The organism is Actinacidiphila sp. bgisy144, assembly GCF_057708105.1.
This window is the reverse complement of record NZ_JBYIRM010000008.1, coordinates 229,081-278,420: the sequence shown is the minus strand read 5'-3', so window position 1 is coordinate 278,420 and position 49,340 is coordinate 229,081. Positions and strand designations below refer to the sequence as shown.

General features: G+C 72.5%; 47 protein-coding genes (1 of these 47 running past the window's edge). 24 read left to right on the top strand and 23 right to left on the bottom strand.

Translation table 11 applies throughout. The annotated features are described in order from the left end of the window. Positions 1 to 376: 376 nt before the first annotated feature. Positions 377 to 1,222 (bottom strand): helix-turn-helix transcriptional regulator, encoded by an 846-nt coding sequence (locus AC3EVP_RS12875; RefSeq protein WP_435129415.1) that lies wholly within the window; start codon positions 1,220 to 1,222, stop codon positions 377 to 379. Positions 1,223 to 1,366: 144 nt separating this feature from the next. Between AC3EVP_RS12875 and AC3EVP_RS12870 the strand changes: the two genes are divergently transcribed. The 6 genes from AC3EVP_RS12870 to AC3EVP_RS12845 all read left to right on the top strand — a co-directional run bounded on the left by AC3EVP_RS12870 (position 1,367) and on the right by AC3EVP_RS12845 (position 6,692). Beyond that, positions 1,367 to 2,668 (top strand): amidohydrolase family protein, encoded by a 1,302-nt coding sequence (locus AC3EVP_RS12870; protein ID WP_435129412.1) that lies wholly within the window; start codon positions 1,367 to 1,369, stop codon positions 2,666 to 2,668. Then, positions 2,668 to 3,138: a hypothetical protein gene (locus AC3EVP_RS12865; RefSeq protein WP_435129409.1), complete on the top strand. Its 471-nt coding sequence runs from the start codon at positions 2,668 to 2,670 to the stop codon at positions 3,136 to 3,138. Before AC3EVP_RS12870 ends, AC3EVP_RS12865 begins: the two co-directional genes overlap by 1 nt. Before the next feature lie 96 nt (positions 3,139 to 3,234). Next, positions 3,235 to 3,822: a response regulator transcription factor gene (locus AC3EVP_RS12860; RefSeq protein WP_435129406.1), complete on the top strand. Its 588-nt coding sequence runs from the start codon at positions 3,235 to 3,237 to the stop codon at positions 3,820 to 3,822. After that, positions 3,819 to 3,935, top strand: a complete 117-nt coding sequence (locus tag AC3EVP_RS12855) for a winged helix-turn-helix domain-containing protein (protein WP_435129403.1) — start codon at positions 3,819 to 3,821, stop codon at positions 3,933 to 3,935. The genes AC3EVP_RS12860 and AC3EVP_RS12855 overlap by 4 nt, the downstream gene beginning before the upstream one ends. Then, positions 3,932 to 5,080 carry a sensor histidine kinase gene (locus AC3EVP_RS12850; protein ID WP_435129400.1) on the top strand — a complete coding sequence of 383 codons (1,149 nt, stop codon included), beginning with the start codon at positions 3,932 to 3,934 and terminating at the stop codon, positions 5,078 to 5,080. The genes AC3EVP_RS12855 and AC3EVP_RS12850 overlap by 4 nt, the downstream gene beginning before the upstream one ends. Positions 5,081 to 5,378: 298 nt before the next feature. Beyond that, on the top strand, positions 5,379 to 6,692 hold the full coding sequence (locus AC3EVP_RS12845) for an NAD(P)/FAD-dependent oxidoreductase (RefSeq protein ID WP_435129397.1): 1,314 nt from the start codon (positions 5,379 to 5,381) through the stop codon (positions 6,690 to 6,692). A gap of 45 nt (positions 6,693 to 6,737) precedes the next feature. Here AC3EVP_RS12845 and AC3EVP_RS12840 read toward each other — a convergent pair whose 3' ends face one another. The 7 genes from AC3EVP_RS12840 to AC3EVP_RS12810 form a co-directional block, all read right to left on the bottom strand. Continuing rightward, positions 6,738 to 7,814 (bottom strand): helix-turn-helix domain-containing protein, encoded by a 1,077-nt coding sequence (locus AC3EVP_RS12840; protein WP_435129394.1) that lies wholly within the window; start codon positions 7,812 to 7,814, stop codon positions 6,738 to 6,740. A 228-nt stretch (positions 7,815 to 8,042) separates the two neighbouring features. Next, the gene (locus AC3EVP_RS12835; protein ID WP_435129391.1) at positions 8,043 to 9,425 is read right to left on the bottom strand and encodes an FAD-binding oxidoreductase; all 1,383 of its coding nucleotides are present in this window, start codon (positions 9,423 to 9,425) and stop codon (positions 8,043 to 8,045) included. Positions 9,426 to 9,758: 333 nt separating this feature from the next. Further along, the gene (locus AC3EVP_RS12830; RefSeq protein ID WP_435129388.1) at positions 9,759 to 9,947 is read right to left on the bottom strand and encodes a hypothetical protein; all 189 of its coding nucleotides are present in this window, start codon (positions 9,945 to 9,947) and stop codon (positions 9,759 to 9,761) included. A 675-nt stretch (positions 9,948 to 10,622) separates the two neighbouring features. Further along, positions 10,623 to 11,162 carry a cupin domain-containing protein gene (locus tag AC3EVP_RS12825; RefSeq protein WP_435129386.1) on the bottom strand — a complete coding sequence of 180 codons (540 nt, stop codon included), beginning with the start codon at positions 11,160 to 11,162 and terminating at the stop codon, positions 10,623 to 10,625. Between the two features lie 109 nt (positions 11,163 to 11,271). Further along, positions 11,272 to 12,405 carry a glycosyltransferase gene (locus tag AC3EVP_RS12820; protein ID WP_435129384.1) on the bottom strand — a complete coding sequence of 378 codons (1,134 nt, stop codon included), beginning with the start codon at positions 12,403 to 12,405 and terminating at the stop codon, positions 11,272 to 11,274. 31 nt (positions 12,406 to 12,436) lie between these two features. Beyond that, complete coding sequence (locus AC3EVP_RS12815) at positions 12,437 to 13,051, bottom strand: TetR/AcrR family transcriptional regulator (RefSeq protein WP_435129382.1); 615 nt, start codon at positions 13,049 to 13,051, stop codon at positions 12,437 to 12,439. Between the two features lie 106 nt (positions 13,052 to 13,157). Further along, the gene (locus AC3EVP_RS12810) at positions 13,158 to 13,406 is read right to left on the bottom strand and encodes an ArsR/SmtB family transcription factor (RefSeq protein ID WP_347583660.1); all 249 of its coding nucleotides are present in this window, start codon (positions 13,404 to 13,406) and stop codon (positions 13,158 to 13,160) included. 288 nt (positions 13,407 to 13,694) lie between these two features. Between AC3EVP_RS12810 and AC3EVP_RS12805 the strand changes: the two genes are divergently transcribed. Both AC3EVP_RS12805 and AC3EVP_RS12800 read left to right on the top strand, forming a co-directional pair. After that, positions 13,695 to 14,648 carry an NmrA/HSCARG family protein gene (locus AC3EVP_RS12805; RefSeq protein ID WP_435129379.1) on the top strand — a complete coding sequence of 318 codons (954 nt, stop codon included), beginning with the start codon at positions 13,695 to 13,697 and terminating at the stop codon, positions 14,646 to 14,648. 181 nt (positions 14,649 to 14,829) lie between these two features. Next, complete coding sequence (locus tag AC3EVP_RS12800) at positions 14,830 to 15,372, top strand: transposase (protein WP_435129376.1); 543 nt, start codon at positions 14,830 to 14,832, stop codon at positions 15,370 to 15,372. Positions 15,373 to 15,481: 109 nt separating this feature from the next. Here AC3EVP_RS12800 and AC3EVP_RS12795 read toward each other — a convergent pair whose 3' ends face one another. Both AC3EVP_RS12795 and AC3EVP_RS12790 read right to left on the bottom strand, forming a co-directional pair. Continuing rightward, positions 15,482 to 15,640, bottom strand: coding sequence for a hypothetical protein (locus AC3EVP_RS12795; protein ID WP_435129373.1), 159 nt, complete (start codon positions 15,638 to 15,640; stop codon positions 15,482 to 15,484). 53 nt (positions 15,641 to 15,693) lie between these two features. Next, entirely contained in the window at positions 15,694 to 16,542 is an 849-nt protein-coding gene (locus AC3EVP_RS12790; RefSeq protein ID WP_435129370.1) for an LLM class flavin-dependent oxidoreductase, read from the bottom strand. A gap of 263 nt (positions 16,543 to 16,805) precedes the next feature. Between AC3EVP_RS12790 and AC3EVP_RS12785 the strand changes: the two genes are divergently transcribed. Further along, on the top strand, positions 16,806 to 16,928 hold the full coding sequence (locus AC3EVP_RS12785; protein ID WP_435129367.1) for a hypothetical protein: 123 nt from the start codon (positions 16,806 to 16,808) through the stop codon (positions 16,926 to 16,928). Positions 16,929 to 17,555: 627 nt separating this feature from the next. Next, entirely contained in the window at positions 17,556 to 18,380 is an 825-nt protein-coding gene (locus AC3EVP_RS12780) for a GNAT family N-acetyltransferase (protein ID WP_435129365.1), read from the top strand. Between the two features lie 424 nt (positions 18,381 to 18,804). Here the strand turns inward: AC3EVP_RS12780 and AC3EVP_RS12775 are convergent, their stop codons facing one another. Continuing rightward, positions 18,805 to 19,188, bottom strand: coding sequence for a MerR family transcriptional regulator (locus AC3EVP_RS12775; RefSeq protein ID WP_435129363.1), 384 nt, complete (start codon positions 19,186 to 19,188; stop codon positions 18,805 to 18,807). Positions 19,189 to 19,251: 63 nt separating this feature from the next. On the opposite strand from AC3EVP_RS12775, the gene AC3EVP_RS12770 reads away from it, so the two are divergent. Further along, positions 19,252 to 20,046: an SDR family NAD(P)-dependent oxidoreductase gene (locus tag AC3EVP_RS12770; RefSeq protein WP_435129360.1), complete on the top strand. Its 795-nt coding sequence runs from the start codon at positions 19,252 to 19,254 to the stop codon at positions 20,044 to 20,046. 344 nt (positions 20,047 to 20,390) lie between these two features. Here the strand turns inward: AC3EVP_RS12770 and AC3EVP_RS12765 are convergent, their stop codons facing one another. Then, positions 20,391 to 21,164, bottom strand: a complete 774-nt coding sequence (locus tag AC3EVP_RS12765) for a glycosyltransferase family 2 protein (protein WP_335974352.1) — start codon at positions 21,162 to 21,164, stop codon at positions 20,391 to 20,393. 568 nt (positions 21,165 to 21,732) lie between these two features. Between AC3EVP_RS12765 and AC3EVP_RS12760 the strand changes: the two genes are divergently transcribed. Next, positions 21,733 to 24,894: a ricin-type beta-trefoil lectin domain protein gene (locus AC3EVP_RS12760; protein ID WP_435129356.1), complete on the top strand. Its 3,162-nt coding sequence runs from the start codon at positions 21,733 to 21,735 to the stop codon at positions 24,892 to 24,894. A 78-nt stretch (positions 24,895 to 24,972) separates the two neighbouring features. On the opposite strand, the gene AC3EVP_RS12755 is transcribed toward AC3EVP_RS12760, so the two are convergent. Then, positions 24,973 to 25,878 carry a LysR family transcriptional regulator gene (locus AC3EVP_RS12755; RefSeq protein WP_335974361.1) on the bottom strand — a complete coding sequence of 302 codons (906 nt, stop codon included), beginning with the start codon at positions 25,876 to 25,878 and terminating at the stop codon, positions 24,973 to 24,975. Between the two features lie 341 nt (positions 25,879 to 26,219). Here AC3EVP_RS12755 and AC3EVP_RS12750 point away from each other — a divergent pair, with 341 nt between their 5' ends. The 5 genes from AC3EVP_RS12750 to AC3EVP_RS12730 all read left to right on the top strand — a co-directional run bounded on the left by AC3EVP_RS12750 (position 26,220) and on the right by AC3EVP_RS12730 (position 30,883). Further along, a complete protein-coding gene (locus tag AC3EVP_RS12750) occupies positions 26,220 to 27,266 on the top strand; it encodes an ABC transporter substrate-binding protein (protein ID WP_435129353.1) in 1,047 nt (348 codons plus the stop codon). A 205-nt stretch (positions 27,267 to 27,471) separates the two neighbouring features. Next, positions 27,472 to 28,023, top strand: coding sequence for an NADPH-dependent FMN reductase (locus AC3EVP_RS12745; protein ID WP_435129350.1), 552 nt, complete (start codon positions 27,472 to 27,474; stop codon positions 28,021 to 28,023). Positions 28,024 to 28,025: 2 nt separating this feature from the next. After that, the gene (locus tag AC3EVP_RS12740; RefSeq protein WP_435129347.1) at positions 28,026 to 28,805 is read left to right on the top strand and encodes an SDR family oxidoreductase; all 780 of its coding nucleotides are present in this window, start codon (positions 28,026 to 28,028) and stop codon (positions 28,803 to 28,805) included. Positions 28,806 to 28,846: 41 nt separating this feature from the next. After that, on the top strand, positions 28,847 to 30,016 hold the full coding sequence (locus AC3EVP_RS12735) for a DUF3500 domain-containing protein (protein ID WP_435129344.1): 1,170 nt from the start codon (positions 28,847 to 28,849) through the stop codon (positions 30,014 to 30,016). Between the two features lie 9 nt (positions 30,017 to 30,025). After that, a complete protein-coding gene (locus AC3EVP_RS12730) occupies positions 30,026 to 30,883 on the top strand; it encodes a fumarylacetoacetate hydrolase family protein (RefSeq protein WP_435129341.1) in 858 nt (285 codons plus the stop codon). Positions 30,884 to 30,906: 23 nt separating this feature from the next. On the opposite strand, the gene AC3EVP_RS12725 is transcribed toward AC3EVP_RS12730, so the two are convergent. After that, positions 30,907 to 31,848, bottom strand: coding sequence for an SDR family oxidoreductase (locus tag AC3EVP_RS12725; protein ID WP_435129338.1), 942 nt, complete (start codon positions 31,846 to 31,848; stop codon positions 30,907 to 30,909). Positions 31,849 to 32,082: 234 nt separating this feature from the next. Here AC3EVP_RS12725 and AC3EVP_RS12720 point away from each other — a divergent pair, with 234 nt between their 5' ends. Continuing rightward, on the top strand, positions 32,083 to 32,925 hold the full coding sequence (locus AC3EVP_RS12720) for a helix-turn-helix transcriptional regulator (protein WP_435129335.1): 843 nt from the start codon (positions 32,083 to 32,085) through the stop codon (positions 32,923 to 32,925). Between the two features lie 55 nt (positions 32,926 to 32,980). On the opposite strand, the gene AC3EVP_RS12715 is transcribed toward AC3EVP_RS12720, so the two are convergent. Next, on the bottom strand, positions 32,981 to 33,874 hold the full coding sequence (locus tag AC3EVP_RS12715) for a LysR family transcriptional regulator (protein WP_435129332.1): 894 nt from the start codon (positions 33,872 to 33,874) through the stop codon (positions 32,981 to 32,983). A 145-nt stretch (positions 33,875 to 34,019) separates the two neighbouring features. On the opposite strand from AC3EVP_RS12715, the gene AC3EVP_RS12710 reads away from it, so the two are divergent. The 5 genes from AC3EVP_RS12710 to AC3EVP_RS12690 all read left to right on the top strand — a co-directional run bounded on the left by AC3EVP_RS12710 (position 34,020) and on the right by AC3EVP_RS12690 (position 38,641). Next, positions 34,020 to 34,772 (top strand): amino acid ABC transporter ATP-binding protein, encoded by a 753-nt coding sequence (locus AC3EVP_RS12710; protein ID WP_335974389.1) that lies wholly within the window; start codon positions 34,020 to 34,022, stop codon positions 34,770 to 34,772. A 205-nt stretch (positions 34,773 to 34,977) separates the two neighbouring features. Beyond that, positions 34,978 to 35,952, top strand: a complete 975-nt coding sequence (locus tag AC3EVP_RS12705) for a glutamate ABC transporter substrate-binding protein (protein WP_435129328.1) — start codon at positions 34,978 to 34,980, stop codon at positions 35,950 to 35,952. A 4-nt stretch (positions 35,953 to 35,956) separates the two neighbouring features. Beyond that, the gene (locus AC3EVP_RS12700) at positions 35,957 to 36,604 is read left to right on the top strand and encodes an amino acid ABC transporter permease (RefSeq protein WP_435129325.1); all 648 of its coding nucleotides are present in this window, start codon (positions 35,957 to 35,959) and stop codon (positions 36,602 to 36,604) included. Further along, positions 36,601 to 37,599 (top strand): amino acid ABC transporter permease, encoded by a 999-nt coding sequence (locus tag AC3EVP_RS12695; RefSeq protein ID WP_435129322.1) that lies wholly within the window; start codon positions 36,601 to 36,603, stop codon positions 37,597 to 37,599. The genes AC3EVP_RS12700 and AC3EVP_RS12695 overlap by 4 nt, the downstream gene beginning before the upstream one ends. A gap of 301 nt (positions 37,600 to 37,900) precedes the next feature. Beyond that, a complete protein-coding gene (locus AC3EVP_RS12690; RefSeq protein WP_435129319.1) occupies positions 37,901 to 38,641 on the top strand; it encodes a class II glutamine amidotransferase in 741 nt (246 codons plus the stop codon). A gap of 79 nt (positions 38,642 to 38,720) precedes the next feature. Here AC3EVP_RS12690 and AC3EVP_RS12685 read toward each other — a convergent pair whose 3' ends face one another. The 8 genes from AC3EVP_RS12685 to AC3EVP_RS12650 form a co-directional block, all read right to left on the bottom strand. After that, positions 38,721 to 39,038 carry a hypothetical protein gene (locus AC3EVP_RS12685; protein ID WP_335974406.1) on the bottom strand — a complete coding sequence of 106 codons (318 nt, stop codon included), beginning with the start codon at positions 39,036 to 39,038 and terminating at the stop codon, positions 38,721 to 38,723. Between the two features lie 83 nt (positions 39,039 to 39,121). After that, entirely contained in the window at positions 39,122 to 40,471 is a 1,350-nt protein-coding gene (locus AC3EVP_RS12680; RefSeq protein ID WP_435129315.1) for a protoporphyrinogen/coproporphyrinogen oxidase, read from the bottom strand. Beyond that, positions 40,468 to 42,102 carry a class I adenylate-forming enzyme family protein gene (locus AC3EVP_RS12675; protein WP_435129312.1) on the bottom strand — a complete coding sequence of 545 codons (1,635 nt, stop codon included), beginning with the start codon at positions 42,100 to 42,102 and terminating at the stop codon, positions 40,468 to 40,470. The genes AC3EVP_RS12680 and AC3EVP_RS12675 overlap by 4 nt, the downstream gene beginning before the upstream one ends. After that, entirely contained in the window at positions 42,099 to 43,148 is a 1,050-nt protein-coding gene (locus tag AC3EVP_RS12670) for a UbiA family prenyltransferase (RefSeq protein WP_435129309.1), read from the bottom strand. Before AC3EVP_RS12670 ends, AC3EVP_RS12675 begins: the two co-directional genes overlap by 4 nt. 103 nt (positions 43,149 to 43,251) lie before the next feature. Next, positions 43,252 to 45,036 carry a class I adenylate-forming enzyme family protein gene (locus tag AC3EVP_RS12665; protein WP_435129306.1) on the bottom strand — a complete coding sequence of 595 codons (1,785 nt, stop codon included), beginning with the start codon at positions 45,034 to 45,036 and terminating at the stop codon, positions 43,252 to 43,254. Beyond that, positions 45,033 to 46,757, bottom strand: coding sequence for a CoA transferase (locus AC3EVP_RS12660; RefSeq protein WP_435129303.1), 1,725 nt, complete (start codon positions 46,755 to 46,757; stop codon positions 45,033 to 45,035). Before AC3EVP_RS12660 ends, AC3EVP_RS12665 begins: the two co-directional genes overlap by 4 nt. Continuing rightward, complete coding sequence (locus AC3EVP_RS12655) at positions 46,754 to 47,599, bottom strand: class I SAM-dependent methyltransferase (RefSeq protein ID WP_435129300.1); 846 nt, start codon at positions 47,597 to 47,599, stop codon at positions 46,754 to 46,756. The genes AC3EVP_RS12660 and AC3EVP_RS12655 overlap by 4 nt, the downstream gene beginning before the upstream one ends. Positions 47,600 to 47,676: 77 nt before the next feature. Then, on the bottom strand, positions 47,677 to 48,180 hold the full coding sequence (locus tag AC3EVP_RS12650) for a hypothetical protein (protein ID WP_435129297.1): 504 nt from the start codon (positions 48,178 to 48,180) through the stop codon (positions 47,677 to 47,679). 367 nt (positions 48,181 to 48,547) lie between these two features. On the opposite strand from AC3EVP_RS12650, the gene AC3EVP_RS12645 reads away from it, so the two are divergent. Further along, positions 48,548 to 49,340, top strand: partial view of a nucleotide sugar dehydrogenase gene (locus AC3EVP_RS12645; protein ID WP_435129294.1) — the 5' portion only. Its footprint extends 458 nt past the window's final position; 793 of the gene's 1,251 nt are visible here — the first part of the coding sequence; its start codon is at positions 48,548 to 48,550; the stop codon falls past the right edge of the window.

The following is a 49,340-nucleotide window of genomic DNA, read 5'->3' as shown; positions in this document are numbered from 1 at the left end:
GACCGCCCGCGGCGGCCTGGCCGTCAACGTCATCGAGTGCTGACGGCGTAGGCCCTGACCTGCGGGTTCCCTCCTACCAGCCCTGTCGGAGCCTTCCGGGAAAGTCCCTGGGATCGAGAGTCCTCCGGGCAGCATCAGCAGGAGCGACAGCGCCGAGGCTCGCGGCCGGCAGCGAACCGTGGGCGACCCAAGGGATTGCAGAGCCTTTCGGAAATCGCAGGTCGTGAAGGGTTCTCCCCGCGCGAGCGGGGGTGGTCCGTGTACCTGGACGGCGAACTCGGACTGGTCGCCTCCAGTGTCGGGCGTCGGCAGGCGACGGGGCTCTCCACCGCAGACCCCCGCGGATCTGTCCAGTCGGGGCCACGGCGTCAGCGGTTCAGCCCAGCTCGGCGAGGTGCTCGATGCGTGCGGCGCTCTCGCTCCCCGGAACCGGCGAGAACACGTGCAGGGACTGGCCCGGCGCCGCGACGATCGCCAGCGTGCTGCAGTAGAGGTGTAGCTCACCCACCCGGGGGTGCCGCAGCAGGTGGGTCTCGACGCACGGCGAGAGCCTGATCTCCTGTGCCGTCCACAGCGCCGCGAAGGCCGAACTCGCCCCGGTCAGCTCGGTGACCACCTCGGTGATCCGTCGGTGCCGGGGGAACTGCGTCGACATCGCTCGAACGCTCGCGACGGTGGAGCGGGCGGTCAGCTCCCAGTCGTCGAAGAACGTCATGGCGGCCGGGTCGCAGAAGATCATCCGCAGCAGGTTGTCGGTCCGCGTGAACCCGCCGTAGAAGGCCGCCCCGACCGGGTTCAGCGCCACGATGTCCATCGCGGGATCGAGCACCGCGACCGGCACGCGCAGCTGCGCGTTGATCATCCCGAGGACGTCCGGACCGACCGCCGACGCCGGTTGTGCCTCGGCCAGTGTGCTGATCGGCCGGGCCAGCCGGAAGAGGTGGCCGGCGTCGTCGGCGGACAGCCGCAGGGCGCGAGCCAGTGACTCCAGCACCTGTTCCGACGGATGCCGCTCGCGGCCCTGTTCCAACCGCGTGTAGTAGTCAGCACTCACCCCGGCCAGCTCCGCGAGCTCCTCCCGCCGCAGGCCCCGCACCTGCCGGCGACGCAGGTCGGGACGGAGGCCGGCCATATCCGGTTCGAGGCTCGCGCGGCGGCTGCGCAGGAACTTGCCGAGCGCTTCGCTTGCACCCGAACTACCGCCACCACCAGGTGTCGACACGCCTGAAGGGTACTACGCCGGAGATCGACCGGAGATGGTCGGCAACCGGCCACCTCCGGCAGGGTGCAGCACACCCTGCCGGAGGTGGCCGGGTCGCGGTGAAGCTGGCCGAGATCAGCACCTCCGACGATCCCGGGATCCGCCATGAGTCAGACACAGCCCGACCACCACCCTCCGACCGGCGATCTCCCCGCCGATCTCGCGATCGTCGGAGCGCGAGTCTTTGACGGCCGTGAACAGACGCGCTCGCAGGTCGTCGTGATCTCCGACGGGGTCATCGCTGCGGTGTCCGATGACGTTCCGGCCGGTGTCGAGCACGTCGACGGGCGCGGGGCGACCCTGTTGCCGGGCCTGATCGACGCGCACGTGCACACCGACGCCCGAGCCCAGCGGCTCGCGCTCACCTTCGGCGTGACCACCACCCTGGATATGGGCACCTTCGCCAGCTCGGACGAGCGCTACTCCTGGGCCACCGACGAGCGGTCGGCCGACATCCGCGCCGCCGGCCCGCCGATCACTGCCCCCGCGGGCCACCCCACGCAGATGTTCCCGGCGACCCGACCGGATGCGCACACCCCCTGCGCCCACGACTTCCCCCAGGTCGACGACCCGTTGGTGGCCCGAGCACGGGTCGAGGAGCTCGTGGCCTCCGGCTGGGACTTCGTCAAGTTCATCCTCGAGGACGGGGCGCTGCTGGGCAGCCCAGGCCTCGCGGAGTTGGCCCCGCGGGTCTACGAAGCCGGCGTCGAGGCAGCCCACGCCCACCGCCGGATGGCGGTGACGCACACCATGACCCGCGCCGGTACGGCGCTGGCCGCCCGCGCGGGCAGCGACGGGATCGTCCACCTGTTCGTCGACGGACCGCACTCGGCCGAGCTCGTCGAGACCGTCCGGGCCGCCGGGTCCTTCGTCACCCCGTGCCTCTCGCTCGTGGCGTCGCTCGCCGGTCGCACACCGACCGGTCTGGCCGAGGACCGCCGCGTCACCGACCGCCTGTCCCCCCGATGGCGCGAATCGCTGGACGGCAGCCTGGGCACCGCACCGGGCATTTCGTGGCGGCAGGTCACGGCGACCGTCCGTGCGCTCGCCGACGCCGGCGTCGACTTGCTCGCCGGGACGGACTTCCAGCCGGGACCGGGCCTGGTCCCGGGGGTGGTACCCGGGGCCAGCCTGCACGGAGAGCTCCAGCTGCTGGTGGACGCCGGTCTGTCACCGGTCCAGGCACTGCTGGCCGCGACCGCGACGCCGGCTCGGCGGTTCGGTCTGCACGACCGTGGGCGCATCGCCCCGGGTCTACGGGCCGACCTCCTGCTCGTCGATGGTGACCCGACCAACTCGATCGGGGACACGCTGGCGATCCGGCAGGTCTGGCGGGCCGGACGGTCACTGACGGCCGGCCTGGCCCCCCACCTCGGTTCCGATGTCGTTCCGCATGGAGGTCGTTGATGTCCAGAAGCATGTTGTCGGTCGGTCTGGACCCGGCGCTGGTGTCGAGGAGCGCGTCCTCGCGCGCGGCGTTCCCGGACATCGACGCCGAAACTATCCGCGCCGGCGTGGCCGCGAGCCAGGCGACGTTGCAGCGCCACGGCTTCCGGACCGACGTCTGCCTGCTCGACTACGGCGCGACCGCGGAGTCGGTGTTCCGAGCCGCCCTCGAAGCCACGTCCTACGACGTCGTCATGATCGGCGGCGGAGTGCGGATGGACCCCGCGTTGACCCACCTATTCGAGGTGCTGGTCAACGTGACGAGGGAACTGGCGCCGCAGGCGGTGCTGGTGTTCAACACCGGGCCGGCAACGACGGCGAACGCGGTCTTGCGGTGGCTGCCGGAACGCGTCCCGCTGGCGGACGCCCTGGCCACGTCCGAAGGGGCGGGACAAAGTATCGCCCAGCCGCAGGAAAAGGGACACCGGTGACGGTCAACTGATCGCGGTCCCGGCGGCCGTTCCTTTCAAGAGCGTAAGAATTCTCCGGCCGGAATCGGCCGCAACTACGATGCGCGGGATGGCGGGATGGCGGACAACGTCGAGGTGATGATCGTGGAAGACGACGCCACCGTCCGCGCCGTCGTCACCGACTACCTCCGCGGTCGCGGGTACCAGGTCACCGAGTTCGCCGACGGCCGCACGGCACAGGAAACGCTGCGCACCGCCACGCCGGACGTGCTGGTCCTGGACCGGATGCTGCCCGGCGTCAGTGGAGACGAGCTGTGCCGTCACGTGCGGTCCGCGACCCCCCAGACGTCGATCATCATGCTGACCGCGCTCGGAACGGCCGATGAACGGATCGACGGGCTCGAACACGGTGCGGACGACTACATCGCCAAGCCCTTCGTGCTGCGCGAGCTGCAGCTGCGGATCGAAGCGATGGTCCGGCGCAGCCGCCGTCCGCACTTGTTCTCCGCGCCCTTCACGGTCGGCCCGTTCCGGGTGCACCCCGCGCAGCGGACGATCTGGCTGAACAGCACCGAGATGACGCTCACGGCCCGCGAGTACGAGCTGTTCCTGTACCTGTTGCAGAATCCGGACCGGACCCTCAGCCCCGCGACGACATCATGCGCGAGGTCTGGGGGTGGAGCTTCGGCGAGACGTCCACCGTGACCGTGCACGTGCGCCGGCTGCGAGAGAAGATCGAGCCGGAGCCTCGATTTCCCCGCTACCTGCTCACCGAGTGGGGTCGCGGCTACCGGTTCACGGTGGAGGGCATCGCGTGACGCTTCCCGCGATCGACCTGCTGCTCGTCCTCGGCAGCGCCGTCTGCTGCACCACGGTGATCACCGTGACGGCGCTGCTGATCCTCCGATACTGCCCGCCCCGGTCCATCGCGTTCCAGTTCACGGTGGTGGTCGGCGCCGCCATCGCGTCCATCGTCTGCTCCACCGTCGCGATCGCCGTACTGATGTATCTGCCCCTGCACGACCTCGCGGTGCTGCTGTGGGTCATCGGGATCTCCGCAGCGCTGAGTCTCGCGGCGACCCTGCTCACCGCTCGTACGGCGAGTCGCGCGTTCGCCGACCTGCGGGTGACGGTCTCCCGCGTCGGCCAGGGCGACGTCGTCGACGCCCAGCGCCACAGCGGCAAGGAGTTCGCCGAGCTGTCCGCTCTGCTCGCCGACGTGTCCGAACGCCTAGTGGCGGCCCGCACCGAGATCGAGCAGCTGGACGCCTCGCGCCGGCAGTTCTTCGCGTGGATCTCACACGACCTGCGCACCCCGCTCACCGGAGTCAGCGCCCTGGCCGAGGCGCTCGAGGACGGCGCCGTGGAGGAACCCGCCGACTACATCCGCCGCATCCGCCAACAGACCGCGACCATGAACCGGCTGGTCGACGACCTGTTCGAGCTCTCCCAGATCCAGAGCGGGCTGCTCCGGCTCCGGCCCGAGAACATCGAGCTGCTCGACATCGTCTCCGACGCCGTCTCCGACGTCCACCAGCTCGCGATCGCGAAGGACATCCGAATCCTCCAGGAGGACGTCGAGGGGCGAATGCTCCGGGCCGACCCGCACGAGCTCACCCGGGTCGTGGTCAACCTGCTCACCAACGGCATCCGCCACGCCCCGCACGGATCGGAGATCCTCATCTCCGCCGACCAGCACGACGACCAGCTGGTGCTGTCCCTGCTGGACCAGGGCGGCGGCGTCGACAGCGAGGACCTCACCCGGATGTTCGAGGTCGGCTGGCGCGGCACCGCGGCCCGTACCCCCGCGGTCCAGCCGGCCGGATCGCCCGGTGCCGGGCTCGGGCTGGCGATCGTCCGCGGCATCGTCCGGGCCCACGGCGGCGACGTGCACGCGGAGCATGCACCCCAGGGCTTCCGGCTGAACATCGCCCTGCCCACGGAAGCGACGCCAGCCGGCTGACCCGCCGCCCGCCCGCTCCGGTTGTGCGGCCCGCGATGGTCGCGACGATTGAAGCTTAAACAATCTTGGTGGTGAGCCCGCGGGTGGCGCCGGTGTTCCATCGAGATCGTCGCCGCGGTCCACGACCCGGCCTCGGTCCGGCTCCTAGCGTCAACCCAGGTCGTTCTGCCGGCCGCCCACAGTGGTCCGCGGGCGTGGCCAGGGCGGAACTTCCCCCTCCCTGTGCCGCACCGAACGAAAGACTCGATCCATGACGCATGATCGACCGTACGGCCACGCCGTTGTCGCCGGCGGCAGTGTGGCCGGCCTGCTGGCCGCGCACAGCCTGGCCCGGCACTTCTCCCGGGTCACGCTGGTCGAGCGCGATCTGCTGCCGGCGAACGACCGGACGCACCGGCGCGGTGTGCCGCAGAGCCGGCACCTGCACATCCTGCCCGGGCTGGGACGGCAGACGATGGAGAAGCTGATGCCCGGCCTGACGGCGGAACTGCTGGCCGACGGAGCCGTGTCCACCGACGTGCTGGGCGGAATCCGCTACGTGCTCGAAGGTCACCGCGCCGAGCGGGCGCCGATGGATCTGCACGCCGTTCTCGCCGGGCGGCCGCTCATCGAAGGGCGGATCCGCGAACGGCTGCGCGCCGTAGAGAACGTCACCTTCCGCGACGGCCATGAGGTGACCGGGCTCGCGCTCGACAGCGTGACCGGCCGGGTCAGCGGGACGTACACCGCACCCGCCGACGACCCGACCGCGAGCACGCTCCTGGCGGCCGATCTCGTGGTCGACGCGACCGGCCGTGGCGGCCGCGGAACCGCTTGGCTCCGAGCGGCCGGACTCGGCGTTCCCGACGAGGACGAGGTCACCATCCGGATCGCCTACACGACGCGACACTTCCGGCGCGCCCCTGGAGAGCTCGGTGACGATCAGGCCGTGATCATCACCCCTACCGCCGAGAACCGCCGCGGCGCCGTACTGAACGCGCAGGAGGACGGCACCTGGATCGCCACCTTGTTCGGGTACCTCGGCGAGGAATCGCCGGTGGACCTCGACGGGTTCCGGGCGTTCGCCGCAAGCCTGGCCGCCCCGGACGTGGCCGAGGTGATCGAGCGCGCCGAGCCGCTCGACGACGGGACACTGATCCGCTTTCCCGCCAGCCGGCGCCGCCACTTCGAGACGCTCGCCACGCTGCCCGACGGCTACCTCGCGCTCGGCGACGCGTTGTGCAGCTTCAACCCCATCTACGGTCAGGGCATGGCGATGGCCACGCTGGAAGCGGAACTGCTCGACAGTTGTCTGACGGCCCGAGCGGGCAGACCTTGGTCCGAAGGCGCGGGAATCACCCGGGACTTCTATGCGCGGGTCACGCCGACGGTCGATGTCGCGTGGGCGACGGCAGTGGGAGCCGATCTGCGGTACCCCGAGGTCGCGGGGCCGCGAACTCCCGAGGTCGAGCAGATCAACGCTTTCATGAGCAGCATGTATCGGGCGGCGTCGCAGGACGTCGAGGTCAGTGAGGTTCTCGTCCGGCTGATCAATCTCCTGGCCGGGCCGGAGATCCTCGAAGACCCCGCGTTCGCCGAGCGCGTGCAGAAGGCCGCAGCCCGGATCAGTTGATCCGGCCGTCGTTCCCGGCCGGATCGGAGGTCACCGGCCGCCCGGTTACTCCACGCGGCCGGTGATCGCGGACCCGCCCAGCGCCTGTCCGAGCACACGCTGCGGCTCGGGCTCAGAGGCACGGCGGGCGAGTCGCGACGGCGGTTCGCCGTACTCACGCTTGAAGGCGCGGACGAAGTGGCTGGCGTCGGCGAAGTGGTAGCGGGCGGCGAGCTCGGAGATGCTCGAGCCGCTCCCGGCGCCCGCCGTCAAGTCCTGATGGGCCTGCGCCAGGCGGCGGCGCCTGATGTAACTGGACGCGGACTCACCCGTGGTGGCGAAAGCGCGTTGCAACGTGCGCAGGGACACGTGCAGCTCGCTCGCGAGGATGTCAGGGCTCAGGTCGGCATCGGTGAGCAAGGAGTCGGCGAGGGACCGGGCCGCGTCGGCGAGCGCCACAGCCAGGCGTGGCTCGGACCGGTCCGGACCCTCACCTGAGACCAACGCCCTGGTCAGCTCGATCAGCGCGTTGCGGGCGGCCGTCACCGCCGCCGGGCTGAGGTCGTTCAAGGACTGCTGGACCGCGGTCAGATGGGCCTTCAGCAGCCGGAGGTCCGCGGACTCCGTGGTGCCGACGATCGCCCGGTCGGTGAACAGCGAACCGAGGTCGGCCGTGGGCAGGATGAGCACGGTCGAGCGGGTCCGTGGACCGATCGCGAAATCCCACGAGGGGTCGTTGTGTCTGGCCACGAACTGGTTGCGCGCCATGTCGATCACGTCGCCGCGCTTGTGCGACCGGGTGATGCGCCACGTTCCGCGCCGGCCGATGTGGACGACGACCCGGTCGTTGAGGTGCTCGAACCGGCCGCCGGTGCCGCCCACGATCGATTCGCTGTAGAGGTCCTCGATGACCGCGTCGCCGATTTTGCAGTGCCGGATGCGGACCCGGTAGTCGTTCGCACCGACCGGGGACGACGGTGGGATCGGGATCACGCCGCCGACCTGTGCGTCCCAGCGCCGTTCGAGGCTCTCGGCCATGTCCGGTTCCTGCGGTGACACAGTCACATCCACCGTCCAGACGCGCTGCTCGTCGGCGGACCGGGCCGCCGGCGCGGGCGTCGGTGCCATTCGGGTGTTGTCCATGAGCCGTCCCTTTCAGCTGACCGCGGTCCGTTCCGCCGGTCATCTCGTGTGCGCGGCCACGGCACCGCCCTGCCGGATGCCGTGCTGGGCGGCGGGCGGGCAGTGGTCACCCTCCTGGGCCGGGTCGGCGGGGGCGGATACCCCGCCACCGCAGACCCGGCCGACCAGGTCGGCGCACCGACCAGGCCAGACAAGGCACCGATCAGCGCCGAGGCGTCACGTGATCCGTCAGCCCGCCGTGCGGGCCGGCTCAACCGGGTGGTTCCCGCGGACCAGGTCCGCAGGGTCGTACAGGGCCTTGACCCGGCGGAGGCGGTGGAGCGTGGCCTCGTCCGCGAACGGGGCGCCGCCAGGACGTTCGGCGAGGTTCAGGTACGACGTCGCCGCTCCCCAGGGCCGCAGAGCCTCACACAGCCGGTCCAAGGCGAGGTGCGCCGCCTTGACGCTCAGCTCGTCGGTGGTGAGCGCGGCTGAGAAGACGAAGTACCCGGCGTCGAAGCCCGTCACGGCGCCGCCCTTGGCCGGGTCCGGCGCGAAGGCCCCTCCGAGGTGCCGGATCTCGGTCCCCAGCAGGGGAAAGTCCTCGCCCGGCCCGGCAACGGACAGGAAGGCGTCCAGGGCGTCGCTGGGCAGGTCCGTCAGGAGGAACCCGTCGCCGGCTGCGCGCACCGGCACCAACGGGTCCATGTGGATCGCGGCGAGCTCCACCGGGCTCGATGGGCGCACAGAGTCCATCACGGGTCCGAGCGCGCGCAGCGGGGCGAGCAGCTCGTCGGACTCCTGCTGTCCCAGGAGCGAGACCAGCTCGACCACAACGAACGACTGACCCCGCACCTCCTCCGGGATGTCCGGCACCGGTGGAAACCGCAGGATCCGCCCGATCGAGGTGACCGCGTCCGGCACGGTGGCGGTCCAGTCCCGCCAGGCGTGCAGCACCTCGGAGGCCCGCTCCAGCGGGAAGAACAGGACGCCGCCGTGCAGGTCGGGTGTCCGCACGAGGGCGATCTCCAGCGCGGTCACGACGGCGAAGCTGCCGCCGCCGCCCCGGATCGCCCAGAACAGCTCTGGGTCGCTCTTGGCGTCGATGTGCCGCGCCACGCCATCTGCCGTCACGACGTCGGCCGAGACCACGTGATTGGCGGCGAGCCCGTACCGGCGCCCCAGCCACGACAACCCGCCACCCAGGGTGTAACCGACGACACCGACGGTCGGTGAGGTGCCCGCCAGACCGACCAACCCGTGACGAGCGACGGCGGCCGTCAGGTCGCCCCAGATCACGCCCGCCTCGACGCGGACGGTGCCGGCCCCGGGATTCTCGGTGATTCCGGTCAGACCGGACGTCCGCAGGAGCACCGTGCCGTCCAGAGCCCCGAGAGGCCCGGCGTTGTGGCCGGTCGACTGGGCCGCGACCCGCAGACCGGCCGCCCGCGCGGCGTTCACCGTCGCGACCACGTCGCTCGGGGACGCGGCGAGCACGACGGCGTCGGGCCGCTGGTCGACCGCCAGTTGAAAGGCCTGGCGCGCCTCGTCCCAGCCCGGCTCCCCGGGGAGGACAAGGCTGCCGACGAGCGCGGACCGCAAGCCTGCGGCGTCGAGGGGGTTCGAGGACATCAAGGACTCCTGTCGATTCACCGCGCGGTCCGCGCGGTAGGGGAGGGTCGATCGGGGTGGCGTCGGTCGGCGCGCCGTTCCAGGACGCCGTCCAGGCCGCGACATCGGCGGAGAGCTCTGGCCGCTCCTGAGGCGCGTGGTCCCGCTCCTGGGCCGGCAACGACACGATGCCGTCCGGGACGATGCGGTCGCCGGTGCGGGTGCGGACGAACCGGCGGCCCACCACGCCGCGGGTGCGCAGCTCCCTGCCGGGGGTGATCACGTGCTCGGTGTAGAAGAGGCGCTCGTCCCACCCGATCACGCGCGAGGTGATCTCGATCCGGTCCCACGGCCTCAGGGGCCGAAGCGATAGCGCATCGTGGACGCCGCGACCAACCCGACCCACGAGCGCTTGGCCGCGAGGCGCGTGCCACCCATCTCCGCGATCTGCTGGGCGGCCGCGACGCCGATCAGCAGCCGGCGTCCAGGCACCGGTCCGGTCCGCACCAGCGCGCGCCAGGCAAACTGCACCATTCGTGCCATGCGTCCTCCATCTCGTCGCTGGTTCTCGACGCGCCGGGCTGCTTCTCTCTGGCCGATCTGAGGCCGGCGGCATGCGGGAAGGCAACGCACATGCCGTCGGTGTCCCCGAACATGGCACGGCCGGACTCGGGAACGGGATGTCTTTCAATAACGTAAGAACACCCAGACCTGGGCCCGTTGTGGTTACGGCGAGGAGCGTGGACACGAGGGGCCGAGAACTCCAGGAGCGGGCCAGTTGATCGTCATGACCGCAACCCAAATTCGAGGCACGACCGGGAGGAGTCTCTTACGGTCTCTTAAGATCTGCGGCGACCGCGCGTCCGGTAGCGACGCTCGCGCCATGTCAGTTCGGCGTGGGTCGCTGTGGTGCGGTGTGGTCGGACCGCTCATCTTTGTCGTCGCCCTCGGGGCGTACGGGACTCTCGGCATTTGGCAGCGCATCAGCAACGTCATCGGGTTACCTGGCTGGCCGTGGTGGCGCTGCGCGCGCTCGCCGTCATCAGCGAGACGTCCGAGGCCATCCTGACCGAAGGACCGCGCACATGGCCACGTACGGGACGAGCTCGGCTTCAAGGCGACGTGGGACCCGCGGCGAGAGTCCGACCTGATCCCACGTCGGCATCCTGCTCAGGGCTCCGCGTTCAGACGCCGTCCTGCGTGTGATGTCCAGGGAAGTCAGCGAGAAGTCGCGAGCCTGCTGACTCGCCGGTGATCATACGGCGAACAGGCGCGCCGAGCCGCATCGTCCGCCTGTAACGGCGCTACGAAGATGGTCTGGCCGGTCGCTGCGGCGGCATGCACCATTGCGTCGAATGAAATGCGCCAGCCGACGGGCCGAGGCGAGGAAACGTCGCGGCAGACCCTACGGAGGAATGCCTCCAACCCACCCGGTGTAGTGACGGTGAGCTTCTCTGCGTCGGCAGTGATGCGATGTGCCGTGGTGACACCGCGCGGCACAAACACGACCCCGCCGGCCGACAGCTCGAAGCGATGCTCGCCGACCCAGTAAATGCCGCTGCCACTCAGCATCACCACGATCTCGTCCTCGCACGCGTGCGGCTGCACCGATGAGGTTGTTCCGGCCGGCGCGGCCAGGCGAGACAACGCCAGCTGTCCGCCCGTCGGCGTACGGTCCAGCAGAACCTGCCTCAACCCGCCGTTGAGCCAATCCAGCGACTGACGGTCAGCCGTCGCCGCGGCGTGGGGCGTTTCCATTCACTGGTTCCTCATCGGTTTGGGCATCGCCAACGATGGCCCGTTTCGTCCACGCCTCCCGAGACAATGAGCGGGTCTGGCCGGGACCCACCGAGGAGTGAGGGCGGTGTCAGTGCAGGATGTTGGCCAGGCGTGTCGCGACCTCGGTGGGTGAGGGCATGGCTGCGATCTGCTGGGCCACTGCGCGGGCCGCACCGGCGTATGCGGTATCCGCGTGCAGCGTTGCGACGGCCTTGGCGACGGCCTGCGGTACGTCGGGCCCGGGCTGTACGGCGATGCCGGCGCCGGAGGCGCCGACCACCGTTGCCTGGAGGAACTGGTCGGCGCCCTGGGGCACCACGACGAGCGGCAGGCCACGGGCCAGCGAACCGAGGGTGGTACCGGCGCCGCCGTGGGTGACCACCAGATCGACGTCGTGCAGCAGCTCGGCCAGCGGGGCGAAGTCGGTGAAGGTGACGCCGTCGCCCGCGGCTCCGAAGTCCTCGGCCTGCGCGGTGAGCCCGAGGGTGACCACGAGCTCCGCTCCTGTGGCACGCAGCTCGGTGAGGATCGGGATCAGGACCGCCGGGTCCGAGAAGTGGGTGCCGAACGTGACCAAGACGCGGGTCTGCCCGCTGCGCCGAGGCGCCTGGGCCGGGGCTCCTATCGGATCCGGACCCTGGTGCGGCTCGGGCCGCAGCAGCACCCGGGTCTGCGGGGCGTCCCAGCCGGGCGTTTGGAGCAGGTCTGGGCACGGATCGAGGTACCACCGAGCAGGCACGGGGGTAAGTCCGCGGTCGGCGTAGCGGACGGCGGCCACCCGGCTGATCCCGTCGGTGAACTCCGCGGGGATCGCCGGCCCGAAGGCCAGGGTCGCCAGCGGGACCTCCAGCGCGGCCGCCACCAGCGGCCCGACGAAGTCCATCGCCTCGGCCACGATCAGGTCGGGCGCGAAGGCACGGGAGGCAGCCATGGCGTCGTCCGCGGTCAGGTCGATCCGGGTGCCGGCGAAGAACTCCGCGACGGCCTCCGGAGTGGGGTCCGCGGCCGCGTCGACGCCAGTGCGACGGGCCGACTCCGCGAAGAGGACGTCCGCGCCAGGGCCGACAGGGAGCAGCTCGATGCGCTCGGGGGCGAGCACCGGCGCGAAGAGACCTGCGGTCATGACCGCCACCTGGTCGCCCCGGTCCCGGAAGGCGCGGGCGAGCGGGAGCTGGGGCAGCAGGTGGCCGTGCGCGGGCGTGCTTGAGAAGAGTATTCGCATATTGAGTAGCGTACTACTTCATTGAATTAAGTCACTCCCCAGCGTCGTACGGCTCGTCGGTCAGGCCGCACAGCGCGAACAGCAATTCGCGCCGCAACCAGTCCTGGCAGGCCTGCCAGCTCCACCCGAGTCCGCGCAGCCGGAACCAGGACTCCGGCCCCACGTAGTACGTCAGGACGTCGACCGCTCGAGTCGTTGTGAGGCCAGGGCGCAACGCGCCCACGGTGGCGAGCCGGGCCGAGACGATGTGGAAGCGCTCGCGCAGCAGCCGCTCCGTCCCGGCGGAGATCTCGCCGATCTCGGCGTCCACCGAGGCGTTCTCGACCAGCACGGCCATCATCCGCCCGTGGCGCCGGACGACATCCCCGGTGCCGCGTACGACCAGGCTCGCGATCTCGCGGGCGTCCGAAGCCTCGGCGACGACCGCGAGAGCGGTACCGATTCTGTTGTCCTCCGCCGCGCGTTCGGTGAGCGCACGAATCAGGGCGAGCTTGTTCCCGAAGGAGGCGTAGACGGTGCCCTGCGCCACCCCGGCCTCTTGTGCGATCCGCCCGATGGTCACGCGCGGGTAGCCGTGCTCGGCGAAGAGGGCTTCCGCGGCGTCCAGAATGGCGGTCCGGGTCGCGGCGGCAGCCCGCTCTCGCACGGCAGAACGATATGTACGTGGCACGCGCCCACTGTAGGTGCGTGGTCGCGGGTGGGCCGGCGAACGCGGCCAGCGTGGCCCTCGTGGCGCCCTTGCGTGATCGTCGCTATGTGCCGCGGAGCATCTCCGCGAGTCGCGACAGCGTGCCCTCGTTGCGTTTGTAGTGGATCCACTTGCCGACCCGTGTGGCCTGTACCAGGCCTGCCCGCTCGAGGGTTGCCATGTACGAGGAGACTGTCGATTGCGCCAGCCCCGACTTGGCCTGCAGATGGCTGACGCAGACTCCGACCTCGTCCCGGTCGGCTATGGGCTCCCACTGAGCGAACTCGCGGTGAGGGTCCCGCAGCCAGTCCATGATTTGCAGCCGTGCGGGGTTCGCCAGCGCCTTCAAGGCCTCGACCGCAGCCAGAGGGGGCTCGTTCTCCGCGTCGCCCCCTGAGTTCGCTGCCTGTGACGTCGCCACGGTCGCCTCCTCGCCTCTCACACACCATCGTATCTCGATGTGACGAACCGGGTTCACCCCCAGTCACACATTGACACATCGCGATATCTCGATATGATTCTTGCGTTCACGCCCCTCCGGTATCTGCCGCGCACCTGCCGTCCGCCGCGAACACCGGGGATACACAAGAGGAAGTACACGATGTCTGAGAGCAGCAAGCCGTTGATCGTCGTCGCGGGTGCCACCAGCAAGCAGGGAAGGAGCGTCGTCACCTCCTTGCTTGAGAGCGGCAGGTTCCGAGTGCGATCCCTGACCCGAGACGCCGGCTCCGCCCAGGCCCGGAGCCTGGCAGGACTGGGAGCGGAGATCGCCGAGGTTCCTCTCGCGCTGGGTCACCAGCGCGAGCTCGTCGACGCGTTCGGATCGGCCGAGGGGGCCTTCCTGATGACCCCGCCCATCGCGCCGCCCTCCACCGAGGAGTTCCTTCTCGGGCGCCAACTTGCCGATGCAGCGGTCGAGGCCGGAGTGAGCCACGTCGTCTTCAGTGCTCTCGAGAACGTCGACGAGCGGTCCTCGGGCACCAAGTACGCCCCGCACTTCACCGACAAGGCGCTCGTCGCGGAGTACATCCGGACTCTGCCGATCGCGCACACCTTCCTCATGCTCTCGTTCTTCTACACCAACGCGCTGGAGTACTACCCGCCGCGCATCGATGGTGACACGGTGCTCATGCCTTTCTACCTCCCCGAAGACTTCCGTGCCCCGTTCGTGGACCCACTCACCGCGACCGGGCCGGCCGCCCTCGAGGTGTTCTCCAACCCCGACACCTACGACGGCGCCTGTCTGCCGGTCGTGGGGGACGTCATCTCCCCGGCCGAGATGGTCGAGGAGTTCTCCCGCGTCACCGGACTCAAAGCCGAATACCGCAGCGCCTACTCTCGCGAAGACCTGCTGACCTACTTCCCCGCGCTGGGAGAGAACCCTCTGCTGGTCGACGAGACCCTCGGCATGGTCCAGTACGCGGTCGAACTCGGATACTTCCGAGACGACCGCGACATGACGTGGAGCCGGCGCATCGATCCCAACACGCTGAGCTGGGAGCAGTTCCTCCGCAAGACCGACTGGCATGGCCAGCCGGTCACCTTCGGTCACTAGACCCATCGCCGACGAGATCGGACACGCGCCATTCAGGGAGGCCTCGACGATCTCCACGTGATTGACGTCGACCGGGGTGATGGCGACCGATTGACTGTTCGGGTCGAGTCGGCGCGGATGGTGAGGGGCTGCCGGGCCTGCGGCGCGATCGCTCACGCCCACGGTCGACGCGAGGTGGTCCTTGATCGACGCACCTTGCTTCGCCCGGCCCGTGAAGATCGTGTGGCGCAAGCGGACCTGGCGCTGTGTCGAACCGGCCTGCCCGGTCGGCACGTTCACCGAGCAGAACCATACGGTGGCCGAGCCGCGGGCGCTGCTCACCGTGCGGGCGTGCTGGTGGGTGATCCGACCATTGCGGCGTGAGCACGCCTCCGTGCGCGGGATCGCCCGCCAGCTCGGCACGACATGGAACACGGTGTGGACCTCGATCCGTCCCCTGCCCAAGGCGATGGCCAAGGAAGCGACCTCGGACCCGTTCCGCGGCTACAAGAACGCCACCGATGACAAGCTCGAGGATGCGACTGCGGTCCTGGATGCATTCCACGTCGTCATGCTCGGTTCCGCGGCCGTCGACGAGGTCCGTCGTCGCGTCCAGCAACAGATCCGTGGCCACCGGGGCAGGAAGGGCGACCTGCTCTACGGGCATCCGCACCATCTTGCGCTGCGGGGTCGAGAAAATCACCGACCGACAACGAGCGCGACTCGACCTCGCGATCGCCGCTGACGAACGCCACGACGAGGTTCTCGTCGCCTGGCTCTGCGCCCAGCAACTGCGAGAGGCCACCAGGCCGGCAGTCCCGCCGAGGGACGCAAGATCGCCGAGAAGGTTTTCGCTACCTTCCCGACGTGCCCAGCAATGGCGCGAAGCCTTCCTCGCCTACTTCGACACCGGCGGCGCCGACAACGGCGGCACAGAGGCCATCAACGGACTCATCGAACTCCAACGCGGCATCGCGCGAAAGCGAGCCGCCCCACAGTTCACGAACCGGCATCGACACCGTCCTGGAGCACACCGGAGACCCACGAGATGCACGAAGTGGCCGAGTCACAGGACCAGTTCTGCCAGGCGGTGGACATCGTCGATCTCGTCGGTCGCCGAGTTGAGGATGAGCTCATCGGCACCGATATCGGCGAAGGCTTTCACTACGGTGCGCACCGCTTCTGGCGTGTCGCTCAGTGTGTCGACCACGAGGTCGGTGAACTCGGTGTCGGCGTAGTAGTCCTTGAGGTTCCGGCGTCCGAGCCCGGGGTCGGTGAGCGCGAAGTACGCGATACCGACGAGCCACGGCTCACCCTGTCGGTCGGCGTCCCGCCACGCCGCACGCGCCTGGTCGAAGGAGGCCTCCGCCATCGGTGCGGGTACCGAACCGGCGATGTAGCCCTCTCCCCACCGTGCCATCCGCGCGAGAGCAGGCGCGGACATCCCGCCGAACAACAGCGGTATCTTCCGCGCCTGGCTCGTCACCGCCGGGTAGGTACCACCGCCCGCCGGAGCGCCGCCCCAGACCTCGCGATAGGTCGCCAGGTCCGCGTCCATCCGACGGCCACGGTTGCCCGGCCCGAGACCGTCGACGACGAAGTTGTCCGGCCGGATACCCGCACCGATCCCCAGGGTGAGCCGCCCGCCCGAGATCTCGTCGATGCCTGCGACCTCCTTGGCGAACAGAGTGGCGGGCCACACCGTGCTGAGCATGATCGCGCTCATCAGACCGATCCGGCTGGTCGCACCGGCAACCGCGGCCAGCGCGACCGTGTCCATGACTCCCGGGTAGGCGATGCGGCCCGTGGTGCCCAGCGTGGAGAACCCGGCCTCCTCGGCCATCGCCGCCCACTGGGGAAGGCGCGCGGGCCGCACGTCGCGGGCCTGATTGGGAAGTCCGATGCCAATCTTCATCAAGCACCTCATGTCGTATCGAGACGGAACGGCAGCGGGAGCACACGGTAGGCACGCGCCGACGTGCGACCACGTTAGGTACGACGAAGCTCCACGTGGGAGAATCTTTCGGAACCGTAAGAAGTCCGCCCGACAGCGACCCTGGTTGGCGCACCAGGAGACGTCAGCCGATCGTCAGGTTCCCCACGTACTTTCCGGCGTCCTCCCTCCGGGTCGTCAGCTGCTGCAGATCCCCCCCGGAGTACTTCAACCGGAAAGTGATCATGGAACACGACCAGCTGGTCGAACCGGGTGCGGCCCGCGTCCTGTCGTCCTATCCGACGTGCGAGGCCGCGACGATCTCGCGCTCAGGCGCACCGATCGCGTGGCCGGTCACGGGCGTGTAGCGTCCCGACGATCAGACCTTCGCGCTGTCGACATCGATCGGTTTCCCGCAGAAGGCGTTCAACATCCGGCGGGACCCGCGCGTCGCCCTGCTCTTCTCGGACCCGACGGGAAGCGGCCTCGACCGGGCAGGACAGGTCCTCCTGTAGGGCGAGGCCGAGTGCACGGACGAGATCGTGACCAAGTTCTCGCAGAGCGCGGCTCGCGGTGCCGGGCCTGACCCCCGACGATCGTCCGGAGGATCGGCGAGTTCCGCAGGGGAGTCCTGGCGAGTCTGGGCGACGGCGGACATCCCTCCCTCGCCCGGGTGGTTCCCGACGCGGACGACGGCGGCCTCCTGCTCACCGGCACCGACGCACGGCCGGGGCGGGCGAGCCCGCTGTTCCACCGGCACGACGAGCTGCTGGCCGAACCAGCGAAGCTTCGTCGTGGTCGGCGAGCTCTCCGATGTCGGTCAGCGTATCGAAATGTTCCTTACACCCCTGAAAGATTCCGCCAGGCGGCAGAGACACGGCCCTAGGGTCAATTGACCGACCCTGAAGACCGCCGTGAGCGTGCGAACCGACGCGAGCTCGACAACCTCTGGATACCCCTTTCCGTGACGCCACACCAGACATAAGGAACATCACATGACAACACGCGGGGAAGCACCGAAACCTGGTGGGACGCGGCCGCGGCACGAGCTCCAGTCCCGGCCGGCCGGACCCTCCCTGGCCCTGGTCCGCGCCCAGGCCCTCCTGGCCTCCCTCGCGCCCGGTGGCAAGGTGACTCCCATCGCCCACGGGGTGGAAATCGTCGACACCACCGTCCCAGTGCCAATGCTGAACGGGCTGGTGCTGACCGCGGCCAGCCACGACCGCGCCGGCCTGGACCGTGCGCTGACCGTCGCCGCGGAGCGTCTGCCCACCTGGTCGATGCAGGTCGTCGGGCACGAACCCACCGGCGCGGAGCGGTCCGCGGCCGCCGGCCGTGACCTGCGCGAGCTTCGGTTCTCGACGATGATCCGCCCGCTGACGGACTTGCCCGACGAGGACGGCATCATGCCGTCCGTGACCTTCCGGACGGTCCGGACCCCGGAGGACCGCGCCGCGTTCGTGCGCGCGCTGGGCGAGTCGTTCGGAGCTGACGCCTCCCTCGGCGAGCCGTTCGTCACCGACGCGGTGCTCGCCCACCCCGGGATCACGGTCTACATTGCGGTGGTCGACGGACAGGTCGCGGCTACCGGGATCACGATGCTCGACGACCAGGGCTGGCTCGGGGTCTACTCGGGCGGGACGGTCCCGGCCTTCCGCCGGCGTGGTTTGGGCCGCGCTCTGCTGCTGCACCGTCTGACCGAGGGCCGTCGTGCGGGCGCACACACCGCCTACCTCCAGTCCAGCGAGATGGGCCGCTCGCTCCACGAGGCACTGGGCTTCCTGGACGGCGACGACGACATCATCTACTTCACCCGCTGACCGAGACCAGGCGCTCGCCCACAACGTCAGGATCGTCGAGCTCGTACAGCCACTGACCAATCTGGACCGAACCGGTCGGCACGAGAGTCGACCGGTTCGGTCACCCGAGTCGTGGTGTCTTGATGATGGCTCGGTCACCTCTGTGCGCAGCCGTTCGACGTCGACGGTGTCCACATCGAGCAGTCGCTGCATGCCGATTCCGCGCAGTTGTCCGATAGACGGGGACCGCGACGGCCTCGGGGCGAACGGTGTCGCGGATCGTGCCCTCGGCGATGTCACTGCGGAAGGCGCTGTCTCGCTCCCGGAACGTCGAGGCCAGTTTGGTGTCGGTCACGGCTTCGGACCAGAGCAGCGGTGCCCTGTCGGAGCCTTCCGGGCTGGTGCGTCGGAAAGTCCCTCGGAAGTCCCCCGCCGCGCCGTCGTGTCATGCGGAGCAGGGAGGTTGGGCGCCGAGGCCGGCGGGGGTCGCGGCACCGGAGAGGTAGCGGTCGAGCATCTCTCGGCGCTGGGCGATCTGCTGCTCCTGGCGGGTGAGTTCGTCCCGGACCTCGCGGACGCGGGCCAGGAGCCGGGTGCAGTCGCCCGCGGGCGGCACCGGGGCGGTGCAGGGCAGGATGTCCCGGATGAGCTGGGAGGGCAGTCCGGCGCGGTAGAGGTCCTGGATGAAGGCCACCTGGCCCACCGCGTCGTCGCCGTACTCCCGGTAACCGTTGGAGCGGCGGTCGCTGGAGAGCAGCCCCTGGCCCTCGTAGTAGCGCAGCGAGCGGGCGCTGACCCCGGTGGCCCTGCTCAGTTCCCCGATGCGCATGCCCTTCCCTCCATCCGGCTCAGCTTGACATTGACGTTAATGTCAAAGTTTACCGTTCCGGACATGAAGAGCAACGCAGACGAAGAGGCCACACGGCGCACCGCGGTCGTGACCGGCGCCGCGACGGGCATCGGGGCCGCGATCACCGAGCGGCTGGCGGCACAGGGCACGCGGCTGGTCCTGGTCGCGCGGGACGGGGCCCGCCTGGAGGCGGCGGCCGGGCGACTGCGCGCCGAGCACGGCGCCGAGGTGTCGGCGCTCGCGCTTGACCTGTCGCGGCCCGGTGCGCCTTCCCGGCTGGCCGAGTGGCTGGCGGGTGCGGGCCTCGACGTGGACGTCCTGGTGAACAATGCAGGCGCGAGCCTGCTGGGGCCGGTCGCCGGCAGCGATCCCGCGCGGCTTCGGAGCCTGGTCGACCTCAATGCCGGAGCGGTGGCGGAGCTGACGGCGCTCCTGCTGCCCGCCATGGTCTCCCGGGGAACAGGAGCGGTCGTCAACGTCGCGAGCACCGGTGCGTACGCGCCCGCCCCGTACGTGGCGGCCTACGCGGCCTCGAAGGCGTTCGTCCTGTCCTTCACCCAGGCGGTGTGGGCCGAGACGAAGGAGACGGGCGTACGGGTCGTGGCGGTCAGCCCCGGGCCGACCGAGACCGCGATGAACCCGCGGCGCATACCGGGCAAGCGCGAGCCGGGTTCCGTGGCGGACACGGTCATGACCGCCCTGGCAGGCCGGGGCCCCGCAGTCGTCGACGGCCGCCTCAACGCGTTCCAGACCTTCGTCTTCGGCCGCCTGCTGCCCGCGTCGGCAGCCGCCCGGATCGCGGAACGCTCCCTGCGCAAGGCGGCACTCGGGACCTGAGGCACGTCGCCCACCGCGGATCGCCGGCGCCCACGGGCAGCAGCACGACGGGCCGCTGTCCGAGCAGGTCACAGCCGTGAGGCCGCCGGCCGGAAACGGCGTGGCACGGGCAGGCCCCGCGCTGCGGAGGAGACGGACGCGCTCCCGGAACTCCGGCACGTCCCCTAGGCAGCCGCAGCCGTCCGGCGGGGTCCCTCGGTCAGCCAGGACACGTCCACATCGGCTCGAGGGGTCGCGTGCTGGGCGGGCCTGCGGGGCGGCGCTTCAGCGAAAGAGCGGGCGGAGCCGTTCGGGCTCGACACGTTGCCCGGGCGGTTGGCCGGGGGGCTGGCGGGGCCCTGGGGTCAGATGCGGGATTTGCGCAGGGAGTGCCAGGCCGCGCCGGTCAGGGAGCGGACGGAGCGGGAGACGGAGAGCTGCTCGTGGTCCCGGTAGAGGGACCAGTTGTAGGGGACCAGCGCCATCTTGTTGGAGGAGAGCGATCCGGCGCGGCCGGCCCGGTAGAGGGCCAGTGGCTCCTGGAGGCCGCGGGCGGGGGTGCCGTCGCGCATGATGGACAGCCACAGCGCGTAGTCCTGGCGCTTGGGCATGTCCGGCATCAGCCGGGCGCCCAGGACGTTGCGGTCGTACATCGCGGTCAGGGCGCCGATGTGGTCCTGGGTGAGCATCGCGCGGTAGTCGACCTGCTCGCGGGCCCGGACCACGCGGTCGGTCGGGGTGAAGTCCGCGGCTTCACCGTCGTACTCGGCGTCCACCTTGTAGTACGAGGTGAAGGTCAGGGGCGTCCCCGCGGTCGCCGCGAAGGCGACTTGCCGCTCGGCCTTGGTCGGCAGCCACATGTCGTCGCTGTCGAGGAAGGCGATGTAGTCGCCGCGGGCCCGGGCGATGGCCTGGTTGCGGGCGCGGGCCGCGCCCCCGCGGCCTTCCGACGCCTCGGGGCGGACCCGCTCGTCCTGCCGGGCGAAGTCCTGGAGCAGGTCCATCGACTCGTCGTCGGACGCGTCGTCGGTCGCCAGCAGTTCCAGATCCGTGTGCGTCTGCGCGAGCACCGACCGGATCGAGGCGCCGAGCGTGGCTGCCGAGTTGTACACGGGCATCACGACGGACACCAAGGGCATGGGTGCCCCCTTCTTCTCAGGCAACAACGACGTGCGTCCAGGCAGGGGAAGTGTAGTCCGCGGCCCATGCCCGCCCGCAGCCGGACCGTACCCCGGGGGTGGAGCCGGGCGGGCAGCCCGGCGCGGCCGCGTGCGTCCGGTGCGCTGCGCCCGGCCTTGGTCGCGCTCGGTCACCGCCGAGGGCGGGAGGGGGCCGGCGGACACTCCCCCGCCCAGCACCGCGGCCGTGCCGTTTCCACCGCTCGGAGGAGCAGGAGAGGAGCAAGAGAGGAGCAGGAGAGGAGCAAGACGCGTGCCGTTCCGGTCTCTTGACGGTCTTCGTCGGCAGGACATAGCGTGAGCGTCCGCCGGGCTCCGGCGCCCCCAGCAGGCCGTTCGACCTCCCGCCGGAACCGGACGGGACGGCCCGCAGAGTGACGCTCCGTCAGCGAAGGACTTCTGAGCCCTGCTCAGCGCGACTGTCTCGCCGCGTCCGCACGCGGCACCGATGTGCGGCCCGGCCGCCGCCGTCCGCCGACCGGCCCGTGCCCGTCTCTCAGGGCGTACCTCATTCCGGAGGAGCATTCCTATGGGCATCAGACCCAGCCGTTCCGCCCGGCCTGCCCGTCCGCCCGCGCTCAGAAGGAGCGCGGGCTTCGTGCTGGCCCTCGGATGTCTGCTCGGCGGCATGGTGGCCGCACCGGCGTCCTCCGTCGCGAAGTCGGCCGGCGACGGCAACGGCAGCAGCAGCTGGGTACTGAGCACCACCGACACCGCGGACAACTACTCCCCCACCTTCGTAGGCAACGGCTACCTCGCCGCACGCGTGCCCGCGGCCGGCGAGGGCTACTCCAGCGCTCCCGTGGTCACGCAGTCCGAACTCGCCGGCCTCTACGCCGCCCCCGCGGGCCAGTACGAGCGGCGGGCGAGCCTGCCGACCTGGACCACGCTCGGCTTCGGCCGCGCCTCGGACGCCTCGGACGTCTACGGGGTGCCCGGCGCATGGTCCTGCGCGTTCGACCAGATCTGCCCGGCCAGGGACGGCGCGATCTCCGGCGGGGCGTTCGTCGAGACCTCGCACGGCGGATCGGTGGCCGGCGGCTACCTGGCCGGCCTGAACACCGACAACACCCCGACGGTCGGCGCGACCGACACCCTCGCTGTCCGCGACGCCCCGGCCGGACCGGCCGTGCTGGACGTGCGCTACTCCAACGGCAGCGGCAGTCCGCAGACGGTCCACCTCGGGGTGAACGGCGCCCTCCAGCAGCTGACCCTGCCGCCCACCGCCGACTGGGACACCTGGTCGACGGCCCAGGTACCGGTGGCGCTGACCGCGGGCACCGACACGCTGGAGATCGCCGTCGCGCAGGGCGACACGGCGCGCGTCAACGTCGACTACCTGGCCGCGTACCCGGACGGCGCGCAGCCGCCGACGGACATCGCCTCCGCCACCAACGGCACCACCAGCGGCTACCGGCAGTCGCTCGACATCCGCACCGGCGTGATCACCACCTCCTTCGACTGGACGTCCCCGGCGGGCGACCGGACGAGCTTCGTCTACGCGGTGAACGCCAACCGCGCGCAGGGCCACCTGGGTACGGTCACCGTGCGGGCCGTGCCGCACTGGAGCGGGACCGCCACCGCCGTGGACGAGTTCGACGGCCGGGGCCTGGACAACGCCACCGCAGCGGACCCGGCCGTGGACGGCAGGACCGGCACGCTGTCGGAGACCGTGGTGACCGACGGGAAGCTGGTGACCGCCGGCCTGAGCTCCGTACTGAAGGTCGACGGGAAGACCGAGCGCACCGAGCCGGTCGCGGCACGCGGGGACGGCAGCGCGGGGCAGAGCGCCGGCTTCCCGGTCAGGGCCGGGCGGACGTACGAGATCACGAAGTACGTCGGGGCGGCCTCCAGCGTCGACACCGACCGGTCGCTGACGGCCGCGACGCCCCAGCAGGCCGCCGCGAGGACCGCGGCCGACGCCGCGAGGAGTGGATACCAGGACACGCTCGCCCGCAACGACCGCGCCTGGTCCGCCCTGTGGCAGTCCGGCATCTCGGTCCCCGGCGACACCGCCATGACCGCGCAGATCCACGCGTCGATGTTCTACCTGCTGGCCAGCATGCGCGCCGGGGTCACCTGGAGCACCAGCCCGGGCGGGCTGTCCTCCGACGACTACAACGGCCACGTGTTCTGGGACATGGAGACCTGGATGTATCCGGCGCTCCTGGCGCAGTACCCCGGCATCGCGCAGACCGCGGACACCTACCGGCAGAAGCTGCTGCCCGCGGCGGAGGCCGCGGCCGCCGCGGCGTCCACCCCGGCGCAGCCGCTCAAGGGCGCGAAGTTCCCCTGGGAGAGCTCCCTCACCGGCAAGGAGTCGATCCCGCCGGGCAACAACGAGGGCAACGACGAGATCCACATCGACTCCGACATCGCCCTCGCGCAGTGGCAGTACTACGAGGCCAGCGGCGACACCGCGTGGCTGCGGACCAAGGCGTGGCCGGTGCTGAAGGACATCGCCGACTACTGGGCCGCCCGCGCCGTGCCCGACCCGGCCGGCGGGTACGACATCGACGACGTGCTCGGCCCCGACGAGTACCACGACCACGTGGACGACAGCGCGAGCACCAACGCCGGTGCGCAGGCGTCGCTGCGGATCGCGATCCAGGCGGCCGGCATCCTCGGCAAGTCCGCCGACCCGGCGTGGCGCACGGTCAGCGACGGGCTGAAGATCCCGGTCGACACCGCGGCCGGCATCCACCCCGAGTTCCAGGGCTACGCCGGCCAGCAGGTCAAGCAGGCCGACGTCACGCTGTTGCAGTACCCGTGGAACGTGCAGATGCCCGCCGGCCTGGCGCAGAACGACCTGGACTACTACACCCAGCACTCCGACCCCGGCGGGCCGTCGATGACCGACTCCATTGCCACCATCGACGCCGCCGCCCTCGGCTCGCCGGGCTGCACGGCCTACGACCATCTGCGCAGCAGCGTCGACCCGTTCGTCGCCGGGCCGTTCGACCAGTTCAACGAGACCCGCACCGGCGGGGCGTTCACCTTCACCACCGGTGAGGGCGGTTACCTCCAGGAGTTCCTGTACGGCTTCACCGGGCTGCGCTGGGGCACGGACGCGGTCACCCTCGACCCGTTCCTGCCGCAGCAGCTGCCGGGAGTGGACATCACCGGCGTCAAGTGGCAGGGCAGGACGTTCGACGTCTCCGTCGGACCGAAGACCACGACGCTGACCCTGCGCTCGGGACCGCCGCTGACGGTGCGGGACGGCGGCGGCACGTCGCACAAGGTCACCCGGGGAGCGGCGCTGCACCTGCCGACCCGGCACCCGGCGGCCACGGCGCAGCCGTCGACCTGCGACAGCCCGATCGTCGGCGCCGCGAGCAGCCGCTGCGTGGACGTCACCGGCGGCAACAGCAGCGACGGGACGGCGCTCCAGCTGTACGACTGCAACGGCACCGTGTCCCAGACCTGGTCCATGCCCGGTGACGGCACCCTGCGGGCGATGGGCAAGTGCATGGACGTCCGCGGCGGCTCCGGCGCCGACGGGACGCCGGCGCGGCTCTACACCTGCGACGGTTCGCCCACCCAGCAGTGGACGCTCGACCAGAAGGCGGGCACGCTTCTCTCCGCCGGGAAGTGCCTCACCGCGGCCGGCGGCGCGACCGCGAACGGCACGCAGCTCCAACTCCAGGAGTGCCAGGGCGGCACCGACCAGCAGTGGAAGCTCACTTCCTGACCTGGCGGCACCCGGGTCCGCGCGGGCGGGGCACCACGACCGCCCGCGCAGGCCATCCGGTCCGGCTCCCCTGCCTGCTCAGCGCACCCGTACGGCCGGGGGCTGGTCGAGGCTCGCGATGAGATGGCCGAGGTCCCGGCGGTGGGAGCCGGCGTTCCACACCGCCCAGGTGCGCCGCACGATCGGGTGGCCGGCCAGCGGGAACCAGGCGACCGTCTCGGGCAGCGGCTGGGACCAGCCGGGCGGGGCGAGGGTGAAGGACTTGCCGACGCTCAGCGAGGCGAGCTTCACCTCGGCGATCAGCGGCGGCCCGTCGGGCGGTACGGGGCCGGGGTCGACGCCGTGGCTGCGCAGGATGGCGGTGACCTCGTCGTGCCAGGCGGGGCTGCCCGCGCGGGGGAAGCCAAGCCAGTCCAGTCCGATCAGGGCGTCCAGGCGGATGCCGTCGGGCCCGGCCAGCCCCGTGGCGTGCTCCGCCACCAGCACCACGCCCAGCGGCTCCTGCGCGACGAGCATCGCGTCGAACTCCTGGCCGGCGGGGCGCATCCGCAGCAGGCCGAGGTCGAGGTCGTTCGCGTGCAGCGCCGTCAGCTGGTCGGCGGTCGACAGGTGCCGGGCCTGGACCCGGGTACTGGGGTACGCCACCGCGAGGTCGAGCAGCGCCTTCGACAGCAGGTCCGGCGGCAGCTCCACGGGGATGCCGATCCGCAGGGTGGCCGCGGCCGCGGCGCGCGCGTCCATGGTCGCCAGCGCCTGGTCGTAGCGGGCCAGGATGGCGCGGGCCTCGGCGAGCAGGGTGAGGCCGGACTCGGTGGCCTGGACACCGGTGGAGCTGCGGATCAGCAGCTGCACCCCGAACTCCCGCTCCAGCGCGCCGATGGTCTGGGACACGGCGGGCTGGCTGATGTGCAGCCGCCGCGCGGCCGCGGACAGGCCCTGCTCCTCGACGACCGCGACGAACGCGCGCATTGCTCGCATCTCCATGCGCCTATGGCATCACAGGTGTACGGGCCGCGGCCCGCCGGCATGGACGTCAGCGCGGCCGCGGGGCGGCGGCGGTAGCGGTGGCAGGCGGAGCCACGGCCCGGCGGCGGGCACGGACTTCGGCTCGCCCGCGCGCACGGCCGGACGAGTATGCGCCGAGGCCCCGGCCGATGGCAAGACATCCCGCCGGCAGGCCATTCCCGGCGCTTATGACGGCTCTCACCAGCCGCTCTGTCCGGCGGCTATGCACCGTACGGGGCTCGGGCGTTGGCTTGGGGACACCAGGGCGGCGGGACGTCCGGGCGTCGTACGGGGCAAGGGCGAAGGAGAGGGCATTGTCGATGCGAAGAGCAACGCGGCACCACCGACCGGGCCGCCGGGGAGCCGTGTCGGCGGCCGTACTGGCCGTCGGCCTGGTCGCCGCCGGCTGCGGGAACTCCTCGTCGGCACCGGGGTCGGGCACCAGCTCGGTGACCATCGGTGTCTCGGGGGCCAACGTCAACATCCTGCCGGTGTGGGTGGCGCAGAAGAAGAACTACTTCGCCGCACACGGCATCAAGGTCAAGCTGGAGGTGCTGACGCCGACCGTCACCAGCAGCGCGCTCACGTCGGGCTCGGTGCAGTTCCTCGCCGGCAGCGCGAAGAACTTCCTGGACGCCGTGGACAAGGGCACCGGCGAGCTGACCGTGGCGCAGACCTCGGTCGGGGTCCCGCTGGGCCTGGTCATCAGCACGCACTTCGCGAAAGCGCACCACCTCACCAAGGACTCCTCGCCGGCCGCGGTCGCCAAGGCGCTGGTCGGCTCGACCGGCGGCTCGTCGTCGGAGTCGACCACGGCCGAGGTGAACCTCTTCCTGCACGAGCACGGCGTCGACACCGGCCGGATGAAGGTCGCGTCGCTGTCGAGCCCGACGATCTACGAGACCGCGCTGAAGACGAACCGGATCGACTGGTTCTGCACGTCGGAGCCGACGCCGCTCCAGGCGCAGGCGGCGGGCACCGGCATCGTGGTCGCGAGCTCCGCCAACGTGCCCGCCTGGGCGCCGCAGAACATGGGCCCGGGCAACATCACGGTCACCACGCGCAGCTACGCCGAGAAGCACCCCGACACCGTCAAGCAGTTCGCGCAGGCGATGCAGGAGGCGGTGAAGTACATCCACGACAACGAGGGCTCCACCGCGCTGACCGACATCGCGGCGGCCGAGAGCCCCGGCATCCCGCGCGACGTCCTCAAGGAGTCGATCTCGGAGATCGACTGGCCGGCGGACGGCCGGATGACGGCGGCGCAGTGGGCCACCGCCGTGAAGTTCACCTCGCAGATCGACGTCATCAAGCCGGACATGAAGGTGACCGAGGGCGACGACTGGACGAACGCGTACCTCGGCTGAGGCCCGCGTCCGAGCCCGCGTCCACGTCCGGGCCCGAGCCCGCGTCCGGGCCCGCGCTCACACCCACGCTCACGCCGAGGCGCTCCGTCCAGGACCCCGGCCCCATCCCCACAGGAGAAACGACACCATGGTGCACGAAGCCCGTCCGCCCGCGGACGGACCCGGTACGGCCCCACCGCCGCGACACCCCCGCGGACGGGTGGGCGTGATCGTCGGCAGCACCCGGCCGACGCGGATCTGCGCGGACCTCGCCGAGGTGGCCGCCGGCCACCTCGGCGCGGCCGGCGCCCTGACCTACGAACTGGTCGACCTCGCCGCCATCGGCCTGCCGTTCCTCGACGAGCCCCGCAAGCCCGCGCTCGGCGGCTACGCGCACGCGCACACCCGCGCCTGGAGCGCCGTCGTCCGCTCCTTCGACGGCTTCGTCCTGGTCTTCCCGCAGTACAACTGGGGGTATCCGGCGGTGCTGAAGAACGCGCTGGACTTCCTGTACGAGGAGTGGCGGGGCAAACCGGCCGCGATCGTCAGCTACGGCACCCGCGGTGGCTCCCGGGCCGCGGAGCAGATGCGGACGGTGCTCACGGGCCTGCACATGAACGTCGTCGCTGGGGACGTGCTGATCCGTACGTCCGCCGACGACGTCGACGACACCGGAGCGCTCATCGACGCCAAGCGGACCCTCGCCCCGTACCGGGACGCGCTCGCGGCCGTCGACGCGGAGCTGTCCGCGCTGCTGGCCCCGACGGTGGAGGACTGACCATGGACCTGGGAATCAAGGGGCGCAGGGCCGTGGTCTGCGCGTCGAGCCGCGGCATCGGACGGGCGTGCGCGGCGGCGCTCGCGGCCGAGGGCGCGGAGGTGTGGCTGAACGGGCGCGACGAGGAGGCACTCGCGCGGGCGGTGCGGGAGGTCGGCGACGCGGCCGCCCTCCCGGTGCACGGCGTGGCGGGCGACCTGACGACCGCTCAGGGGCGGGCCGCGCTGCTGGCGGCGTGCCCGGAGCCCGACATCCTCGTCACGAACAACCGCGGGCCGCGGCCCGGGCGCCTCGCCGAGCTGGCCGAGGCCGATCTCGCGGAAGCCCTGGACCTGCACTTCTCCGCGCCGATCCACCTGCTGCGCGCGGTGGTCGACGGGATGGTCGCACGGCGCTTCGGCCGGATCGTCAACGTCACGTCGGCGGTGGTGACCCGGCCCAGCCCGACGATGGTGGCGTCCAGCGGGGCGCGGGCCGGGCTGACCGCGGTGATGAAGGCCGTCTCGAAGGAGGTCGCCCGGTACAACGTGACGGTCAACAACATCCTCCCCGAGCGCATCGACTCCGGGCGGCAGCAGGAGCTGGCGCACCGCACGGCCGAGCGGGAGGGGATCAGCTTCGAGCAGGCGCGGCGGCGGCAGGCGGAGTCGGTCGCGGCGGGACGGCTCGGCGCACCCGCGGAGATCGCCGCGGCCTGCGTGTTCTTCTGCGCGGACCAGGCCGGCTACATCTCCGGCAACAACCTCCACGTCGACGGCGGAAGTTATGTCGGTCTCGTCTGAAGAGGCGCGAGGCGCGACCGAAGCAGGGGTGGGGAGCGGAGATGTCTGAGGTGTACGAGGCGCCCGAGGTGATCCGCCGGATGCTGGTGAACACCACCGCGCTGCTGAACTGCCTGAGTCCGGAGCAGCGCGCGCAGGCGTGGTTCCCGTTGGACAGCCCGCACCGCAAGGACTGGGACTTCGTGCCGAAGCCGGACCGGACCGGGGTGCCGCTGGCGGTGCTGGACCGCCATCAACGGGCCCTGGCGCACTCCTTGTTGAGCGCCGGGCTGAGCACGCGCGGCTACTCGATGGCGTTGTCCGTCATGGCGATGGAGAACGTGCTGCGCGAGGTGGGGGCGCACCGGTTCGGGGTCGCGGCCGCGGACATGCGCAACCCGGACCTGTACTTCTTCTCGTTCTTCGGCCGCCCCAGCCACGAGGACACCTGGGGCTGGCGGGTGGTCGGCCACCATCTGTCGCTGAACTACACCATCGTCGACGAGCGCTTCCTGTCCGTCACCCCCTGCAACATGGGCAGCCAGCCGGCGTCCGCCGGCGTCATCGCCCCGCTCCACGACGACGACCGGCTCGGCTTCGACCTGCTGCACGCCCTGTCGCCGCGGCAGCGGTCCACGGCGGTCATCCACCATGTCGCGCCGGCGGACTTCGTCACCCGGCAGGTGCCGCTCATCGGCAAGGTGGAGTATCCCGACTACTGGGACCTCGGCATCCCCTCGTACGTGATCACCGACGAGGACCGGGAGGCGCTGAAGTTCGAGAAGGACACCCCGCGCGGCATCGCGGTCAGCGACCTGGCGCCGGAACAGGCCGAGGTGTTCTGGTCGCTGGCGGCGAACCACCTGCACCGCATGCCGGCGGCCGTCGCCGAACGGCAGCTGGAGCGGCTGCGGGACGAGGGCGCGGACAACATCTTCTTCTGCTGGGCGGGCGGGGACCGGCAGGGGACGTCGCACTACTACCGGATTCAGAGCCGGCGCCTGCTCTTCGAGTTCGACAACGCCATCGACAACGGCAACCACATCCACTCGATGTGGCGGGACTACCGGAACGACTTCGGGCACGAGCTGCTCCTCGACCACTACGAGCGGGAGCGGCTGACCGGGCACCATCTGCGGACCCGGCTGACCTCCTCCGTTCCGGACGACGAGGATGCCCGGCGCGACACCGGCGGTACCCGGCCGGTGGGACCGAGTTCGCACACCATTTGAGGAGTTCCCTTGATTCTCTGCTTCTTCGACGGCGGCCGGCTCGGCGTCGTGGGCGGCGGCCGGGTGGCCGAGGTGCCCGAGTCGCTGGTGCCGGGCACGACCCGGCCGCAGGACCGCCTGGCCGCACTGATCGAGAGCTACGACGAGGTGCGCGACCGGCTGGCCGCGCTGCCCGGGGACGCCTCGCCCGCGCTGGCCGAGGTCGTACTCGAGGCGCCGGTCCCGTCCCCGCAGCAGCTGCTGTGCGCGGTGAAGAATTACGCCGACGACCGGCAGGGCGTGGCGGCGGACTTCTTCCTGAAGTCGCCGCTGTCGATCACCGGGACCGGTACGACGGTGACGCTGCCGCCGATCGAGGCGCGGGTCTTCCACCACGAACCGGAACTGGCGGTCGTCATCGGCCGGGGCGGCCGTGACATCGGCGCCGCCGACGCGATGGGCCACGTCTTCGGCTACACCGGGTTCCTCGACCTGTCGGCGCGCGATGTCGGGCAGACCTACTACGTCAAGAAGTCGCTGGGCGGCTTCGGCCCGATGGGCCCCTTCCTGGTCACCGCCGACGCCGTCCCAGACCCGCACGACCTGGTGGTCGAGCTGTCGGTGAACGGCGAGGTGCGGCAGCGCTACTCGACCGGGCAGATGGCCAACCGGATCGACCGGCTCATCGAGGTGGCGTCCTCGGTCTCCGGCCTCGCCCCCGGCGACGTCATCGCCACCGGCACGCACCACATCGGCATGGGCCCGGTGCAGCACGGCGACCGCGTGACGCTGGCCATCGAGCGGATCGGCGAGCTGACCGTCGACATCGCGGACCCGCTGCGCCGCGTGTGGGACTCCGCCGGGCGGCGGCTGGACCCCGCGGTGTAGCGCGGGCGGCCCGGCCCGGCCGGTCAGTCCTCGAAGCGGACCCCGGTGAGGTCCTCGGACAGCTGCCACAGGCGCTGCGCGTCGGCGGTGCCGCGCAGCCGGGAGTAGGGCGGGTGCTCGGCGGGGCGGCCGCCGAGCTGGCCGGGGCCGGCCGGGCCGTAGAAGCCGCCGGGCTTCGCGTCGGGGGAGGTCGCCGCGTACAGCGCGGGGAGCTGGGCGGTCTCGACGGTGCCGACGACGATGCCGCGCGCGGACAGGGCGCGGATGACGCGTACGCCCAGGGTGTCCTTGGCGCGGCCGACCTCGGGGCGGGCCGCGAGGAGGCTGGTGGGGGCGACGCCGGGGTGGGAGAGGTTGCTGCTGACGCCCCAGCCGCCGGCGTCGCTGCGCCGCTGGAGTTCGAGTCCGAAGAGGCCGAGGGCGATCTTCGAGTGGCTGTAGGCGCGCATGCCGTCGTAGGACCGCTCCCAGTCCGGGTCGTCCCAGTGCACGGCATGCCGGTTCGCGGCCACGCTGACCTGCGAGGTCACCCGGGCGTGCCCGGCGCGCAGCAGGGGCAGCAGGTGGGCGGTCAGGGCGAAGTGGCCCAGGTGGTTGGTGCCGAACTGCAGCTCGTGGCCGTCGGCGGTGGTCTGCCGCTCCGGCGGGGTCATGACGCCGGCGTTGTTGACCAGGAGGTGAACGGGCCGGCCCTCCTCGCGCAGGGCCGCGCCGAGCGCGGCGACGGAGGCGAGCGAGGACAGGTCGAGGGTGCGCAGCGAGACCTGCGCGGCGGGGACCTGCCGGCGGATCTCGGCGAGCGCCGCCTCGCCCTTGCGCGGGTTGCGGACCGGCAGGACGACCTCCGCGCCGGCGGCGGCGAGGCGGGTGGCGATGCCCAGTCCGATGCCGTCGCTGGCGCCGGTGACGACGGCGAGCTTTCCGGTCTGGTCGGGAACGGTGATGTCGATGGTCCTGCGCGGCATGTGGTCTCTCCCTGGTGGCGTCCTCTGCTGCCCACTGTGGCAACGATCGGCGGCGCCTTTCAGGGACTGCCGATCCGATGTTCCGCGGGGCGGGGGCCGCCGGGCGGGTCCGCGAAGGGGGGATCGGCGATCAGTGGATGGGGGCGGCCGGGGGCGTTAGAAAGGAGGGAGCCGCGCGGGACGCGGGCCGCCGGGTGGGCCCGGCCGGCGGGTCCGGCGGGTGGGAGGAGAGCCGTGGAGATCGACCGGAGCGGGCTGGCCGCCTTCCTGCGCCGCCGCCGGGAGCTGCTGCAACCCGAGGACGTGGGCCTGCCGCGCGGGCAGCGCCGCCGGACCCGCGGACTGCGCCGCGAGGAGGTCGCCGCGCTCTGCCACATGTCGGCCGACTACTACTCCCGGCTGGAGCGGGAGTGCGGCCCCCAGCCGTCGGAGCAGATGGCCGCCTCGATCGCCCAGGGCCTGCACCTGTCGCCGGCCGAACGCGACCACCTCTTCCGCCTCGCCGGCCACGCCCCGCCGGTCCGCGGCGCGGCGGGCGGGCACGTCGGCCCCGGCCTGCTGCGGGTCCTGGACCGCCTGGACGACACCCCCGCGGAGATCGTCACCGAGCTCGGGGAGACCCTGCGGCAGAGTCCGCTGGGCGTCGCCCTCACCGGCGACTCGACCCGCTACTCCGGCCCGGAGCGCAGCTTCGGCTTCCGGTGGTTCACCGACCCGGGCACCCGCGCGATGTACGTACCCGAGGACCACGCGCTGCTCTCCCGGGCGTTCGCGTCCGGGCTGCGCGAGATCGCCGCACTGCGCGGCCCGGGGTCCCGCGCGGACCGGTACGCCGAGCTGCTCCGGGCGCGCAGCGCGGAGTTCCGCGAGCTGTGGGAGCGGCACGAGGTCGGGGTCCGCCTGCACCACGTGAAGCGCTTCGTCCACCCCGAGGTCGGCACGCTGGAGCTGAACTGCCAGACGCTGCTGGACCCGGACCAGTCGCACCGGCTGCTCGTCTACACCGCCGAGCCCGGCAGCGAGAGCCACGACAAGCTGCGGCTGCTGGCACTCACCGCGCCCCGCGCCGCCGTCTGACCGCGCCGCCCGGAACGCCCCCGGGCTCCCCCCGGGATGTCGCGTGCGGGCGGTGTCAGTGCGTCCGGGCGGCCGCGCGGATCGCCCGCAGGACGGTCGCGACCGCCGCCACGTCCGCCATGTCCGGCCACAGCAGCGCGTACGTGCGGCGCAACGGCCAGTCCCGCAGCGGGCGGTGGACGAGCGACGGGACGACCGGACCGCGCAGCGCCATCTCGCCCATCAGGGTGATGCCCAGCCCGGCAGCCACCAGCGCCTGGATGGCGTGCGCGTCGTCGACGGTCGCGCTGATCTGCGGCTGGAACCCCGCACTGGTGCAGGCCGCGGCGAACCGGTCCCGGTGGCTCTCCATCACCCAACGCTGGTCGGCCAGTTCGTCCAGGCCGATCGCCGGGCGGTCGGCGAGCGGGTGGTCCTCGCGCATCACCACGCAGCGCCGGTCGGTCATCAACGGGACGCGCAGCATGGCCGATTCGCCCTCGGGGGTGTCCTCGTTCTCCCAGTTGCACAGCAGGCCGAGGTCGGCCTCGCCGGTACGGATGAGGCGGCGGGCCTCGACGGGTTCGGCCTGGGTGACGGTGACCCGCACGTCGGGGTGGCCGGCCGCCAGCGAGGTGATCACCTGCGGCAGCAGCGTCAGACAGCTGCTCTGGAAGGCGACCATGCGCACCAGCCCGCCGCCCCTGGCCACCAGGGAGGCGATGTCCTGGTCGGCGGCGCGCAGCACCGAGAAGATCGTGTCGGCGTGCCGGACCAGGCTCTCCCCGGTCGGCGTCAGTTGCAGCCCGCGCCCGACGCGGGTGAACAGCGGTGTGCCGACGGACTGTTGCAGCCGCCGCATCTGGTAACTGACCGCGGGCTGGGTGAAGCCGAGGGAGGAGGCGGCGGCGGTGTAGGAGCCCGTGCGCGCGATCTCGGCCAGCACCTCCAACTGGCGTACGTCCAACATCCGCAAAGGATAAGCGTCATTGATGGAGAGGTGAAAAAACTCTCGTTGGACCCGGCGGCCGGCGTCCGCTGCAATAGAGGCCGCGAACCCGCGGAGCCCCGGAACCGTCGTTTCGGGCCCGCTTCCCGGCCCCCAGGAGTTCCCCGTGAGCGCGTCCGCCGAACCGCTGGTGAGGATCGCCGGAGTCAACAAGCACTTCGGCCGCACCCAGGTACTGCACGATATCGACCTGGATGTCGCGGCCGGTGAAGTCGTCGTGGTGATCGGCCCTTCCGGGTCCGGGAAATCGACGCTCTGCCGCTGCGTCAACCGGCTGGAGACGATCACGTCGGGCACCATCGCCATCGACGGCGTGCCGCTGCCGGCCGAGGGGCGGCGGCTGGCGGAGCTGCGCGCGGACGCGGGGATGGTCTTCCAGTCCTTCAACCTCTTCGCCCACCTGACGGCGCTGCAGAACGTGGTGCTGGCGCCGGTCAAGGTGCGCAGGCGGGCGCGGGCCGACGCGGAGCGCGCGGGCCGGCAGCTGCTGGCGCGGGTCGGGCTGGCCGACAAGGCGGACGCCTACCCCGCCGAACTCTCCGGCGGCCAGCAGCAGCGCGTCGCGATCGCCCGGGCGCTGGCGATGGACCCGAAGGTGCTGCTCTTCGACGAGCCGACGTCCGCGCTCGACCCGGAGATGATCCAGGAGGTGCTGGAGGTCCTGGTCGAGCTGGCCGCCGAGGGCATGACGATGATCGTGGTCACCCACGAGATGGGCTTCGCCCGCAAGGCCGCCGACCGCGTGGTGTTCATGGACGGTGGCCGGATTCTGGAGGTCTCGCCGCCCGCCGAGTTCTTCACCTCCCCCCGCCACGAACGCGCCGCCGACTTCCTCGCGAAGGTGCTGCACCACGTATAGCCGCCGCCCCCAGCCGTCCACAAGCCACCCCCAAGTCACCCCCGGCCGCCCCGGCTCCGCATTCCGCGCCGCCCTAATACTCCGCCCGCAGAATATTCCGACCACCGAACACTTCCGCCCCCGAACCGTCGAAACGGACTTTCCGCGCGCCCCTTTTCGGGGCTTTACCGGCGTCCTTTTCCGGTTTCCGTCCTTCAGGAGAGCCATGAATGTCCACCGAACGGCGTTCCGCCGCGCCCGCACGGGCAGCGGCCTCGCCACCGGCCTGATCGCCGCGACCGCGCTCGTCGTGAGCGGCTGCTCCAGCAGCTCCGGCAGCTCCTCGGCGGTGCCCGGCGCGCCCGGCGCGAAGGGCGGCTCGGCCGCCGCCTCGGCGAGCAAGACGGTCGACGCCCTGATCGCGGCCGAACAACCCGCCGACGCGTCACTGCTGCCCAGCGGCTCCACCGCGGCGAAGATCAAGGCCAAGGGCACCCTGGTCGTCGGCGGCACCCAGACCGCGGCGCTCTTCTCCCTGCTCGACCCCACCACCGGCAAGGTGGACGGCTTCGACGCGGCCATGTCCGAACTGCTCGCGAAGTACATCATCGGCAAGCCGTCCACGAAGCTGGTGAACGTCACCTCCGCCACCCGCGAGGCACTGCTCAAGAGCCACCAGGTGGACACGGTCTTCGCCACTTACACCATCACGCCCGAGCGGGAGAAGTCCGTCGCCTTCGCCGGGCCCTACTACCAGGACGGCCTGGCCATCGAGGTGAAGAAGTCCACCTCCGGCATCGAGTCGGCCGCCGACCTCGCGGGCAAAACGGTGGTCACCGAGTCCGGCTCCACCGCCGCCGCAGCGGTCAAGAAGGCCGCGCCCACCGCCAAGGTGCAGCTCTTCGACACCAACACCGAGTGCCTCCAGGCCCTCCAGCAGGGCCGTGCCGACGCCTACGTCCTGGACCAGGGCATCCTGGCCGGCAACGCGTCGACCAACTCCGACGTCAAGGTGTCCTCCAGCACCTTCAGCCAGGAGCCCTACGGCATCGGGCTCCCCCTCGACCAGCCGGACTTCAAGGTCTTCGTCAACAACTGGCTGAAGAAGGTCGAGGCCGACGGCACCTGGGCGAAGGTCTGGAAGGCCACCGTCGGCACCCAGGTCCCCGGCGACGCCCCGACCCCGCCGACGGTCAGCTGACGCCATGGACGTCATCACATCCCACCTGGGCGTCTTCGGCCGCGGTCTGCTGGTCTCCCTCGAACTGAGCGGCAGCACCTTCCTGTTCGCGGGGCTGCTCGGGCTGCTGCTGGCCTGCTGCCGGATCAGCCCGGTGCTCCCGCTGCGCCTGCTGGGCCGGGCCTATGTCGCGGTCCTGCGCAGCGTGCCGCTACTGGTGCTGCTGACGCTGTTCGTGTTCGGGCTGCCCGAGATCGGCATGGTCTACTCGCTGTTCTGGACCGCGGTCACGGCGATGAGCCTGTACTGGGCCGCGTTCTTCTGCGAGGCGGTCAGGTCGGGTGTGCGGTCGGTGCCGGCCGGCCAGATCGAGGCGGGACGGGCGCTGGGCCTGTCCTTCTTCCAGGTGCTGCGGCTGGTCGTGCTGCCGCAGTCCTTCCGGTCGATGGTCCAGCCGCTCGCGTCGCTGCTCATCGCGGTGACCCTCAACTCCTCGCTGGCCTCGGCCGTCGGGGTCACCCAGGAGCTGACCGGGCAGACCGAACTCCTCGACCAGCAGTACGCGCAGCCGCTGGTGACCTTCGGCGCCGCCGCGCTGTGCTACGTGGCGATCACCCTGCTGATCGGACGGCTGGCGGCCCTCACCGAGCGGAAGCTGATGGTGGTGCGATGAAGCAGAGCGCATCCGCCTCCCCCGGGCCCGCCTCTCCCGGGCCGGACCCGGCTGCCGGGCCCCGGCTGTCGCTGCGCGAGCGGCTGGCGGCATGGAGCGACGCGGACGACGGCGTCCTCTTCGACCCGCCCGGCCCGCGCGGCCGGGCCCGGATCGCCGTCGCCACCGCCCTGTCGCTGCTGGTGTGTGCCGCGCTGGTCTGGCTGGCGGTACGGCAGTTCGCCCGGCACGGCCAGCTCGACGCGGCGAAGTGGAACCTCTTCACCCAGCAGGCCGTGATCCGCTACCTGCTCAAGGGGCTGTGGGCGACCGTCAGGGTCACCCTGGTCAGCGCGGCGATCGCGGTGCCCTGCGGCGCCCTGCTCGCGCTGGGCCGGCTGGCCCGCAACCGGCCCGTGAAGTGGCTGGCCGGGCTCTACGTCGAGACGATGCGGGCGGTGCCGCTGCTCCTGCTGATCTACGCCTTCCTGTTCGGCCTGCCCAGCGCCGGGGTGCGCCTGCCGCTGTTCTGGCAGCTGGTGTGGCCGATCGTGATCACCAACGCCGCGGTGTTCGCCGAGATCTTCCGGGCCGGGGTCCGGGCGCTGCCGCGCGGCCAGACCGAGGCCGCCCACGCGCTCGGGCTCGGCTACTGGCCGGCGATGCGGCTGGTGGTGCTGCCCCAGGCCGTCCGCGCCACCGCGCCCTCGCTGATCGGCCAGCTGGTCCGCCTGCTGAAGGACAGCACGCTGGGCTACGTCGTCAGCTTCCTCGAACTGCTCAACTCCGCGAAGGTCCTGGGCGAGTACGACCACACCATCGTCCAGAGCTACCTGGTGGTCGCGGCGATGTACGTCGTCGTGAACTCGCTGCTCGCCACCGCGGCCGGGCAGTGGGAACGGCGGCTGGGCCCCGCCCGGCGGCGCGGGCGGCGGCGACGGCCCGCCGCCGGGCGCGGCGCGGCGCCCGACGGTTCAGCGCCTGCCGGTTCAGCACCTGCCGGTACGGCGGGCTGACCCCAAGTCCCCGGCCGGGTGGTGCGGTTCCCCGTCTTTGCACCGGAGCCCGGCCGGGCAGCGGCCGGGCGGGCACGGCCCTCCCCTCGTGCACCGCCCGGCCCGCTCCTGCGGCGCCGCCCCGCCGGTCCGGCCCGCACCGCCTTCCGATCGGCCCCGCCGATCCGATCCGACCCGCGCCGCTTTCCGATCCGCACCCCGTCCTCGTTCCGCGCTGCCCGCGGCCGGGCTTCGCCGTGCCCGGACGACCGGCCGGCGACGCCCTCCCCGAAGAGAGTTGGACCCGCAGATGTGTCGACTGATGGGCGTCGTCGCCCGCCGGCCCCAGCCGCTCGGCGACCTGTTCGCCGCGGACCTCGCCCCCTTCCTCGCACTCGCCTGCGAGCACAGCCACGGCTGGGGCGCGGCCTTCCCCACCGGGCACGGCACCGTCGGGTCGGTCAAGGAGCCGGTCCGCGCCGACGAGAGCGCCCGGTTCCGTTCGGTGCTGGCCGGCCGCGACTGCGACGCCGCCCTGCTGCACCTGCGGATGGCCAGCCCCCAGTTCCCGGTCACGGCCGGGAACACCCACCCGTTCGGCGACGAGCGGATGGCGTTCGTCCACAACGGCGACTTCCACCCGCCCGGCTGCCTGGACGACGTGATCGGCGCGCCCGCGCTGGGCGCGGCGGAGGGCGACACCGACAGCGAGCGCTTCTACCTGGCGGTCCGCCGCCGCATCGACGACGGGGTGCGGCCGCCCGAGGCGATCGCGGAGACCGCGGCCCTCATCCGCGGCCGGGCCGCCCGCTTCGCCAGCCTGAACTGCATGCTGCTCACCCCCGAGGCGGTGTACGCCTACACCGCGCACGACCCGCACTCCGAGGTGGTCGGCCGCCGCGGACCGGGCTACTTCGCGCTCAGCTACCGCGTCGACGACGACCAGGTCCTCGTCGCGTCCGAGGGCTGGCCGCAGGAGCCGCCGCGGTGGTCGGTCCTGCCCGAAGGCCATGTCCTCGAGGTCGCCCGCGGCAGCCTCTTCGTCACGGTCCACCCCTTCTGACCGTTGACCGTGCCGGGCCGGGCCGCCGGGCGCGCCGTCGTACGCGGACGAGGGGCGCCCGGCGGGAGGGGCGGGCTCGTCAGGCGGAGAAGCTGCCGACACCGGAGACGTGGGTGCCGTAGCCGGGGGCGAGGACGCCGATGCCGGAGCTGGGGAGGGTGGCGGGGATGGTGCAGAAGGGGTCGGCGTAGACCTTGATGGGCGCGTCGGTGAGGTTGTCCAGCACGTGGGCCAGCGGCGGCAGTTGCTGGCAGCCGCTCGGGTCCTGGTAGGTGTCGAGCGGCTGGACCTCGGTGGAGAAGACGACGACCTGGCCGCTCGCCGCCTGGGCGGGCGCGGACGCGAGGCCGACGACGGCGGCGGCGGCGAGTGCGGCCGCGGTGGTGATCAGACGCATGGGGGTTCCTCCGGTGGGTGGGATGTCACTGACGGGTGGGGCTTGCCGATCCGGACCGGCCCGGTGGGCCGGGTGGTGCCCGATCACCGCGGAGTCCGGACGAGGGGGGCGGCCGTGCGCGCGGCGGCGCGGTGCACGGCCTGTTCCGCCGAGCGGACCGCGCCCTCGCTGTTGGGGCGCAGCAGCGTCCAGTCCCCGGCGTAGTCGATCGGGCCGGGCGGCCGGGCGGCGAAGCCGGCGCGCAGCCGCAGCGCGGCGGGCGTCGCCTCGGGCAGGCCGTGGCGGAAGCGGTGCACCAGGGTGCGGACGGTGGCGGCGCCGAGGCCGGGCAGGAAGCGCTCGGCCTCGGTGAGCAGGGTGCGGGTGATCTCGTGGTCGTCGGCGTCCAGCAGGCCGTGGCTGGTCCAGGGCGAGCCGAAGAGGCTGACCATGCCGCGGCCGGGCGGCACCCGCCCCTCGGCTTTGAGGTGGTCCAGCAGCAGCCCGGAGCAGATCCGGCTCTCCCCGACCGGCACGGACAGCGCGTAGCTGGGGGTGCGGGTGGGGCTGGGCAGCGGCCGGTCCAGCAGGCAGACGGCCTTGAGCATCGGCGCGAAGGTGCACGCTTCCAGGAAGGCCCGTTCCTCCGGCGGCGCGTCCGCGTACAGGGTCCGGGCGACGGGTGCGGGCACCGCCAGCACGATCTGCCGGGCGGTGAGGGTCTGCCCGTCGGCCAGCTGGAGGCGGGCCCCGTCCGGACCGGCGGGTTCGACCGCGGCCGCAGGGCTGTTCAGCCGGACCGGGACGTGCCGGGCCAGCGCGCGCGGGAGGGTGTCCATGCCGGTGGTGTAGGTGGTCCAACTCGCGCCGGCGCCGCCGACGGAGAGCAGGGTGGCGAGCATGGGCGCGGCCGCGGAGCGCTCCGAGCGCCAGCCGAAGCAGTGGCCGGACAGCGGCTGGAGCAGGCAGTCGTGCAGGTCGGGGTGGTGGCGGGCGGCGTACTCGGCGACGGTCGTGCCCGCCGACGGGGCGAGTTCGGGCCGGTCGGGGTCGAACTCGGCGCGCTTGCGGACGAGTTGCGCGGTGAAGCGCAGCCAGGCCAGCCGGCCGGTCCAGGACATGCCCGCGCCGGTGAGCAGCCCGGCCGGGTGGCCGAGGTGCGCGTGGGCGCGGCCGCCGCGCCACAGCGCGAACCCGGCCCGGACCGGCACCACGTGCTCGTCCGGGACGTCGAGTTCGCGGATCAGCCGCCAAGTGGCCTGGTAGCCGTTCGCGGCGATGGTCTCCGCGCCCTCGTCTACGAGGTAGCCGTCCACGCGTGAGCTGGCCATGCGGCCGGCGACGCGCGGGCCGGCCTCGAAGACCGTCGCGGAGCGGCCCGCCTGCTGGAAGCGGTAGGCGGTGGTGAGGCCGCCGATGCCGGCGCCGACGACGGCGACGTCGAGGTCGGTCATGTCCACCTCCCCGACCCGTGGGCGGCGGCGCCGGCCAGGTAGCGGTCGCGCAGTTCGTGGCGGCGGACCTTGCCGGTGGCGGTGCGCGGCACGTCGTCCCACTCGATCACCAGCGGCGTGCCGAGCGCGGGCAGGTCGCGTACCGCCTGTCGCCAACGCTCCTCGTCCAGGGGGGCGTTGACGACCAGCACGATCTGGGGCGCGCGGTCCACGGCGCCGAGCACGACGGCCTCCTCGACCTCGGGCAGCCGGTCGTGCAGCACGTCCTCCAGTTCCACGCAGCTGAGTCCGGGGATCATGTCCACCTCGCGGTCGAGCAGCAGCAGCGCGCCGCCCCGGGTGCGTACCGCGAGGTCGCCGGTGTTGAACCAGTCGCCGTGCGCCTTCTCCCGCCAGCGGTCGCCCTCGCCGAGGTAGCCGAGGCAGCGGGCCCTGGTGCGGGTCAGCACCAGGCCGGCCTGCCCGCGCGGCAGGGGCCGGAGGGTCTGCGGGTCCACCACCCGCAGGCCGACCCAACCGGGCACCGGGCGGCCGAGGTTGCGGGTGGTGGGGTGGCGCTCCGCGCGGCGGACGAGCGCGCGGCGGGTGAGGAAGCGGAAGGTGAGCGGCCCGGTCTCGGTCTGCCCCCAGCCCTGCATCCACACCGGCCGGGCCCTACCGGTGGCGGTGAGGAAGGCCCGCACGGTGGGCGGGTGGATGGCGTCGAAGGTGGAGATGTACATGCGCACGGCGCGGAACGGGTTGTCCGGGCCGGTCGCCAGGCGCTGCCAGCGCACGTAGGTCGACGGCAGCGCCTCCAGGATCGTCGGCGGGTGGGCGCCCAGGGTGCGGCTCGCGGTGTCCGGGTCGGAGTCGGCGACGATCACGACCGCGCGGGGCCGGTGCCACAGGGTGCTGACCGTCCACGCCAACGCGCGGCCGTGCACGAACGAGATGGCGCTCGCGACGGTGTCGGCGCGGCGCGCGGTGACCACCGGCCAGCGGCGCGCCTCGAATCCGGCGAGGCGGCGGATGAGCGTAGTGGTCGAGTGGACCACCAGTTTGGGCACGCCGGTAGTGCCCGAGGTGTGCAGGACCGCCAACGGGCCGTCGTCGGCGCGCTGTTGCGGCACGGCGGCGTCGGGACGTACGGGCAGGTCGTGGAAGGCGCGGACCTGGCGGGTGGCGGCGGGATCGGGGGCGGGGCGCCGGGAGTCGGCGCCGTGCTGGTCCAGCGTCACGGTGGCCGACGTGTGTCGGGTGAGGTCCACGCCCGCCTCCGACGCGCCGCGCAGCACATGGTCCTGCGTGACGAGGACCGCGGGCCGCAGCCGCTCCAGGAGGGTGTCGAGGACCAGGGGTGCCAGGTGGTCGGACAGCAGCGCGGGGACCGCGCCGATCCGGGCCGCCGCGCAGGCGAGCAGCACGCAGTCCCAGTGGTTGCGCTTGACGACGGCGACGTGGTCGCCGCGGCCGGCGCCGGCGGCCGCGAGCCGGGCCGCGGTGTCGCGGACGAGGTCGGCCAGGCCGGGGATGTCCAGCCGGGTGCCCGCCTCGGGTGCCAGGTCGAGCGGGCGGCTGAGGTGGACCACGGTCGGTGAGCCGCGCCGGGCGAGGGCGTCGAAGACGACGCCGGGGTCGAGGGGTTTCACCGCCGGGTCACCGCCAGCAGCAGGTCGGCCGCGGCCATCAGCGCGGTGGCCAGGCGGTGCAGCCGGATGCCGCCGGTGCGGGCGGCCAGCACGTCGCCGCGCAGGTTGCCCTGGACCCACTGCCGGGCCCGCAGCGCCACCACGGGTGCCATGAGCACCGCGAACCACCACGGTGCGGTCCCGGTGCACGAGGGCACCACGATCAGCAGCGCCTCCAGCAGCGAAACCGCCGCGATGAAGGCGGAGTTGCCGCGTGCGGAGGCGACGGCGGCCACGGTGAGCCGGCCGACCGCGCGGTCCCCGGCCCGGTCGTTGATGTTGGAGTAGACGCCGAACAGCACCGGGCCGAGCCCGAAGAGCAGCGCCTGCACCACCACGAACCCGGGGGCCCGTCCGGTCAGCAGCCCGAACAGCGGCAGCACATAGCCCCAGCCGAGCGCGGCGAGAAACAGCTCCTGGAAGCCGCGGTAGCTGAACTTCAGCCACCAGGAGTACTGGAACCCGAAGGCCACGCAGGCGGCCGTGCCGAGCACCGCCCACTTCGGCGCCGCGGGCGCGGCGAGGACCGCGCCGCCCCAGAACAGCGCGCACAGCGCGACCGCCGCCGTGCCGAAGCGCAGGGCCTGCCGTTCGGTGAGGGTCCCGGCCACCAGCGGCTTGCGCGCGAGGCGGCGGGCGGCGGCGTCGGGACCGTAGTTGGCCGCGTCGCTGCCGTCGCGGTAGCCGGTCACGTCGTCGAAGGCCACCATCCCGGCCACCATGGTGAGTTCGCCCAGGAAGAACAGGAGCAGCACCAGCGCGAGCCGGCCGGCGGACCCGGCGGAGGCCGCGGTCCCGTACGGGACGAACATCGCGGCGGCGAGCGGGATGCTCAGGTAGTAGTCGAGGATGTCGAGCTTGGCCAGCTTGGCGTAGGCGCGCCAGCTGCCGGGGGTGATCGGCGACGCTTCGGCGGCGGCCGGCACGGCTCTTTCCGGGACGGCCTGTTGGGGGACGGCTCGGTCCGTCGGCTGGGCCGCGGTGTCGAGTACGGGCGCGCGTTCCATGGGCGGGGTGGTCCTCCTGCGGTGCGGTACGACTTCGGTGCTGCTGAGTGCTGCTGGGTACTGCCGGGTGGTGCCGGGTGGTGCCGAGTGCTTTCGGGCGCCGCTACGCGCCTGCCGGGTACGGGCGTACGGCGGCCGGTCCGCCGCGGGCGGGCGGCTCGGCGAGGGCGGCGCACGCGGCAACCGCCGCCTGCGCCGCGGCCGTCAGGGTGCGGCGGCAGACCTTTCCGGTGGCGCCGAGTGGCAACTGCTCCAGGTGCAGCACGAGTTCGGGCGCCTTGCGCCGGGCGAGGCCGCGCTCAACGGTCAGGTAGGCGGCCAGCGCGGCCGTGTCGAGCGGCACCGTGCCCGGGCGCTGCACCAGGCACGCGCACAGGCGTTCGCCCAGGTCCGGGTCGGGCACGGCCACGCACGCGGCCTCGGCGACGTACGGGTGCGCGTGCAGTTGCTCCTCCACCTCGGCGGGGCTGACGGTCCACCCGCCGCGGATCACCGTCTGCCGGAGCCGGTCCAGGACCCGCAGCGTGCCGTCCGGGTCGATCACGCCGAGGTCGCCGCTGCGCACCCAGCCGTCCGCGGTGCGGTAGCGGCGGTCCAGGTCGGGCGCGCCGACGTAGCACAGCGGGCTCATCGGGCCGCGGGCCTGGATCTCGCCGCGGTGCCCGTACGGCAGCGGCGTGTCGTCGCTGCCGCAGACGCGCAGTTCGGTGACGCGCGGGTCGGGGCGGCCCACGCGGCGCACGTCGTGGTCCGCGCCGGTCCATGTGGCGCGGCAGTTCACGCCGTCGCTGGAGCCGTAGACATTGGTGACCGGGCGGCCGAGCCGGGCCAGCGCGGCGGCGAGCACCGCGGAGGTCAGCTGGGCGCCGCTGGAGACGACGGCCCGCAGCGAGCTCAGGTCCTCCCCCGGCACGGGCGGGTGGCTTGCGATCCGGCCCAGCATCGTGGGCACCGCGAGCAGGTGGGTCGGGCGCCATTCGGTGACGGCGCGGAGGGCGGCGCCGGGGTCGAAGCGGTCCAGGAGGTGGAGGGTCGCTCCGCAGCGCGCGAGGGCGACCAGGGCGAGGGAGCCGTAGGAGGAGGCGAGCGGGGCGAGGACGAGGGCGGCCGGGACGCCGCGGGCAGGGGTGCCGTCGTCTTCGGGCGCGGGACGGGGGCCGGGGCCGGATTCGGAGTCTGGACCGGGGTCGGATTCGGGGCCGGGGTCGCGCAGGACCGCGTCCACATAGGTGCCGCGGCCGCCGAGCAGTGCGTTGTGGCTGTAGGCGGCCATCTTCGGGGCCGCTTCGGAGCCCGAGGAGACCAGGATGCGCGCCGGGTCCTCCGGCTCGACCGCGGCCGGCACGAACCCGTCGGCGTCTCCCCCTTCGCGCAGCAACTCCTCGACCCCGACCTGGTGTTCGAGGTACGGCAGCGGGCCGTGCCGCAGGTCCGCCGGCGTGTCGGCGATCAGCAGCCGGGCCCGCGACCCGGCCAGCAGGGCGTGGCTCTCCCGGCTGCCCTGCCCGGCCGGCCAGGGCAGCGCCACCGCGCCGACGGCCGCCACGGCGAGGTCGGCGGCCAGCGCGGGCCAGCCGCCCGCCAGCCGGATGCCCACCACGTCGCCGGGCCCCGTGCCCAGCGCCCGCAGCCCGGACGCCATCTGCCGTGCCCGCGCGTCGAGTTCGCGGTAGTCGAGCACCGTGTCCGGGGTCCGTACGGCCGTCCGGCCGCCGTGCGCCCGTACCTGCGCGGCGAACGCCTCGTACACACCGCGGTCCGGGCAGTCGCCGCGCGCCACCCACTCCCGCCGTGTCCGCGCGGGCACCGCGTCCCGCAGGAGCAGCCCGGCACGGGACGTCCAGCTGCGGTGTCCGGTCTGCGGCGGTGTCGCCGTGCGGGCCGTCATCGGGTGAACTCCCAGGGGCCGCGCGGCCGTACGCACGGGCCGTGGTCGAGGACGGGCGCGAAGCGCGGGTCGGCGGCGAGGGCGGCCAGGTCGGTGCAGGCGGGCACGGTTGCCTCCTCGGGGGCGGTGCGGAACTCCGGGCGGCACAGCAGGCGGGCGGCCGAGAGCAGTGAGGTGGTGACGGCCCGCCCGCGTCCGGTCAGGCGAGCCGCGAGCAGCCCGGCGACGGCGCCTTCCGCGCAGGCGACGCCGCCCAGGACGTCGGTGAGGGTGAGCAGGGAGGGTGCCGGGGGCAGACCGGGCGGGGTGACGAGGGCGGCGAGCCCGGACCACGCCTGGACCGGGAAGTCGGTGCCGGTCGGCGGGCGCCGGCCGCGTTCGCCGCCCCAGCCGGACGCGGCGGCGTGCACCAGGCCGGGCCGCAGCGCGATCAGCGACCGGGCGTCGAGGCCCGCCCGCAGGTCCTTCCCGGGGGCGAGGCTGTGCAGGAACACGTCGGCCGCCGCCACGCGTTCGCGTACCGCGGCGCGCCCGGCCGCCGTACCGAGGTCGGCCTCCAGGACGTCCTTGCCGTGGTTGAGGGCGGCGAAGCGGGCCGAGCAGTCGCCCGCGAGCGGCGGCATGCCGCGCATCGGGTCGCCGCCCGGCGGTTCGACGCGGACGACGCGCGCGCCCAGCAGCCGCAGCAGGTGGCCGGCCAGCGGGCCCTGGACCCGGCGGCACACCTCGACCACGCTCACCCCGTCCAGCGGTCCGGCCCCGCCGCGCCCCAACTCCGCGGGCGCCGGGCCGACTTCCCCGAGGGTGCGCAGCTGCCACGGCTGCTCGTCGGCGGCCTGCGCGGGCCGTGGCGCGACGGCCACGGCGGTGACGTCCACGCCCGTCCCGCGGGCCACGCGCCGCAGGTACGGCATCGCGTGGCAGGCGGTCGCCGCGAGCAGCGCGGGTGGGAGCGGGCACACGGCGGTGGCGTAGCGCTGCCCGAACGCGTGCCAGCCGTGCCCGGCGGCGGCGCGGTCCACGCCGAGCGCGGTCCAGAAGCGCAGCCACGCCCCCGGGTCCAGGGTCTCCAGCTCGAAGCGGCTGCCGTCGGCGGCCTGGAACGGCGGTCCGCCCGGCCCGGCGGGCTCGGTCCAGCCGTCGTCCCCGGCGGTCGCGGCGGCGAGGTACTGGCCGACGGACAGCAGCGCCGCCTCGGCGACCGACGTACGGACCGTGACCGCCGCGCGCGCACCCGTGCCCTTGCAGATCAGGTGTGTGCTGCCGCCGCGGCCTGCTGCGGCGGCCAGGGCGGCCAGTGTTCCGGTGGCGGCGAGCAGGCCGGCGACGCAGCTCGCGTAGGCGACGCCGAGGGCGGTGGGGCGGCCGTAGCGGCGGCCGTGGACGTGCGCCAGGCCGCAGGCGGCCTGTACGTCGGCCTCGCCGGCCAGCGGCAGGTCCACCGGTCCCGCCCAGCTCAGCACGCAGCTCGCCCGTGCCCCGCCGGCCCGGGCGGTGAACGCCGTACCGCTGCCGGGCGGCCCCGGTTCGACATGGCAGCCGGCCGCCCGCAGATGGGACGCCGCGAGCCGCAGCGCCGTGACCGGCGGCTCCTGCCGTCCACCAGCCGTACGGGCGGGCGGTGTTGGCGTGCCGGGAGCGGGCGGAACAGTGCCGCGCGTGGCGGCCGCGGCCGTCTCCGCGGGTCCGGGCGGCGCCCCGGCCGTCACTCCCGTGGTCACTCCGGCCGCCTCGCCTGCACGCAGTACAGCACGCAGGACGCGGCCCGGAAGCCGGGATGCCGCATCGCGTCGCGCGCCGCGAGCAGTTCCTCCTCCGTCAGCCCGTGCTCCAGCAGCTGCGCGCGGAGGTGGTAGGTGTGGTGGAGCTGGAGTTGGAGCCCGGGCGAGTCCGCGCGCCAGGGCACGAGGTGGGGTACCGGGTCGATGGCGGTGAACCCGGCCGCGCGCAGGTCCTCCGCGCAGGTCCGCCCCCATGACGGGTCGGCGCCGGCTGCCCGCAGCGCGCGGCCCTTGGCGGCGCGGAACGCCTCGTAGCCGGCGCGGGTGCGCTCGTCGGGGGCGAGCAGCACCGGCGCGTAGTCGATGTCGAACTCCTCCAGTTGGAGGTGGCCGCCGGGGCGCAGCGCGCGCAGCAGGCGGCGCAGTACGGCCCGGCGTTCCGGCAGGTGGGTGAGGACCAGCCGGGAGTGCACGAGGTCGAACGCGCCGTCGGGCAGCGGGTCGCGCACGATGTCGTGGCGCCGCACCTCGAGGCCCGCCTGGGCGGGGATGTGCGCCGGCTTGACGTCCGTGGCGAGCACGCTGCCGCCCGGTGCGGTGCGCCGCGCCAGCCACCGGGCCACGCTGCCGCCGCCCGCGCCGGCTTCCAGGCAGTCCCAGCCCGGGCCGACCCCGGTCCGCGCGAGCGCGTCGGTGGTGATCCGGTCGTGTGCGGCGGCCAGGCAGCGGTGCTGCTCGGTCGCGTGGGGGCTGTCGTTGTCGAAGGCGTAGCCGCCTTCGGGGGCGGTGGCCGCCGCCGTCTCCTCGACGGTGGCGGTGGTGCTGCGGGTCGCGGCAGGCATGGGTTCTCCGGTACGGCGCGGTGGGGGCGGTGGGCCGCCGCCGGGGCAGTGGCCCACCGGATGGTGGTGCGGGTCCGTCAGACGTCCCAGCTCACCGTGTAGACCGCGAGCGCGGTGTTGGTGAAGTGGGCCGCGCCGGTCAGGCCCTTGTAGGCGCCGGTGCCGCCGGTGACGACGCCGTCGAAGGACTTCGGGTAGGTGGCGGTGACCGGGTCCTGGATCGGGAAGACCACCGACAGCGCGACCTGGTCGCCGTTGTCGAAGACGACGTCGGCGTGGCAGAAGGCCGTGACCTGCTTGGCGCTGATGCCGTCCTTGTCGCACATGTCGTAGGCGGTGCCGACCGCCTTCCCGGCGGAGTCCGTGACCGTGGCGCTGCCGCCGAAGCCGGCGCCCAGGGCGTTGGCGGCGTTGGCCTCGTCGTTGTTCGCGCTGAAGTTGAGCGTCAGCGACGGCGGGGCGGTGGCCTCCTGGTGCGCGGCGGTGGCGGAACCGGTGGTGCCGGCCACGAGAGCGATCGCCGCGGCGCCGGTCGCGGTGGCGGCGACGGCCGCACGCTTCGCCGTGACAAAACGGGTCATGGATTCTCCTCGAACGGCCCGGGCCCACTGCCCGGGTTCGGACCGAAGTACACCATGTCCCCACATACTTCGCATCAACCCCATTCCGGTCATCACCCGACGGTGTCGCAGGGCGGCCCGGGCTGCCGAACCACCGCTCGGACCAGGGTTCTTGGGGCTGCCGGCGGTGCCGCGAACCCAACCCCGGCACGCGGTGCCGGACACGGGGCACATGCCATTGGAGTGAAGAAATCACTCGCTTGAGCGCCGCGGTGCCGTGCCGTCCGCGGGCGGTCCGGGCCAATGGGCAGGATCGCTTCTGCGGCCCCGGGCGTTCGGGGCCGGCCGCTTTTCGCAACACGTGCCGCCCCAGGGGAGTTTCGGTCTGATGCCTTTCGATCTGCTGGTGGTCGGCCTGGGCTACGTGGGGCTGCCGCTGGCCCGCGCCGCGACCGGCGCCGGGCTAGCCGTGGCCGGCCTCGACATCGAGCCCTCCACCGTCGCCGCACTGCGCGCCGGACGCTCCACCGTCCGGGACGTCAGCGACGCGGACGTGGCCGGGATGCTCGACGCCGGATTCACCGCCGGCACCGACCCCGAACTGGTCGCGCGGGCAAAGGCCGTGGCGATCTGCGTGCCCACCGGGCTCGCCGCGGACGGCCGGCCCGACCTCGGCCCGCTGCGGGCCGCGTGCCGCACCGTCGCCGGGCACCTGCGCGCCGGCACGCTGGTCGTCGTCGAGTCGACCTCCTTCCCGGGCACCACCGAGGAGTTGGCCGCACCGCTGCTGGAGACCTCGGGGCTGGCCGCCGGGGTGGACTTCCACCTCGCCTACTCCCCCGAGCGGGTCGACCCGGGCAACACGCTCTACGGCATCGCCAACACGCCCAAGGTGGTCTCAGGGCTCACGCGGGTGTGCGCGAAGCAATGCGCGGCGCTGTACGAGCAGTTCGTGGACCACGTGGTGGTCGCGCGCGGCACCCGCGAGGCGGAGTTGGCCAAGCTGCTGGAGAACACCTACCGCAGCGTCAACATCGCCCTGGTCAACGAGTTCGCCCGGTACTGCCACCAGGTCGGCGCGGACATCTGGGACGTCGTCGCGTGCGCCGGGACGAAACCGTTCGGCTTCCAGTCCTTCCGGCCCGGTCCGGGCGTGGGCGGGCACTGCATCCCGGTCGACC

Excerpts from the sequence above, each read along its gene's own strand:
- AC3EVP_RS12860 (WP_435129406.1), top strand. The coding sequence starts at position 3,235 with ATGGCGGACAACGTCGAGGTGATGATCGTGGAAGACGACGCCACCGTC.
- AC3EVP_RS12685 (WP_335974406.1), bottom strand. The coding sequence starts at position 39,038 with ATGCGTCTGATCACCACCGCGGCCGCACTCGCCGCCGCCGCCGTCGTC.
- AC3EVP_RS12825 (WP_435129386.1), bottom strand. The coding sequence starts at position 11,162 with ATGGAAACGCCCCACGCCGCGGCGACGGCTGACCGTCAGTCGCTGGAT.
- AC3EVP_RS12870 (WP_435129412.1), top strand. The coding sequence starts at position 1,367 with ATGAGTCAGACACAGCCCGACCACCACCCTCCGACCGGCGATCTCCCC.
- AC3EVP_RS12750 (WP_435129353.1), top strand. The coding sequence starts at position 26,220 with ATGCGAAGAGCAACGCGGCACCACCGACCGGGCCGCCGGGGAGCCGTG.
- AC3EVP_RS12665 (WP_435129306.1), bottom strand. The coding sequence starts at position 45,036 with ATGACGGCCCGCACGGCGACACCGCCGCAGACCGGACACCGCAGCTGG.
- AC3EVP_RS12670 (WP_435129309.1), bottom strand. The coding sequence starts at position 43,148 with ATGGAACGCGCGCCCGTACTCGACACCGCGGCCCAGCCGACGGACCGA.
- AC3EVP_RS12795 (WP_435129373.1), bottom strand. The coding sequence starts at position 15,640 with ATGCCGGTTCGTGAACTGTGGGGCGGCTCGCTTTCGCGCGATGCCGCG.
- AC3EVP_RS12695 (WP_435129322.1), top strand. The coding sequence starts at position 36,601 with ATGAAGCAGAGCGCATCCGCCTCCCCCGGGCCCGCCTCTCCCGGGCCG.
- AC3EVP_RS12690 (WP_435129319.1), top strand. The coding sequence starts at position 37,901 with ATGGGCGTCGTCGCCCGCCGGCCCCAGCCGCTCGGCGACCTGTTCGCC.
- AC3EVP_RS12755 (WP_335974361.1), bottom strand. The coding sequence starts at position 25,878 with ATGGAGATGCGAGCAATGCGCGCGTTCGTCGCGGTCGTCGAGGAGCAG.
- AC3EVP_RS12865 (WP_435129409.1), top strand. The coding sequence starts at position 2,668 with ATGTCCAGAAGCATGTTGTCGGTCGGTCTGGACCCGGCGCTGGTGTCG.
- AC3EVP_RS12705 (WP_435129328.1), top strand. The coding sequence starts at position 34,978 with ATGAATGTCCACCGAACGGCGTTCCGCCGCGCCCGCACGGGCAGCGGC.
- AC3EVP_RS12740 (WP_435129347.1), top strand. The coding sequence starts at position 28,026 with ATGGACCTGGGAATCAAGGGGCGCAGGGCCGTGGTCTGCGCGTCGAGC.
- AC3EVP_RS12820 (WP_435129384.1), bottom strand. The coding sequence starts at position 12,405 with ATGCGAATACTCTTCTCAAGCACGCCCGCGCACGGCCACCTGCTGCCC.
- AC3EVP_RS12835 (WP_435129391.1), bottom strand. The coding sequence starts at position 9,425 with ATGTCCTCGAACCCCCTCGACGCCGCAGGCTTGCGGTCCGCGCTCGTC.
- AC3EVP_RS12760 (WP_435129356.1), top strand. The coding sequence starts at position 21,733 with ATGGGCATCAGACCCAGCCGTTCCGCCCGGCCTGCCCGTCCGCCCGCG.
- AC3EVP_RS12680 (WP_435129315.1), bottom strand. The coding sequence starts at position 40,471 with ATGACCGACCTCGACGTCGCCGTCGTCGGCGCCGGCATCGGCGGCCTC.
- AC3EVP_RS12840 (WP_435129394.1), bottom strand. The coding sequence starts at position 7,814 with ATGGACAACACCCGAATGGCACCGACGCCCGCGCCGGCGGCCCGGTCC.
- AC3EVP_RS12785 (WP_435129367.1), top strand. The coding sequence starts at position 16,806 with ATGGAACACGACCAGCTGGTCGAACCGGGTGCGGCCCGCGTCCTGTCG.
- AC3EVP_RS12790 (WP_435129370.1), bottom strand. The coding sequence starts at position 16,542 with ATGAAGATTGGCATCGGACTTCCCAATCAGGCCCGCGACGTGCGGCCC.
- AC3EVP_RS12765 (WP_335974352.1), bottom strand. The coding sequence starts at position 21,164 with ATGCCCTTGGTGTCCGTCGTGATGCCCGTGTACAACTCGGCAGCCACG.
- AC3EVP_RS12725 (WP_435129338.1), bottom strand. The coding sequence starts at position 31,848 with ATGCCGCGCAGGACCATCGACATCACCGTTCCCGACCAGACCGGAAAG.
- AC3EVP_RS12830 (WP_435129388.1), bottom strand. The coding sequence starts at position 9,947 with ATGGCACGAATGGTGCAGTTTGCCTGGCGCGCGCTGGTGCGGACCGGA.
- AC3EVP_RS12805 (WP_435129379.1), top strand. The coding sequence starts at position 13,695 with ATGTCTGAGAGCAGCAAGCCGTTGATCGTCGTCGCGGGTGCCACCAGC.
- AC3EVP_RS12775 (WP_435129363.1), bottom strand. The coding sequence starts at position 19,188 with ATGCGCATCGGGGAACTGAGCAGGGCCACCGGGGTCAGCGCCCGCTCG.
- AC3EVP_RS12810 (WP_347583660.1), bottom strand. The coding sequence starts at position 13,406 with ATGGACTGGCTGCGGGACCCTCACCGCGAGTTCGCTCAGTGGGAGCCC.
- AC3EVP_RS12770 (WP_435129360.1), top strand. The coding sequence starts at position 19,252 with ATGAAGAGCAACGCAGACGAAGAGGCCACACGGCGCACCGCGGTCGTG.
- AC3EVP_RS12655 (WP_435129300.1), bottom strand. The coding sequence starts at position 47,599 with ATGCCTGCCGCGACCCGCAGCACCACCGCCACCGTCGAGGAGACGGCG.
- AC3EVP_RS12700 (WP_435129325.1), top strand. The coding sequence starts at position 35,957 with ATGGACGTCATCACATCCCACCTGGGCGTCTTCGGCCGCGGTCTGCTG.
- AC3EVP_RS12735 (WP_435129344.1), top strand. The coding sequence starts at position 28,847 with ATGTCTGAGGTGTACGAGGCGCCCGAGGTGATCCGCCGGATGCTGGTG.
- AC3EVP_RS12780 (WP_435129365.1), top strand. The coding sequence starts at position 17,556 with ATGACAACACGCGGGGAAGCACCGAAACCTGGTGGGACGCGGCCGCGG.
- AC3EVP_RS12650 (WP_435129297.1), bottom strand. The coding sequence starts at position 48,180 with ATGACCCGTTTTGTCACGGCGAAGCGTGCGGCCGTCGCCGCCACCGCG.
- AC3EVP_RS12715 (WP_435129332.1), bottom strand. The coding sequence starts at position 33,874 with ATGTTGGACGTACGCCAGTTGGAGGTGCTGGCCGAGATCGCGCGCACG.